This is a genomic window from Paraburkholderia sp. BGA-UO-ETr-F21, assembly GCF_059567925.1.
This window is the reverse complement of sequence record NZ_JCAQOY010000014.1, coordinates 55,888-111,398: the sequence shown is the minus strand read 5'-3', so window position 1 is coordinate 111,398 and position 55,511 is coordinate 55,888. Positions and strand designations below refer to the sequence as shown.

At 63.2% G+C, this 55,511-nt stretch carries 59 protein-coding genes and 1 riboswitch (2 of these 60 only partly in view); of the genes, 12 read left to right on the top strand and 47 right to left on the bottom strand.

Annotated features, from left to right (window positions below):
* From AC57B1_RS10665 to AC57B1_RS10640, 6 genes are all read right to left on the bottom strand, one after another.
* A protein-coding gene (locus tag AC57B1_RS10665) for a ClpXP protease specificity-enhancing factor (protein ID WP_091798546.1) crosses the window boundary here: on the bottom strand, positions 1–336 show its 5' portion. The gene continues 174 nt to the left of window position 1, outside the view; only the first 336 of its 510 coding nucleotides appear in the window; the start codon lies at positions 334–336; its stop codon lies beyond the left edge, outside the window.
* 70 nt (positions 337–406) lie between these two features.
* Positions 407–1,018: a glutathione S-transferase N-terminal domain-containing protein gene (locus AC57B1_RS10660; protein ID WP_006052302.1), complete on the bottom strand. Its 612-nt coding sequence runs from the start codon at positions 1,016–1,018 to the stop codon at positions 407–409.
* A gap of 95 nt (positions 1,019–1,113) precedes the next feature.
* Positions 1,114–1,869 (bottom strand): cytochrome c1, encoded by a 756-nt coding sequence (locus AC57B1_RS10655; RefSeq protein ID WP_496417482.1) that lies wholly within the window; start codon positions 1,867–1,869, stop codon positions 1,114–1,116.
* Positions 1,870–1,891: 22 nt separating this feature from the next.
* A complete protein-coding gene (locus tag AC57B1_RS10650; protein WP_091798540.1) occupies positions 1,892–3,271 on the bottom strand; it encodes a cytochrome b in 1,380 nt (459 codons plus the stop codon).
* Complete coding sequence (gene petA, locus AC57B1_RS10645) at positions 3,271–3,891, bottom strand: ubiquinol-cytochrome c reductase iron-sulfur subunit (RefSeq protein WP_091798537.1); 621 nt, start codon at positions 3,889–3,891, stop codon at positions 3,271–3,273. Before petA ends, AC57B1_RS10650 begins: the two co-directional genes overlap by 1 nt.
* 231 nt (positions 3,892–4,122) lie before the next feature.
* The gene (locus tag AC57B1_RS10640; RefSeq protein WP_408353082.1) at positions 4,123–4,869 is read right to left on the bottom strand and encodes a Nif3-like dinuclear metal center hexameric protein; all 747 of its coding nucleotides are present in this window, start codon (positions 4,867–4,869) and stop codon (positions 4,123–4,125) included.
* Between the two features lie 19 nt (positions 4,870–4,888).
* Here AC57B1_RS10640 and AC57B1_RS10635 point away from each other — a divergent pair, with 19 nt between their 5' ends.
* On the top strand, positions 4,889–6,115 hold the full coding sequence (locus tag AC57B1_RS10635) for a Do family serine endopeptidase (RefSeq protein WP_091798532.1): 1,227 nt from the start codon (positions 4,889–4,891) through the stop codon (positions 6,113–6,115).
* Between the two features lie 27 nt (positions 6,116–6,142).
* On the opposite strand, the gene AC57B1_RS10630 is transcribed toward AC57B1_RS10635, so the two are convergent.
* The 30 genes from AC57B1_RS10630 to AC57B1_RS10485 form a co-directional block, all read right to left on the bottom strand.
* Positions 6,143–6,493 carry a DUF1493 family protein gene (locus AC57B1_RS10630; RefSeq protein WP_496417481.1) on the bottom strand — a complete coding sequence of 117 codons (351 nt, stop codon included), beginning with the start codon at positions 6,491–6,493 and terminating at the stop codon, positions 6,143–6,145.
* A gap of 162 nt (positions 6,494–6,655) precedes the next feature.
* A complete protein-coding gene (tatC, locus tag AC57B1_RS10625) occupies positions 6,656–7,435 on the bottom strand; it encodes a twin-arginine translocase subunit TatC (protein ID WP_091798526.1) in 780 nt (259 codons plus the stop codon).
* 34 nt (positions 7,436–7,469) lie between these two features.
* Complete coding sequence (gene tatB, locus AC57B1_RS10620) at positions 7,470–7,997, bottom strand: Sec-independent protein translocase protein TatB (RefSeq protein WP_091798523.1); 528 nt, start codon at positions 7,995–7,997, stop codon at positions 7,470–7,472.
* Between the two features lie 39 nt (positions 7,998–8,036).
* A complete protein-coding gene (gene tatA / locus AC57B1_RS10615) occupies positions 8,037–8,276 on the bottom strand; it encodes a Sec-independent protein translocase subunit TatA (protein WP_007180217.1) in 240 nt (79 codons plus the stop codon).
* Positions 8,277–8,526: 250 nt separating this feature from the next.
* Positions 8,527–8,892 (bottom strand): histidine triad nucleotide-binding protein, encoded by a 366-nt coding sequence (locus AC57B1_RS10610; protein ID WP_091798519.1) that lies wholly within the window; start codon positions 8,890–8,892, stop codon positions 8,527–8,529.
* An 81-nt stretch (positions 8,893–8,973) separates the two neighbouring features.
* Complete coding sequence (locus AC57B1_RS10605; RefSeq protein WP_496417480.1) at positions 8,974–9,369, bottom strand: DUF4870 family protein; 396 nt, start codon at positions 9,367–9,369, stop codon at positions 8,974–8,976.
* Between the two features lie 104 nt (positions 9,370–9,473).
* Complete coding sequence (locus tag AC57B1_RS10600; RefSeq protein WP_091798513.1) at positions 9,474–9,869, bottom strand: phosphoribosyl-ATP diphosphatase; 396 nt, start codon at positions 9,867–9,869, stop codon at positions 9,474–9,476.
* Positions 9,866–10,276, bottom strand: coding sequence for a phosphoribosyl-AMP cyclohydrolase (hisI, locus tag AC57B1_RS10595; protein ID WP_177205060.1), 411 nt, complete (start codon positions 10,274–10,276; stop codon positions 9,866–9,868). The genes AC57B1_RS10600 and hisI overlap by 4 nt, the downstream gene beginning before the upstream one ends.
* Before the next feature lies 1 nt (position 10,277).
* Positions 10,278–11,051, bottom strand: a complete 774-nt coding sequence (hisF, locus tag AC57B1_RS10590) for an imidazole glycerol phosphate synthase subunit HisF (RefSeq protein WP_408185655.1) — start codon at positions 11,049–11,051, stop codon at positions 10,278–10,280.
* Between the two features lie 225 nt (positions 11,052–11,276).
* Positions 11,277–12,029, bottom strand: a complete 753-nt coding sequence (gene hisA / locus AC57B1_RS10585; RefSeq protein WP_042329166.1) for a 1-(5-phosphoribosyl)-5-[(5-phosphoribosylamino)methylideneamino]imidazole-4-carboxamide isomerase — start codon at positions 12,027–12,029, stop codon at positions 11,277–11,279.
* Between the two features lie 214 nt (positions 12,030–12,243).
* Entirely contained in the window at positions 12,244–12,885 is a 642-nt protein-coding gene (gene hisH / locus AC57B1_RS10580) for an imidazole glycerol phosphate synthase subunit HisH (RefSeq protein WP_091798507.1), read from the bottom strand.
* Entirely contained in the window at positions 12,882–13,502 is a 621-nt protein-coding gene (locus AC57B1_RS10575; protein WP_408215335.1) for a MarC family protein, read from the bottom strand. Before AC57B1_RS10575 ends, hisH begins: the two co-directional genes overlap by 4 nt.
* Before the next feature lie 67 nt (positions 13,503–13,569).
* The gene (hisB, locus tag AC57B1_RS10570; RefSeq protein WP_007180208.1) at positions 13,570–14,157 is read right to left on the bottom strand and encodes an imidazoleglycerol-phosphate dehydratase HisB; all 588 of its coding nucleotides are present in this window, start codon (positions 14,155–14,157) and stop codon (positions 13,570–13,572) included.
* A gap of 113 nt (positions 14,158–14,270) precedes the next feature.
* A complete protein-coding gene (hisC, locus tag AC57B1_RS10565) occupies positions 14,271–15,341 on the bottom strand; it encodes a histidinol-phosphate transaminase (RefSeq protein ID WP_408353086.1) in 1,071 nt (356 codons plus the stop codon).
* A gap of 170 nt (positions 15,342–15,511) precedes the next feature.
* The gene (gene hisD, locus AC57B1_RS10560; protein ID WP_091798498.1) at positions 15,512–16,834 is read right to left on the bottom strand and encodes a histidinol dehydrogenase; all 1,323 of its coding nucleotides are present in this window, start codon (positions 16,832–16,834) and stop codon (positions 15,512–15,514) included.
* 59 nt (positions 16,835–16,893) lie between these two features.
* Positions 16,894–17,592 (bottom strand): ATP phosphoribosyltransferase, encoded by a 699-nt coding sequence (gene hisG / locus AC57B1_RS10555; protein WP_091798495.1) that lies wholly within the window; start codon positions 17,590–17,592, stop codon positions 16,894–16,896.
* Positions 17,589–18,851, bottom strand: a complete 1,263-nt coding sequence (gene murA, locus AC57B1_RS10550; protein WP_496417479.1) for a UDP-N-acetylglucosamine 1-carboxyvinyltransferase — start codon at positions 18,849–18,851, stop codon at positions 17,589–17,591. Before murA ends, hisG begins: the two co-directional genes overlap by 4 nt.
* A 111-nt stretch (positions 18,852–18,962) precedes the next feature.
* Positions 18,963–19,202, bottom strand: coding sequence for a BolA family protein (locus AC57B1_RS10545; protein WP_006052280.1), 240 nt, complete (start codon positions 19,200–19,202; stop codon positions 18,963–18,965).
* A gap of 15 nt (positions 19,203–19,217) precedes the next feature.
* Positions 19,218–19,973 (bottom strand): ABC transporter permease, encoded by a 756-nt coding sequence (locus AC57B1_RS10540; protein ID WP_091798489.1) that lies wholly within the window; start codon positions 19,971–19,973, stop codon positions 19,218–19,220.
* The gene (locus AC57B1_RS10535; RefSeq protein ID WP_091798486.1) at positions 19,970–20,902 is read right to left on the bottom strand and encodes an ABC transporter ATP-binding protein; all 933 of its coding nucleotides are present in this window, start codon (positions 20,900–20,902) and stop codon (positions 19,970–19,972) included. The genes AC57B1_RS10540 and AC57B1_RS10535 overlap by 4 nt, the downstream gene beginning before the upstream one ends.
* A gap of 172 nt (positions 20,903–21,074) precedes the next feature.
* The gene (locus tag AC57B1_RS10530) at positions 21,075–21,368 is read right to left on the bottom strand and encodes an STAS domain-containing protein (RefSeq protein ID WP_408185651.1); all 294 of its coding nucleotides are present in this window, start codon (positions 21,366–21,368) and stop codon (positions 21,075–21,077) included.
* Positions 21,365–21,997 carry an MlaC/ttg2D family ABC transporter substrate-binding protein gene (locus AC57B1_RS10525; RefSeq protein WP_496417478.1) on the bottom strand — a complete coding sequence of 211 codons (633 nt, stop codon included), beginning with the start codon at positions 21,995–21,997 and terminating at the stop codon, positions 21,365–21,367. Before AC57B1_RS10525 ends, AC57B1_RS10530 begins: the two co-directional genes overlap by 4 nt.
* A 114-nt stretch (positions 21,998–22,111) precedes the next feature.
* Positions 22,112–23,155: an MlaA family lipoprotein gene (locus AC57B1_RS10520; RefSeq protein WP_408353093.1), complete on the bottom strand. Its 1,044-nt coding sequence runs from the start codon at positions 23,153–23,155 to the stop codon at positions 22,112–22,114.
* 11 nt (positions 23,156–23,166) lie between these two features.
* The gene (gene mlaD, locus AC57B1_RS10515; protein WP_408353095.1) at positions 23,167–23,706 is read right to left on the bottom strand and encodes an outer membrane lipid asymmetry maintenance protein MlaD; all 540 of its coding nucleotides are present in this window, start codon (positions 23,704–23,706) and stop codon (positions 23,167–23,169) included.
* A 90-nt stretch (positions 23,707–23,796) separates the two neighbouring features.
* A complete protein-coding gene (gene mlaE / locus AC57B1_RS10510) occupies positions 23,797–24,564 on the bottom strand; it encodes a lipid asymmetry maintenance ABC transporter permease subunit MlaE (protein ID WP_408353097.1) in 768 nt (255 codons plus the stop codon).
* On the bottom strand, positions 24,561–25,382 hold the full coding sequence (locus tag AC57B1_RS10505) for an ABC transporter ATP-binding protein (protein ID WP_091798466.1): 822 nt from the start codon (positions 25,380–25,382) through the stop codon (positions 24,561–24,563). The genes mlaE and AC57B1_RS10505 overlap by 4 nt, the downstream gene beginning before the upstream one ends.
* A gap of 94 nt (positions 25,383–25,476) precedes the next feature.
* Positions 25,477–26,580 (bottom strand): thiamine phosphate synthase, encoded by a 1,104-nt coding sequence (gene thiE, locus AC57B1_RS10500; RefSeq protein WP_496417477.1) that lies wholly within the window; start codon positions 26,578–26,580, stop codon positions 25,477–25,479.
* Positions 26,577–27,392: a thiazole synthase gene (locus AC57B1_RS10495; RefSeq protein WP_496417476.1), complete on the bottom strand. Its 816-nt coding sequence runs from the start codon at positions 27,390–27,392 to the stop codon at positions 26,577–26,579. Before AC57B1_RS10495 ends, thiE begins: the two co-directional genes overlap by 4 nt.
* A gap of 46 nt (positions 27,393–27,438) precedes the next feature.
* Entirely contained in the window at positions 27,439–27,636 is a 198-nt protein-coding gene (thiS, locus tag AC57B1_RS10490) for a sulfur carrier protein ThiS (protein ID WP_091800983.1), read from the bottom strand.
* 81 nt (positions 27,637–27,717) lie between these two features.
* Positions 27,718–28,848, bottom strand: a complete 1,131-nt coding sequence (locus AC57B1_RS10485) for an FAD-dependent oxidoreductase (RefSeq protein ID WP_496417475.1) — start codon at positions 28,846–28,848, stop codon at positions 27,718–27,720.
* Positions 28,849–29,065: 217 nt separating this feature from the next.
* Positions 29,066–29,190, bottom strand: a riboswitch (TPP riboswitch).
* Between the two features lie 412 nt (positions 29,191–29,602).
* Here AC57B1_RS10485 and AC57B1_RS10480 point away from each other — a divergent pair.
* The 5 genes from AC57B1_RS10480 to AC57B1_RS10460 all read left to right on the top strand — a co-directional run bounded on the left by AC57B1_RS10480 (position 29,603) and on the right by AC57B1_RS10460 (position 34,364).
* Complete coding sequence (locus tag AC57B1_RS10480) at positions 29,603–31,354, top strand: ABC transporter ATP-binding protein/permease (protein WP_408353105.1); 1,752 nt, start codon at positions 29,603–29,605, stop codon at positions 31,352–31,354.
* Entirely contained in the window at positions 31,351–32,160 is an 810-nt protein-coding gene (locus AC57B1_RS10475) for an SDR family NAD(P)-dependent oxidoreductase (protein WP_496417474.1), read from the top strand. Before AC57B1_RS10480 ends, AC57B1_RS10475 begins: the two co-directional genes overlap by 4 nt.
* Positions 32,161–32,356: 196 nt before the next feature.
* On the top strand, positions 32,357–32,824 hold the full coding sequence (locus AC57B1_RS10470; RefSeq protein ID WP_408353109.1) for a hypothetical protein: 468 nt from the start codon (positions 32,357–32,359) through the stop codon (positions 32,822–32,824).
* A gap of 131 nt (positions 32,825–32,955) precedes the next feature.
* Entirely contained in the window at positions 32,956–33,534 is a 579-nt protein-coding gene (locus tag AC57B1_RS10465) for a hypothetical protein (RefSeq protein ID WP_286162016.1), read from the top strand.
* A 92-nt stretch (positions 33,535–33,626) separates the two neighbouring features.
* Positions 33,627–34,364 (top strand): response regulator, encoded by a 738-nt coding sequence (locus tag AC57B1_RS10460; RefSeq protein ID WP_408353111.1) that lies wholly within the window; start codon positions 33,627–33,629, stop codon positions 34,362–34,364.
* 76 nt (positions 34,365–34,440) lie between these two features.
* Here AC57B1_RS10460 and AC57B1_RS10455 read toward each other — a convergent pair whose 3' ends face one another.
* The 3 genes from AC57B1_RS10455 to AC57B1_RS10445 all read right to left on the bottom strand — a co-directional run bounded on the left by AC57B1_RS10455 (position 34,441) and on the right by AC57B1_RS10445 (position 36,077).
* Positions 34,441–35,112, bottom strand: a complete 672-nt coding sequence (locus AC57B1_RS10455; protein ID WP_408353165.1) for a flagellar basal body L-ring protein FlgH — start codon at positions 35,110–35,112, stop codon at positions 34,441–34,443.
* A gap of 77 nt (positions 35,113–35,189) precedes the next feature.
* A complete protein-coding gene (locus AC57B1_RS10450; RefSeq protein WP_496417473.1) occupies positions 35,190–35,906 on the bottom strand; it encodes a hypothetical protein in 717 nt (238 codons plus the stop codon).
* A 3-nt stretch (positions 35,907–35,909) separates the two neighbouring features.
* Positions 35,910–36,077, bottom strand: coding sequence for a DUF6726 family protein (locus AC57B1_RS10445; protein ID WP_216668815.1), 168 nt, complete (start codon positions 36,075–36,077; stop codon positions 35,910–35,912).
* A 638-nt stretch (positions 36,078–36,715) separates the two neighbouring features.
* On the opposite strand from AC57B1_RS10445, the gene AC57B1_RS10440 reads away from it, so the two are divergent.
* Together AC57B1_RS10440 and AC57B1_RS10435 are read left to right on the top strand one after the other, a co-directional pair.
* A complete protein-coding gene (locus tag AC57B1_RS10440) occupies positions 36,716–37,456 on the top strand; it encodes a response regulator (RefSeq protein ID WP_408353115.1) in 741 nt (246 codons plus the stop codon).
* On the top strand, positions 37,453–38,724 hold the full coding sequence (locus AC57B1_RS10435) for an ATP-binding protein (protein ID WP_496417472.1): 1,272 nt from the start codon (positions 37,453–37,455) through the stop codon (positions 38,722–38,724). Before AC57B1_RS10440 ends, AC57B1_RS10435 begins: the two co-directional genes overlap by 4 nt.
* A gap of 158 nt (positions 38,725–38,882) precedes the next feature.
* On the opposite strand, the gene AC57B1_RS10430 is transcribed toward AC57B1_RS10435, so the two are convergent.
* The gene (locus AC57B1_RS10430) at positions 38,883–39,830 is read right to left on the bottom strand and encodes a tyrosine-protein phosphatase (RefSeq protein ID WP_496417471.1); all 948 of its coding nucleotides are present in this window, start codon (positions 39,828–39,830) and stop codon (positions 38,883–38,885) included.
* Between the two features lie 229 nt (positions 39,831–40,059).
* Between AC57B1_RS10430 and AC57B1_RS10425 the strand changes: the two genes are divergently transcribed.
* Both AC57B1_RS10425 and AC57B1_RS10420 read left to right on the top strand, forming a co-directional pair.
* Positions 40,060–41,319, top strand: coding sequence for an MFS transporter (locus AC57B1_RS10425; protein WP_408185636.1), 1,260 nt, complete (start codon positions 40,060–40,062; stop codon positions 41,317–41,319).
* 17 nt (positions 41,320–41,336) lie between these two features.
* A complete protein-coding gene (locus AC57B1_RS10420; protein ID WP_408301879.1) occupies positions 41,337–42,611 on the top strand; it encodes a D-amino acid dehydrogenase in 1,275 nt (424 codons plus the stop codon).
* A gap of 164 nt (positions 42,612–42,775) precedes the next feature.
* Here AC57B1_RS10420 and AC57B1_RS10415 read toward each other — a convergent pair whose 3' ends face one another.
* The 3 genes from AC57B1_RS10415 to AC57B1_RS10405 all read right to left on the bottom strand — a co-directional run bounded on the left by AC57B1_RS10415 (position 42,776) and on the right by AC57B1_RS10405 (position 50,085).
* A complete protein-coding gene (locus AC57B1_RS10415; protein ID WP_496417470.1) occupies positions 42,776–44,245 on the bottom strand; it encodes a glutamate synthase subunit beta in 1,470 nt (489 codons plus the stop codon).
* A 122-nt stretch (positions 44,246–44,367) separates the two neighbouring features.
* The gene (locus tag AC57B1_RS10410) at positions 44,368–49,071 is read right to left on the bottom strand and encodes a glutamate synthase-related protein (RefSeq protein ID WP_496417469.1); all 4,704 of its coding nucleotides are present in this window, start codon (positions 49,069–49,071) and stop codon (positions 44,368–44,370) included.
* A gap of 306 nt (positions 49,072–49,377) precedes the next feature.
* Entirely contained in the window at positions 49,378–50,085 is a 708-nt protein-coding gene (locus AC57B1_RS10405) for a transposase (RefSeq protein WP_496417468.1), read from the bottom strand.
* Between the two features lie 187 nt (positions 50,086–50,272).
* On the opposite strand from AC57B1_RS10405, the gene AC57B1_RS10400 reads away from it, so the two are divergent.
* Entirely contained in the window at positions 50,273–50,998 is a 726-nt protein-coding gene (locus AC57B1_RS10400) for an OmpW/AlkL family protein (protein WP_408353124.1), read from the top strand.
* Positions 50,999–51,344: 346 nt separating this feature from the next.
* Entirely contained in the window at positions 51,345–51,725 is a 381-nt protein-coding gene (locus AC57B1_RS10395) for an ElaB/YgaM/YqjD family protein (protein WP_007180171.1), read from the top strand.
* Positions 51,726–52,109: 384 nt separating this feature from the next.
* Here AC57B1_RS10395 and AC57B1_RS10390 read toward each other — a convergent pair whose 3' ends face one another.
* The 4 genes from AC57B1_RS10390 to AC57B1_RS10375 form a co-directional block, all read right to left on the bottom strand.
* Positions 52,110–53,315, bottom strand: coding sequence for a deoxyguanosinetriphosphate triphosphohydrolase (locus AC57B1_RS10390; RefSeq protein WP_496417467.1), 1,206 nt, complete (start codon positions 53,313–53,315; stop codon positions 52,110–52,112).
* Positions 53,316–53,389: 74 nt separating this feature from the next.
* Positions 53,390–54,475: a 3-dehydroquinate synthase gene (gene aroB, locus AC57B1_RS10385; protein WP_408353128.1), complete on the bottom strand. Its 1,086-nt coding sequence runs from the start codon at positions 54,473–54,475 to the stop codon at positions 53,390–53,392.
* Positions 54,475–55,026: a shikimate kinase gene (locus tag AC57B1_RS10380; protein WP_091798410.1), complete on the bottom strand. Its 552-nt coding sequence runs from the start codon at positions 55,024–55,026 to the stop codon at positions 54,475–54,477. The genes aroB and AC57B1_RS10380 overlap by 1 nt, the downstream gene beginning before the upstream one ends.
* A 206-nt stretch (positions 55,027–55,232) precedes the next feature.
* On the bottom strand, positions 55,233–55,511 hold the 3' end of the coding sequence (locus AC57B1_RS10375; protein WP_496417466.1) for a type IV pilus secretin PilQ. 1,503 nt of this gene lie beyond the right edge of the window; only the last 279 of its 1,782 coding nucleotides appear in the window; its start codon lies off the right edge, out of view — the gene reads right to left on this strand; the stop codon is at positions 55,233–55,235.

The window sequence follows — 55,511 nt, the reverse complement described above, 5'->3', positions numbered from 1 at the left end:
CGAATCCTGCGCTTCACCGCCCGTCGACTCGACCGGGAATGCCATGCCCTGGCCGTTTTCGCGCGCGTAGATCGCGAGAATATTGGCGATCGGCACTTCGATCTTGTGCGACTTGCCGGAGAAACGCGCGCTGAACTCGATCCACTCGTTGCCCATCTGCAACTGGCTGGTCGCCTCGAAGCTGATGTTCAACACGATTTCGTTGTCGCGCACGAACTGACGCGGCACGCGCGTCTGGTTGTCGACCCGGACCGCAATGTGCGGGGTATAGCCGTTATCCGTGCACCACTCGTAGAGCGCGCGCAGCAGGTAAGGCTTGGTGGAAATCTCTTGCATCAACAGTCCTCTTACCGGGCGCGGGCCCGCGCTCACCCAGCCGCGCGGCGCCCTCACCCCAAAGCCAAACTCAACGACGCATCACCTTTTCCGAAGGCGTCAGCGCTTCGATGTAAGCCGGGCGGCTGAAAATGCGCTCGGCGTACTTCATCAGCGGGGCGGCGTTCTTCGACAGTTCGATGCCGTAGTGGTCCAGACGCCACAGCAGCGGAGCAATTGCGACGTCGAGCATCGAGAACTCTTCGCCAAGCATGTACTTGTTCTTCAGGAAGATCGGCGCGAGCTGCGTCAGACGATCGCGGATCGCGAGACGGGCCTTCTCGTGATTCTTCTCGGCGGCCTTGCCCTTTTCGTTTTCGAGCGTGCCGACGTGCACGAACAGCTCTTTTTCGAAGTTGAGCAGGAACAGGCGGGCGCGGGCACGCTGAACCGGATCGGCCGGCATCAGCTGCGGGTGCGGGAAGCGCTCGTCGATATACTCGTTGATGATGTTCGATTCGTACAGAATCAGGTCCCGTTCGACGAGAATCGGCACCTGACCGTACGGATTCATCACGGCGATGTCTTCCGGCTTGTTAAACAGGTCGACGTCGCGGATCTCGAAGTCCATGCCCTTTTCGAACAACACCAGCCGGCAGCGCTGGGAGAACGGGCAAGTTGTGCCGGAATACAGAACCATCATGTTTACGTTTCCTCAAAAAGCTGAAAGGCCAGCGCGCGGAAAAACCGTTCAGCAGGTTTTTCCTGGCGCCGGCCCCACGCCGGGTGACGGCGTGATTATTTGATATGTTTCCAGTACGCGGCGTTCAGTCGCCAGGCGAAAAAGCTCAGGATACCGAGGAACATCAGCACCCACACGCCAAGCTGTTTGCGGGTTTTCTGGGTCGGTTCGGACATCCATGACAGGTACGACACGAGGTCGGCCACAGCAGAATCATAATCTACCGGCGACATCGTCCCCGGAGTGACCTGCTGGAAGCCGACAAATTTGTGTACCGTCTCGCCAGTTTTTTCGTCGGTTTCGTCACCGAACTTCGCGGTACGTTGCCCCTGAAGCTGCCACAACACGTGAGGCATGCTCACGTTTTCATACACCAGATTGTTCCAGCCCGTCGGCCGCGTATTGTCGCGGTAAAAGCTGCGCAAATACGTGTAGAGCCAGTCTTTGCCGCGCGCTCGCGCTTCCACCGACAAATCCGGTGGACTCGCGCCGAACCACGCTTTCGCGTCTTCGGGCCGCATCGCCACGGTCATGGTGTTGCCGATTTTATCCGTGGTGAACAGCAGGTTCGCCTGAATTTCGTTCGGCATGATGCCGATGTCGGTCAGCCGGTTGTAGCGCATCAGATTCGCGCTGTGGCAATTCAGGCAGTAGTTTACAAACAATTGCGCGCCGTGCTGCAAAGAAGCGAAATTCTCCGCGTTATCCGGCGCGCGGTCGAGCGGGAAATTCTCGTCCGCGTGAGCCGGGGCGGACAGCACCGCGAGCAGTGTCGCGCCGATCAGCGCGCACTTCGTAAGCAGTTTTTTCATTTCGTGTTCTCCTGGCTCGCGATTAGTGAGGCTTGAACCGCACCCGCTCGGGCGGCTGCTTGAACGTGCCAAGCCGCGTCCAGAACGGCATACCGAGGAAAAACGCGAAGTAGATCAGCGCGCAGATCTGGGCGATCAACGTGGCGACCGGCGACGGCGGTTTCGTGCCGAGGAAGGCCAGGGTCAGGAATGCGAGCACGAAGATGCCGTAGAACACCTTATGAAAGAACGGCCGGTAACGGATCGACTTGACCGGCGAGCGGTCGAGCCAGGGCAGGAAGAACAGCGATACCACCGCGCTGCCCATCACCACCACGCCCCAGAACTTCGATTCGGTGAACGCCATGGCCAGAATCACCAGCACCGCGAGCACCGGCAGACCGAGCTTCCACTTGCCGCGCGCGCGCACCAGCGCGAGCAGGCCGAGCAGCGCGATCACGACCATCAACACAATCTTGAACGGATCGGTGGTGGCGCGCAGCATCGCGTAAAAGGCCGTGAAGTACCAGACCGGCGCGATTTCCGGCGGCGTCTGCAACGGGTTGGCCGGCACGAAGTTGTTCGCTTCGAGGAAGTAGCCGCCCATCTCCGGCGCGAAGAAAATGATCGCGGCGAAGATCAGCAGGAACACCGTCACGCCCATGAAATCGTGCACCGAGTAGTACGGGTGGAACGGGATGCCGTCGAGCGGAATGCCGTCCGGGTCCTTCTTCGCCTTGATCTCGATGCCGTCCGGATTGTTCGAGCCGACTTCATGCAGCGCGACCAGGTGGGCGACCACCAGACCGATCAGCACGAGCGGAATCGCAATTACGTGAAACGCGAAGAAGCGGTTCAGCGTGACGTCCGAGACCACGTAGTCGCCACGAATCCACAGCGACAGATCCGGCCCGATGAACGGAATCGCCGAGAACAGGTTCACGATCACCTGCGCGCCCCAGAACGACATCTGGCCCCACGGCAGCAGATAGCCAAAAAACGCCTCGGCCATCAGGCACAGGAAAATCGCGCAGCCGAAGATCCACACCAGCTCGCGCGGCTTGCGGTACGAGCCGTACATCAGCCCGCGGAACATATGCAGGTACACGACGACGAAAAACATCGACGCGCCCGTGGAGTGCATATAGCGGATGAGCCAGCCCCACGGCACCTCGCGCATGATGTACTCGACCGACGAGAACGCGAGCGTCGCGTCGGGCTTGTAGTTCATGGTGAGGAAGATGCCGGTGACGACCTGATTGACCAGCACCAGGAGCGCGAGCGAACCGAAGAAATACCAGAAGTTGAAATTCTTCGGCGCGTAGTACTCGGAAACGTGCTTCTTCCAGGTGGAGGTGAGCGGAAAGCGCCGGTCGATCCAGCCGACCAGCCCGGTCGTCTCTACTTCGTGTTCGATCGCCATTACGCTTCTCCTTTCTCGTCCTTGCCGATCACGAGGCCGGTAGCCGACGTGAACATGTAAGGCGGGATGTCGAGGTTCTGCGGCGCAGGTTTGTTCTTGAAGACGCGGCCGGCCATGTCATAGGTCGAGCCGTGGCACGGGCACAGAAAGCCGCCTGGCCAGTCGTCCGGAAGATTCGGCTGCGCGCCCTCCTGGAAGCGCGGCGTCGGCGTACAACCCAGATGGGTGCACACGGCAACGGCGACGAAAAGGTTCTTGTGGTCGGCGCGTGAACGGAACTCGTTGTTGCAGTACTCCGGCAACGGCATCGAAAAAGGATTCTTGGTGTGGGGATCCGCTACTTCGTTATCGGCTTTCTGGACATCGGCGAGCATCCTGTCGGTGCGGTTGATGATCCACACCGGCTTACCGCGCCAGGCAACGGTCTTCATGTCGCCGGGCTTGAGATCGCTAATATCGACTTCGACCGGGGCACCTGCTGCCTTGGCCTTTTCAGATGGTGCAAACGAACTAACAAAGGGTACGACAGTGGCAACGCCTCCAATGCCACCTGCTACGGTCGTCGCTATCAGCCAGGTACGGCGGCTGCCGTCGACGCGTTCATCTTCCTTGTCTCGCATCACACGCCCCACTTCTGAGTTGGATTTTTCCTTCACGTCGCTTCTACCGCCGCTAGTTTGCGCGAATGGAGTCGCCATTTACAAGGGCCGATTGCCAAAAACCGTGCGAAGCCCTTGATAAATCAGGGTTACTCCGTACGGATCGCAAACTTTTTCGCACCTCCTTTTAAGTGCCCTCTGCGTTATTCGTGCCTTTTGCTTCGCTAATGCGTTTTACGTAAATCCGGTGATTCAAACGGGATTAGGGATATCGATAAAGAGGTGTTCGATATCGAACTGCTCGGACAGATGCTTGCCCACCGCCTGCACGCCGAAGCGCTCCGTTGCATGGTGGCCGGCCGCGAGAAATGCGACGCCGCTTTCCGCCGAGGTGTGCATGACCGACTCCGACACTTCGCCGGTCAGGTAGACGTCGGCACCCGCGTTGATGGCCGCGTCGAACATGCCTTGCGCGGCGCCCGTGCACCAGGCCACGCGGCGTAGTTCGCGATCCGCGTCGCCGAACACGAGCGGCGTGCGGCCGAGTGTCTGCTCGACTTGCGCGGTGAAGTGAGCGAGCGTGATCGGCATCGGAAACGTGGCGAGCCAGCCGAGGTCATTCTCGCCGAAGCGCGCGTCGCTGATCCAGCCCATCTTCGCGCCGATCTGCGCGTTGTTGCCGAACTCGAGATGGTCGTCGAGCGGCAGGTGATAAGCGAACAGATTCAGTTCGTTGGCGATCAGCAGTTTCAGACGCGCATATTTGCGGCCGGTGATCTGCGGCGCCTCGTTGCGCCAGAAGTAGCCATGATGGACCAGCACGGCATCCGCGCCCCAGTCGAGCGCGGCCTCCAGGAAGGCCGCCGAAGCGGTCACGCCGGTCGCGAGCTTATTGATCTTGCGACGCCCTTCGACCTGCAGTCCATTGGGGCAATAGTCCTTGAAGCGCGCGGTTTCAAGGAGATTGTTCAAGTACAATTCAAGTTCGATCCGATCCATATAAACCTCTAGTCTTCAGATGCTTAGACGCTTTTGGCTGTTCTTTGCCCAAGCGGTGACCGTGCTGTTGGCGCTCATGTTCATCATTGCGACGCTCAAACCGCAGTGGCTGCAGCGCCAAGGGCAATTCGGCAAGCAACTCGCCGAACCGATCGTCGCCCTGCGGGAAGTGGCGCCAGGCATCGGCAGCGGCCCAGCCCAGGCGTCCTATGCGGACGCCGCGCAAAAGGCCATGCCCGCGGTCGTCAATGTGTTCTCCAGCAAGGATGGCTCACTGCCACCCGACCCGCGTGCGAAAGACCCGCTGTTCCGCTACTTCTTCGGCGACAAGAATAAGCGCAAGCAGCAGGAACAGCCCGCGTCGAATCTGGGTTCCGGCGTGATAGTGAGTTCGGAAGGTTACATTCTAACGAACCAGCACGTCGTGGACGGCGCCGACCAGATCGAAATTGCGCTGGCCGACGGCCGCACCACGAATGCGAAAGTGATCGGCGTCGATCCGGAAACAGATCTGGCCGTGCTCAAGGTCAACATGACCAACCTGCCCACCATCACGCTCGGCCGCATGGACCAGACGCGCGTGGGCGACGTAGTGCTCGCCATCGGCAATCCGTTCGGCGTCGGCCAGACGGTGACTATGGGTATTGTCAGCGCGCTCGGGCGCAATCACCTTGGTATCAACACGTTCGAAAACTTCATTCAGACCGACGCGGCCATCAACCCGGGTAACTCGGGTGGCGCACTGGTCGACGTGAAAGGCAACCTTCTCGGCATCAACACCGCCATCTATTCGCGCTCGGGCGGCTCGCTCGGCATTGGCTTCGCGATTCCCGTGTCGACGGCGCGCAGCGTGCTGGAGAGCATCATCACCACGGGTTCGGTCACGCGCGGCTGGATCGGCGTCGAGCCGCAGGACGTCACGCCGGAAATCGCCGAATCGTTCGGGCTGGAGCAGAAGTCTGGGGCGATTGTCGCGGGTGTGCTGAAGAACGGCCCTGCGGACCGTGCCGGCATCAAGCCGGGCGATATTCTTGTGAGCGTGAACGGGCAGGAGATCACTGACACCACTCGCCTGCTGAATGTGATCGCGCAGATCAAACCGGGCACGGCGGCGAAGGTGCACCTCGTGCGCAAGAGCCGTGAGATGGATCTGGACGTCACCATCGGCAAACGCCCGCCTCCACCGAAACAACCGGTTGAGGACAACGGCGGTGGTGGTGATCAGCAGGATGATGATGGGGGTTGAGGTACGCGGGGGCCAGGTCGTGTTGAGCTACGCTTGCCACCGCCCCGCTTTCATTGCCTCTTCGAGCATGCCGAGCGTGAGCGATCTACCGCCGAGGGTTTCGCGCGCACTGGCGCTGAACGGCGACTTGGCCATGGTGGCGAAGAAAGGGCCAATGTATAGCTTCGCAGCCGGGTAATGGTAGTGCAGATCGAAACCGCCCACATCCACGCCGAAGCGTGCGGCCCATCTCTTGATAAATTCCGCGATACGCGCTGGATCCATATCCAGATCGTGATACAGGTCCGTGTCCCTCGCCAGTTGGAGCCGACCGACAATCGGTTTTCCGGCATCTTCCGCAACAAACGCTTTCAGACTGCTCCAAGTCTCTGTCTTCACAGGTGAACCTTTGCTTTTACAGGGCCGTTGTATCCAATGGCCGATCGATAAATGATTGTGGACTCACGAAAGCTTCGGATGAATTAACCGCGAGCAACGAGCGCGCAATAAAAAGGGCGGTCTGCAATAGACCGCCCTTTTCGTTTTATTCACGCCTAAGCATTAATCCGACGCGCCCGCGTCCTCAATCACCGCCGGCTGCTTACCCACAATCAACCGCGCCGCAATAATCCCCGCTTCGTACAGCACGATCAGCGGGATCGCCAGAATCAGTTGCGAGAACACGTCCGGCGGTGTGACCACGGCCGAAATCACGAACGCGCCGACGATCACATACGGACGGATCTCCTTGAGCTTCTTGAGCGTGACCACGTTCATGCGAACCAGCAGTACCACGACAATCGGCACTTCGAACGTCACGCCGAACGCGATGAACATGGTCAGCACGAAACTCAGGTAATTGTCGATGTCCGTGGTCATCTCCGCGCCGAGCGGCGCGTTGTAGTGCGCCATGACGCGGAAAATGGTCGGGAACACCACGAAGTACGCGAACGCCATGCCGCACAGGAATAGCGTGTAGCTGCTGCCGACCAGCGGCCCGACCAGTTTCTTCTCATGCTGATAAAGACCCGGCGCGACGAACGCCCAGATCTGGTACAGCACGATCGGCAGTGCGATCACGAAGGCCACCAGCATGGTCACCTTCATCGGCACGAAGAACGAGCCGGTTACGTCGGTGACGATCATCTTGCCGTCCTTCGGCAAGTTCTGCATCAGAGGCCGCGCCAGCAACCGGAAAATATCCGGCGCCCAATACACGAGTCCCACGAACACCACGATGACGGCAAGGCCGGCGCGAATGATACGGTCGCGCAATTCTACGAGGTGGGAAATGAAGGTCTCTTCAGTGCCTTCGTCCTGGGTTTGCTGGGGGTCGCTCACACCGGCCCTCGGTTAGAGATTGTCGTTCTGATCATCAGAAGAAGCGCGTCGGACGACGCATGGTGGCCGGCGTATGCCGCGCCACGCGCGCCGCACCCGACTGCACGCGCGTGCGGCGCGTGGTCGCGCGCTTGTACCAGGTGGGCATGGCCGTCTGCTTGACGCGCCAGTTCTTGCGTTTGGGCGCCGCAGCCGGGGTGCTGCTCGGCCACGACGTATTGCCTGCGTTGCCAACGTCTTCGAGCGCGCCGCCCGCAATGCTCGGCGACACCGACGTGCCGCTGTTCCACGCGTCGTTCAGCTCGCCCTCATGCTTGCGCAGATTGTCCTGAACAGAGGTTTCGACGTTGGTCGCGGCGGCCTCGAACTCGCTTTTCATACGACGCAGTTCGTCGAGTTCGATTTCGCGCGTGACTTCGGCCTTCACGTCGTTGATATACCGCTGCGCGCGGCCGAACAACGCGCCGGCCGTACGGGCGACGCGTGGCAGGCGCTCAGGCCCGAGTACGACCAGCGCGACGACGCCGATCAGCGCCATCTTGGTTAGACCGAGGTCCAGCATGAAGTGGAATGTCCGTCAGTAACGCGGTTAAGCCGCGGCTTAGCGGTAATCGCCGGAACGCGGCGCCTTTTCCTTCGCATCCACATCCACGGCGCCGTTACGCGGCAGTTCGCGCTGTTGCGCTTCGCCTGCCGGCGTTTCGGCTTCCTTCATGCCTTCCTTGAAGCCCTTCACCGCGCCACCCAGATCGGTGCCGATATTGCGCAGCTTCTTCGTGCCGAAGACGAGCGCCACGATCAACAACACGATCAGCCAATGCCAAATGCTCAACGAACCCATGACTACTCTCCTTAACCCCGATACCGCACCATGATGCGGCGAAACTCGTGCGCCTTGCGGCGTGAATCGAAGCGCGTGCGCTTCATCTATACGTTACCGCGAGTTCTTCCGATTCAACCCGCGACACGGAATGTCATTGTGGCCAGACGATCGCGTCGGCGTCGTTACAATGCGGCAAAAACAACGCTCGCGCTATTGTCCACGAACAAAACTCGCCGCGCCGCCGCGATGCCCTGTCAGCGTTGCCCTGTCAGCCCATGCGCTGCCAGGGGCGAGGTCCCGCGAGAATATGTGCGTGAATGTGATACACCTCTTGCCCGCCGCCGGGACCGGTATTGATTACCGTGCGAAAGCCCGTTTCGCCACCGGTGTACGCCACGCCCAACTGATCCGCCAGACGCGCGGTCAAGACAAGCATTCTACCAAGCAGCGGTGCATCGCTTTCGGTGCAATTCGACAGCGTGGCGATGTGCTTGCGCGGGATCACCAGCACATGCGTTTCGGCGGCTGGACGAATGTCGCGAAAGGCGACGAACTCTTCGTCTTCGTGGACTTTGGTCGACGGGATCTCGCCGGCGGCGATCTTGCAGAAAAGGCAGTTCGGGTCGTGGCTCATCGTATTCCTGACGCAGTATGGCTGGAGCGCGAAGGGTGCGCGGCGCAGTTCATGTCAGGCCCGGCAACAGTCGGACGAAACTCAGAACCAGCCACACGGATTCGCGAGCGGCTTGTTATCGTACAGATACAGCCAGCCTTTGATAATACGGTACAACATCCAGATGCTCACGGCCCACAGTACCGGAATGCCGATCACGACGAACAGCAGCACGCCGCCAATCGCATAACCCAGCAGCGCCATCCAGAAAGAGCGGATCTGCCATTCGAAATGGGCTTCGTAGGGCGTGCCCACCACGTCGGGCCGTTTCACGTAGTTGATGATGATCGCGATCAGGATCGTCAGGCCGCCTGTCAGCCAGTGGACCGCGTACAGCGCATACAGCACGTGGGTGAGCGTGCGCAGGCTGCGCTCGCGTTCCGGTTCGAGGGCATTGCGGTAAGCCGGCGGCGGATAGCTTTCGTGCGACTGTTCCATGCTTGCGTCCTCCCGAGGATGCGCGTCAGATGTGTTCAGTGCAATATGGGCGCCGATGCTCGCCACTTCAAGACGGCGGCGGATCGCCGCCGCTCAGTCGCCGCTCAGTCGCCGTTCTGCTCGCGGTCGCGGCTCTTGCGCAGCGCCTTTTCCTCGATGCCCGACATGCCTTCACGGCGCTCGAGTTCGGCGAGCACGTCCGCCGGGCTCAGATCGAAGTGCGACAGCATCACGAGACAGTGAAACCACAGGTCAGCGACTTCGCCCACCAGCGCCTTCGGCGCGCCGCCGTGGCGCGCATCTTTGGCGGCCAGCACGACTTCCGTGGCTTCTTCGCCGATCTTCTTCAGCACCGCGTCGTCGCCCTTGTGGAACAGGCGCGACACGTACGAGACGTCCGGATCGCCGCCTTTGCGGCTGTCGATGATCGCCGCGAGGCGCAGCAGCGTGTCGGTCGTGGAAGCGGGGTTAGCCGACGTGGTTTGCGTGGATTGCGTCATTTGTAGATGTGTTCGGGGTCTTTCAGCACCGGATCGACGGCGACCCAGTCGCCATCCTCCACCGAGCCTTCGAATTTCTGGAAAAAGCACGAGTGGCGGCCGGTGTGGCAGGCAATGCCCGACACCTGCTCCACTTTCAGCAGCACGACGTCTTCGTCGCAATCGAGCCGCAGTTCATGCACATGCTGCACGTGGCCGGACTCTTCGCCCTTGAACCACAGCCGCTGACGCGATCGCGAGAAATACACCGCACGGCCCGTTTCGACGGTTTTCGCCAACGCTTCGCGGTTCATCCACGCGAACATCAGCACGTCGTTTGTCGACGCTTCCTGCGCGATCACGGGCACGAGGCCGTTCGCGTCCCACCTGACCTTGTCGAGCCAATTGATTGCCGAGGGATTCACCACGTCACAACCTCACCGAAATGCCTTGATCGGCCATGAAGCGCTTGGCCTCGCCCACGGTGTGTTCGCCGTAGTGGAAAATGCTCGCGGCGAGTACCGCGTCCGCGTGGCCCTCTTTGATACCGTCGGCCAGATGCTGCAGATTGCCCACGCCGCCCGAGGCGATCACCGGGATCGGCACCGCGTCGGACACCGCGCGCGTGAGCGCGAGGTCGAAGCCGCTCTTGGTGCCGTCGCGATCCATGCTGGTCAGCAGGATTTCGCCGGCGCCGAGTTCGGCCATCTTGCGCGCCCATTCGACCGCATCCAGACCGGTTGCCTTGCGCCCGCCATGTGTGAAGACTTCCCAGCGCGGCGTTTCGCCTTGCACGGAGACGCGCTTCGCGTCGATCGCCACGACGATGCATTGCGAACCGTATTTGTCCGTTGCGTCTTTCACGAGCTGCGGATTCGCCACCGCCGACGAATTCATGCTGATCTTGTCCGCGCCCGCGTTCAGCAGGCGCCGTACGTCTTCGACGGCGCGCACGCCGCCGCCGACCGTCAGCGGAATGAACACTTGCGAGGCGACCGCTTCGATGATCGGCAGGATCAGGTCGCGCTGATCCGAGGTCGCAGTGATGTCGAGGAAGGTGAGTTCGTCCGCGCCCTGATCGTCGTAACGGCGGGCGATTTCGACGGGGTCGCCCGCGTCGCGCAGTTCGACGAAGTTGACGCCCTTGACCACGCGGCCAGCCGTGACGTCGAGACAGGGGATGATGCGTTTAGCTAGAGCCATGATCTTGCAATTCTGCCAATACCGCTGATGAGGCCGCTCGCCTGGACGAGCGGCACAGTGCCGGCGCGGCGAGCCACGCCGCCGGTGAGTTCCACGCAACCGGCTCGAGACGGTATGCCGGTGTCAGGCCGCACTGCTCGGACGCCGGTGATTCGCTCACCGTGGCGCCGAGCCCACGAACGCACGAGGCGCGAGCGGCGAGCCTGCCGGCCCCGCCTCCCCGCCTTAAGCGTCGTCCGATTCGCGCAGCCGGTCTGCGAGGGTTTGCGCCGCCGCGAAGTCGAGATCGCCCGAGTAGATGGCCCGGCCGCAGATCACGCCTTCGATGCCTTCGTCTTCAACTTCGCACAGCGATTCGATGTCCGCGAGGTTCGACAAACCGCCGCTCGCGATCACCGGAATCTTCACCGCGCGCGCGAGACGCACCGTTGCTTCGATGTTGATGCCCTGCAGCATGCCGTCACGGCCGATGTCGGTGTAGATGATCGACTCGCAGCCGTAGTCCTCGAACTTGCGCGCGAGATCGGCGACTTCGTGACCGGTCAGCTTGCTCCAGCCGTCGGTTGCGACCTTGCCGTCTTTCGCATCCAGCCCGACGATGATATGGCCGCCGAACGCCGTGCAGGCGTCCTGCAGAAAGCCGGGATTCTTCACCGCCGCCGTGCCGATGATCACGTACGACAAACCGTCGTCCAGATAGCGCTCGATCGTATTCAGGTCGCGAATGCCGCCGCCCAGCTGAACGGGAATCTCGCCGCCTACCTCTTCGATGATCGCGCGGATCGCGTCTTCGTTCTTCGGCTTGCCGGCGAACGCGCCATTCAGGTCGACGAGGTGCAGACGCCGGGCACCGCGATCGACCCAATGTCGGGCCATCGCCGCCGGTTCCTCGGAAAATATCGTCGCCTGGTCCATATCGCCCTGTTTGAGGCGTACACACTGACCGTCTTTCAGGTCGATGGCGGGAATCAGCAGCATAGCAATCGGGTGTTGTCTGGGAATGGGTTGAGGGTCGGCGCGAGCGGCTGAAGGTCCAGCCCGCCGGGACGCCGTTTCGCTAGTTTAGTACAACTCTTTCGACGCCCTTGCGTGGCGTCGTGGGCAAGCGAAATCGTGGTGTCGCCATTGTGGCGCACGGCGCCCGTTCCGCTTATGGCGGAGCGACGCACGGCAACAGGATGAAGAAAGGCGCTCACGGGTTCCAGTGCACGAAGTTGCGATACACGCGCAGCCCCGCTTCGGCGCTCTTTTCCGGGTGGAATTGGGTCGCGAAGATGTTATCCCGCGCCACCGCCGAGGTAAAGGGCACGCCGTAGACCGTTTCGCCCGCGGTATGGGCGGCGTTGTCCGGCACCACGTAGTAGCTGTGCACGAAGTAGAAAAACGCGTTGTCGGCGACACCGTCCCACAGCGGATGCGGCTGCGTCTGACGCACGCGGTTCCAGCCCATTTGCGGGACCTTGAAGCGCGAGCCGTCGTCCTGCAGTTGGCCTTCCAGGTCAAAGCGCAGCACCTTGCCGGGCAGCAGGCCGAGGCCGGGCGTGTCGCCCTCCGCGCTCCAGTCAAACAGCATCTGCTCGCCGATGCACACGCCCATTAGCGGCTTGCTGCGCGACGCTTCGATCACCGCGTCCTGCAGGCCGGAGTCGCCGAGACTGCGCATGCAGTCGGGCATCGCCCCCTGGCCTGGCAGCACCACGCGGTCGGCGGCACGAATCGCTTCCGGCCGGTCGACAATCGCCACATCCGCTTCCGGCGCGGCTTTGCGCAGCGCCTGGGCAACCGAACGCAGGTTGCCCATTCCGTAATCCACAATCGCTATCGAAGTTTTCATTTCAAGTTAGGCAGCAATGCCTTCAATCCATCGACGATGAATTCCACCGCCAGCGCCGATAACATCAAACCCATGAGCCGCGTACCGATGTTGATACCCGTGCGACCGACCCAGCGGGCAATCGGTTCGGCGAGGCGCAGCGAAAAAAAACAGATCGCCGCCAACACCGCGCCGATCGCGACGAGGCTGATCCGGTCGTACCAGTGCGCCGAACCGGCCGCATAAATGATCGTGGTGCTGATCGCGCCCGGACCGGTCAACAGCGGAATCGCCAGCGGCACGACCGCGATGTTGTCCTTCTGCTCGGCTTCGTGGCGCTCTTCCGGCGTGGAACGGCTGTTGCCGATCTGCGCGTTCAGCATGTTGATCGCCATCAGCAGCATGATGATCCCGCCGCCCACTTCGAGCGAGCCGACCGAAATGCCGAAGAAGCTGATGATCTGCTGCCCGAGCAGCGTGGTCACCGCAATCACGCAGAACACCGAAATCGCCGCGATCCGGATGGTCCTGCGCCGCTCGGCGTCGCTCTGATTCGCCGTGAGGCTCATGAAAAACGGAATGGCGCCGACCGGGTTGATCAGCGCCAGCAGCGAAATAAACGACTTCAGAATGTCCATCGCACACCGGGCGCGAGCGCAATCGGCGCCGCTCCCGGTCCAGGTAAATGAGCCAGCTAATGAGCGCTTAAAGGCTGCCCTTGGTCGACGGAATCTGCCCCGCCGCGCGTTCGTCCAGTTCGGTAGCCATGCGCAACGCACGCCCGAACGCCTTGAACACCGTTTCCATCTGGTGATGAGCGTTCAGGCCGCGCAGGTTGTCGATATGCAGCGTCACGCCGGCGTGATTCACGAAGCCGCGGAAAAATTCGATGGATAGATCGACGTCGAACGTTCCGATACGCGCGCGCGTGAACGGCACATGGAATTCGAGCCCCGGACGGCCGGAAAAGTCGATCACGACACGCGACAGCGCTTCGTCGAGCGGCACGTAAGAATGGCCGTAACGGCGGATGCCCTTCTTGTCGCCGATCGCTTTCGCAACGGCCTGGCCGAGCGTGATGCCGGTGTCTTCGACCGTGTGATGGTCGTCGATATGCAAATCGCCATGCGCTTCGATCTCGAGGTCGAACAATCCATGCCGCGCGATCTGGTCGAGCATGTGGTCCAGAAACGGCACACCGGTGGCCAGCTTCTGCTGACCGGTGCCGTCCAGATTGATCTTCACACGGATCTGCGTTTCGCTGGTGTTGCGAACGACTTCCGCAAGGCGCATGGTAATTCCTCGAATCTAGCTAGAAAGCGATAGGTAGGTGGGATGGGAAAACGTCGGGCCGCGCGTGCTTTCCGCAGTCGGGACAAGCGTTTGCGCGGCCATTCGGCACGCTTTCAATGCAATACGAGCTTCAGTCCGGCGAGCAACTGCGCGTTTTCTTCCGGCGAACCGACGGTCAAACGCACGCAATTGGCCAGCAATGGATGCATTTTACTCACGTTTTTGATCAAAACCCGCGCCGCCAGTAGCGTTTCGAACAGGACTGATGCATCCGGCACGCGCACCAGCAGGAAGTTGCCGGCGCTTGGGAACACTTCGGCGCCCGGCAATTCGGCCACCGCGTGCGCGAGTTTCGTCCGTTCTTCACGCAATTGCGCGGCTTGGGAATCGAGCACGTCGATGTGATCGAGCAGGAAATCGGCGGCGGCTTGCGTGAGCACGTTGGTGTTGTACGGAGGCCGCACTTTGTCGAATTCGGTCAGCCAGGCCGGCTTGCCGACCAGATACCCGAGACGGATGCCGGCCAGACCGAGCTTGGACACCGTGCGCATAACCACGACATTGTCGAACGCGTCGGCGCGCGGCAGCCAGCTTTGCTGCGCGAACGGCTGGTAGGCCTCGTCGATCACCACGAGGCTCTTATTGGCCGCAGCGATGATCCGCTCCATGTCGGCGTCGTCGAACAACGTGCCGGTCGGGTTGTTCGGATACGCGAGATAAACGATCGCCGGCTGGTGCTCGGCGATCGCGGCCAGCATCGCTTCGGTGTCGAGCGTCAAATCCGCCTTCAGCGGCACGCCGACGAACTCGAGATTCGCCAGTTTCGCCGACATCTGATACATCACGAAGCCCGGCACCGGCGCGAGCACCTTGGCGCCCGGCTGCGCGCACGCGACCGACACCATGCTGATGATTTCGTCCGAGCCGTTGCCGAGCAGCACGTCGCAGCCGGCGGGCACTTTCATCACACGCTTGATCTTCTCGATCAGCGCATCCGGGCGCGGCGCCGGATAGCGGTTCAGCGCGACCCCGGCCAGATGCTCGCCCAGATGCGCGGCCAGCACCGGCGGCAGCGGGAACGGGTTTTCCATCGCGTCGAGCTTGATATAGCCCGTCGCGTCCGGAACCGGATAGCTCGTCATCGCGAGCACGTCGCGGCGGATGATGTCTTGAGGTGTCGTCATAGGTCGGTGGAGCGGGCCGCGAGGAAACGCCGGCCCGGCGTCGGCGGCATGCTGGCCGCCCCAGGTTGGTCTCTGTTGTCGTTATTGAACGTGGAACCGCGCGCAATCCGTCGCTGGCGTTCGCGGGCATCGGCTCGATGCCCGCGGTTCGAACGCCGGATTCAACGCGCTCAGCCGTTTTGCCGCATCCGGTATTCGGCGCTGCGGGCATGCGCCTGCAGGCCTTCGCCGTAAGCGAGTTCGGCGGCAATCTCGCCGAGCGTCTGCGCGCCTTCCGCGCTGACCTCGATCACGCTTGAACGCTTGAAGAAATCATAGACGCCCAAAGGAGACGAGAACCGTGCGGTACGAGACGTAGGCAAAACGTGATTGGGCCCCGCGCAGTAGTCGCCGAGGCTTTCGCTGGTGTAGCGGCCGAGGAAGATCGCGCCGGCATGGCGGATCAGCTGGCCCCACTGCTGCGGCTCCAGCGCCGAAATTTCGAGGTGTTCCGGCGCGATGTCGTTGGCGATCGCGCAGGCTTGCTCCATGTCGCGTACCTTGATCAGCGCGCCGCGGCCTTCCAGCGACGCCTGGATCACGTCGCGGCGCGGCATGGTGGGCAGCAGCTCGTCGATCGCGTCTTTCACGCGGCCGATAAACGCGTCGTCCGGGCACAGCAGGATGGACTGCGCGAGTTCGTCGTGCTCGGCCTGCGAGAACAGGTCCATCGCCACCCAGCGCGGGTCGGTGGTGCCGTCGCACAACACGAGGATTTCCGACGGCCCGGCGATCATGTCGATACCGACTGTGCCGAATACCCGGCGCTTGGCCGACGCGACATAAGCGTTACCGGGACCGCAGATCTTGTCGACCGCGGGCACCGTTTCCGTACCGTACGCGAGCGCGCCGACCGCCTGCGCGCCACCGATCGTGAACACGCGATCCACGCCGCCCAGCAGCGCGGCAGCGAGCACCAGCGGATTCTTCACGCCGTCTGGCGTCGGCACGACCATGACGATTTCGCGCACGCCGGCCACACGCGCCGGAATCGCGTTCATCAGCACCGACGACGGATACGCCGCCTTGCCGCCCGGCACGTAGATACCCGCGCGATCGAGCGGCGTGACCTTCTGGCCGAGCACGGTGCCGTCGGCTTCCGTGTATTGCCAGCTATGGCTGCCGCATTCGATCTTCTGCTTCTCGTGATAGCCGCGCACCCGCGCCGCCGCCGCTTCGAGCGCCGCGCGGCGCTTCGGCTCCAGACCTTCCAGCGCCGCTTCCAGCTCCGCCATCGGCAGTTCGAGCGCGCTCACGCTCCTGGCTTCGACACGGTCGAAGCGGCTCGTGTATTCGAGCACCGCGGCGTCGCCGCGCGCCTTCACGTCGTTCAGAATCTGCGCGACCGAGCGCTCGATTGCTTCGTCTTCGCTCGCCTCGAACGCGAGCACCGCGTGCAGCGACTTCTGGAAGTCGGGAGCAGTGGAATCGAGTTTGCGAATCTTGATAGACATACGGGTATCCGTTTCGGTAAGGCGCGCTCTAGAACGTGGTCACACCAGCACGATCAGTATCAGGCTGTCGTCGAGCCGGCTTTCGACGCGCGTTCGAACGCGTCGAGGATCGGCCGCAACGCGGCGCGCTTGAGCTTGAGCGCCGCCTGGTTCACAACGAGGCGCGACGAAATCTGCATGATCTCCTCCACCTCGACAAGATTGTTGGCGCGCAAGGTGTTGCCCGAGCTCACCAGGTCGACGATCGCGTCGGCCAGGCCGACCAGCGGCGCCAGTTCCATCGAGCCATACAGCTTGATCAGATCGACGTGCACGCCCTTGGCGGCGAAATGCTCGCGCGCGGTTTCAACGTACTTGGTCGCCACGCGCAAGCGCGCGCCCTGGCGCACCGCGTTCGCATAATCGAAACCGGCCGCGACCGCGACCGACATGCGGCAGCGCGCGATATCCAGGTCGACCGGCTGATACAGGCCGCTGCCGCCATGTTCGAGCAGCACGTCTTTGCCCGCCACGCCGAAGTCGGCCGCGCCGTATTCGACATAGGTCGGCACGTCGGTGGCGCGCACGATGATCACGCGCACATTGGCGTCCGTGGTCGGCAGGATCAGCTTGCGCGAGGTTTCCGGATCTTCGGCCACTTCGATGCCGGCTGCGGCGAGCAGCGGCAACGTCTCCTCGAAGATACGCCCTTTCGACAACGCTAGCGTGAGCGGCGCGCTCACCGCCGGCGACGACGAAGTTTGCGGCATCGCGCTCATGCCTGGCTCCCCGAGACACGGCGCACCTTCGCGCCGATAGCGGTCAGCTTGGTTTCCATCCGGTCGTAACCGCGGTCGAGGTGATAGATCCGGTCGATCAGCGTTTCACCGTCGGCACGCAAGGCGGCGATCACGAGACTCGCGGACGCGCGCAGATCGGTCGCCATGACCTTCGCGCCGGAGAGCTGCTCGACGCCGCTCACGAGCGCGGTGTTGCCGTCGATCGTGATGTTCGCGCCGAGCCGGTTCAATTCCTGCACGTGCATGAAGCGATTCTCGAAGATCGTCTCGACGACTTGCGAGGTGCCGTTCGCGATCGTATTCAGCGCCATGAACTGCGCCTGCATGTCGGTCGGGAACGCCGGGTATTCGGAGGTGCGGAACGTAACCGCGTTGGGACGCTTGTCCATGCGCACGCGCATCCAGTCGTCGCCTTCTTCGACCGTGACGCCGGCTTCGCGCAGCTTTTCGGTCACCGCTTCGAGAATCAGCGGACGCACTTTACGCAGCGTGACGTCGCCACCGGCTGCCGCCACCGCGCACAGGAACGTGCCGGCTTCGATACGATCGGGAATCACCGTGTGCTTCGCGCCATGCAGCTTGTCGACGCCCTGAATCACGAGGCGATCGGTGCCGATGCCTTCGATCTTTGCGCCCATCGCGACCAGCAGATGCGCGAGATCGCCGACTTCCGGCTCACGCGCCGCGTTCTCGATGACGGTTTCGCCTTCAGCCAGCACGGCTGCCATCAGCAGATTTTCGGTGCCCGTCACGGTAATCATGTCGGTGACGATGCGCGTGCCTTTCAGACGCTTCGCGCGGGCTTCGATAAAGCCGTGCTCGATCGTGATCTCGGCACCCATGGCCTGCAGGCCCTTGATGTGCTGATCCACCGGACGCGCGCCGATCGCGCAGCCACCCGGCAACGAGACACGCGCGTGACCGAAGCGCGCGACCAGCGGGCCGAGCACGAGGATCGACGCACGCATGGTCTTGACCATTTCGTACGGCGCGACGAGGTTATCCACCTTCGACGCGTTCAGCGACACGCGGCCTTCGCCACTCTCGATCTGCACGCCCATCTGGCCGAGCAGCTTGAGCATCGTGCGCACGTCCTGCAAGTCGGGCACGTTGTCCAGATGCACCGGCTCCGCGCTCAGCAGACCCGCGCACAGAATCGGCAACGCCGCATTCTTCGCACCCGAGACGACGACTTCACCCGACAGCGGGTAGCCACCTTCAATGACGAGTTTATCCATGCCTGTCAGTTCCTGATTGACCCGGACTTCGGCCGGGGCTGCTTTGACTGTGTTCGGCGCGCCGCTACCGGCGTCGCGCCCTTCTTGAGTAATTCGCACTAAATTTCCAGATTACGCGTTCTGCCATTCGGCGGGCGTCAGCGTCTTCATGCTGAGCGCGTGGATTTCTTCGCGCATGCGGTCGCCGAGCGCCGCGTACACGAGTTGATGGCGTTGAATCAGACGCTTGCCTTCGAAGCTCGGCGAAACGATGGTCGCAAAGAAATGCTGGCCGTCGCCTTCGACTTCGAGATGCTGGCAGGCGAGCCCAGCCGCGATGTATTGCTTGACCTGTTCGGGAGTCGGCAACATGAGAGAAGCTCCTGATCAGTGGCGCAGTTTGTAGCCGGAAGCGAGCATGCGCATCGCCACCACGGCCAGCACCACAAAGAAACCGGCGACGATCGCGAGGCTCACGAGCGGATTGATATCCGACATCCCGAAGAACCCGTAGCGAAAGCCGTCGATCATGTAGAAAAAGGGATTGAGCCGCGACACTTCACGCCACACCGGTGGCAGCGTGTGAGTCGAGTAGAACACGCCCGAGAGGAACGTGAGCGGCATGATCAGAAAGTTTTGAAACGCGGCGAGCTGGTCGAATTTGTCGGCCCAGATACCCGCGATCAAACCCAGCGTGCCGAGAATCGCCGCGCCGAAAATGGCGAACAGAATGATGAACAGCGGCGCGGTGAAGCTGACGGGCACGAACCAGATCGTCACGATGAACACGCCGAAACCCACGGCGAGACCGCGCACCACGGCCGCGAGCACATAGGCGCCGAACATCTCGTAGTGCGACAGAGGCGGCAGCAACACGAACACCAGGTTGCCCGTGATCTTCGACTGGATCAGCGAGGACGAGCTATTGGCAAATGCATTCTGCAGCACGCTCATCATCACGAGACCCGGAATCAGGAAACTCGTGTATTCGACGCCCGGATAGACCTGCACGTGACCGCGTAAGGCGTGGCCGAAAATCGTCAGATAGAGCAGCGCGGTAATGACCGGCGCCAGCACCGTCTGGAACGCCACCTTCCAGAACCGCAGGAGCTCTTTGTAAAACAGCGTACGGAAACCGCTCATGCAAGCCCCTCGATCACTTCCGGACCGTTCATTACCTGAACGAACACATCTTCGAGGTCGGCTTTGCGGACCTCGATTTCTTCGAATGTGCAGCCCGCCGTGCGGCACTGCGCGAGAATTTTTTCGACGTCGTCGTAGCTTGCAAGACGCAACAGATGCTGGCGGCCGTTGCCGTTGCCCGTGCCGCTCTCCACTTCGAGCGGACGCAGATCGGCCGGCAATACGCCTTGCGCGAACCGCAGGAACAGTTGCATGCCGGCAAAACGTTGCAGCAGCGTGCTGGTGCGCTCGAGCGCCACGACCTCGCCGCGACGCAGCATGGCGATGCGGTCGCACAGCGATTCGGCTTCTTCCAGATAGTGCGTGGTCAGCACGATAGTGTGGCCTTCGCGGTTCAGGCGCGAAATGAATTTCCACAGCGTTTGCCGCAATTCGACGTCGACGCCCGCGGTCGGCTCGTCGAGCACGATCACCGGCGGCCGGTGCACGAGCGCCTGCGCGACCAGCACGCGGCGCTTCATACCGCCCGACAGTGCGCGCATATTGGCGTCGGCTTTGTCGGTGAGGTCGAGATTGGCCATGATCTCGTCGATCCACGCGTCGTTGTTGCGCAGACCGTAGTAGCCGGACTGGATGCGCAAGGTTTCGCGCACCGTGAAGAACGGATCGAACACGAGCTCCTGCGGCACAACGCCGAGTGCGCGGCGCGCAGCGCGGAAATCGCTGACGACGTCGTGGCCACGCACGGCGATGCTGCCTTCATCGGCGCGCGCGAGCCCGGCGAGGATGCTGATGAGCGTTGTCTTGCCCGCGCCGTTCGGACCGAGCAGCCCGAAGAACTCGCCTTCTTCAACTGTAAGGCTGACGCCCTTGAGCGCCTGCAAGTCCTTGTAGCGCTTCTTGACGTTACGAATTTCTATGGCTGACATTGACTGTGGGCCGCGTGCGTCGCGGCGCCTAAAGGGGCCCCTGAGGGGGCGCACAAATGCTGGAAGAAACGGAATTGGGGCCGGTTATGAGCCCCAAAAAACGTTTGATTATAGGGCAAAAACCGGTGGCCCTATCTCAGGCGGGAGGTTTGGAAGTGACGCGCTCAGAGCGTCAATGTCGCGCCGATAAGAGGGTATCGACGCCGTAGGCTTGCGCGAGGCTGGCGAGACCAGCCGGCAGATTGACGATTTCGAACGCACCGCCGCGCGCCTGGGCGGCACGCTGCCACGCGAGGAGGACGGCCAGCGCGGACGAATCGAATTGCGCGAGCGGTGCGCAGTCCACGCCGTTCGCGCCCGCCGCGATACGTTGCAAACCCGCCGCGAGCGCGGCGTTCGCGCTCGCGTGGGTCAGCGTCGCGCCGCTCTCGAAGCGGTTGGCGACGGGGCTCAGCACTTCGCTCACGACTGCTTGCCCGCGGCGAGTTGCTGGTTGCGCTGCGTGAGGAACTGGATCAGCCCGTCCACGCCCTTCTGCTGGATCTGCTCATTGAACTGCTGCTGATACGCCTGGATCAGCCATGCGCCGAGCACATTGATGTCATACACGCGCCAGCCTTGCGGCGTCTTGTACAGACGGTAGTCGAGTTCGATCGGCGAGCCGTTGTTCATCACGACCGAGCGCACCACCGTGTCGGTGTCGTCCGGGTTCATGCGGAACGGCTTGTACTGGATCTGCTGATCGCGCACTTGGGCCAGCGCGCCCGAGTACGTACGGATCAGCAGCATCTTGAACTGCTCGACCACTGCGTTTTGCTGCTCCGGCGATGCGGTGCGCCAGTTGCGGCCCATCGCCAGCTGGGTGGTGCGACGGAAATCCGTGTACGGCAGGATCTTCTCGTTCACGAGTGTGGTGATGTGCGAAATGTCGCCTTGCTGGATCGACTTGTCGGCACGCACTGCATCGATCACCTGCTGGGTGACCGTTTTGATCATGCCGTCGGGGGAATTGGAGTCGACCGTTTGTGCCGAGACGCTGGCGCTGGCAAATGAGAACAGCGCGGCAAAAAACGGAATCAAGAACAATTTTTTCATATGGAGCCCTGCCTTAAAAATAGTGCAATCGTTGGAGCCGACATTAACACGCGAGTTCAGCCGCAATCCATGCGCAAACTGCGAGAGTCGTATCGATCTGTTACGGCTGCACGATCAACGCAATTTGAATGACGGAAAGTTGAAACGCGAGGGCGGAACCAGTTGGCCAGCCGGGATCTGCGTCGTTTCAGGGCCGCCGTTGAGGTCGAGCGGCGGCGATTCGACGCTGCCCGACGCGGCTTCCGGCGCTGCCGCCGTGCCCGATGCCGCCTGCGGCGGCGTTGCCGCGGTCGCCCCGGAAGCCGGCGCCGCCTTCGCGGCAGCAGCACCCGGCGTGCCTGCCGCGCCGGCCGTACCCGTCGCGGCGCCAGTCGGCGCACCCGCCGCGCTGCCGTCGACGTCGCCGTAGTTCGGCAGCGGCGCTTCGTCGCCGTAGTTCGGCAGTCCTTGCGCCTGCTTGTTGTCGGACAGCAGGTACTGACGGCGCTGCAGATACGCGTTGCGCACGAACGAATATTTGTCGAGCGCGGCGCCCTCAAGCACATCGCTCGCGCTCAGCAGATTAGCGCGCGTATTGACCACGTTCAGGCCGTACAGCGCCCAGCTCAGACCATCCGGATGAATGTAGCTGAGCGGGTTCACATAGTAATTGCCGATCGATCCGACCGCGTCGCGCACGGTGCTCGGCCCGAACAGCGGCAGCACGAGGTACGGGCCCGCCGGCACGCCGTAGTGACCGAGCGTCAAGCCGAGGTCGTTGTCGTGCTTGGGCAGCTTGGCAAGCGTCGCCACGTCGAACAGACCGCCCACACCGAAGACCGTGTTGATCACGATCCGCATGATGTCTTCGACACCGTCGGTGATCTTCAATTGCAGCAGGTTGTTCGCCGCAATGTAGACGTCGCCGATGTTCGAGAAGAAGTTCGTCACACTGTCGCGCACCGGCTGCGGGGTCGCCCACACGTAGCCCTTCGCGACCGGCTTGAGCGCGTACTGGTCGATCTTGTCGTTGACGGTGAACATGGTGCGGTTCAAGCCTTCGAGCGGGTCGCCTTTAGTCGGCGTCTGCACGGTCGTACAACCGGCGAGCAGCGTTGCAGCTAGCGCTAGCCTCGCGACCGGGAAAGCGCGCGCGGCCCTGATGCGTGTGATCTGCATTCTTGTTCTCCTTATTGAGCGCCCGCGGCGGACGCGGGCAGGCTCGGCGCCACGGGCGCGGGTGTGCTCGCGGCGGCGCCAGGCTTGGATGCACCCGAATCCGCAGCCTTGCTGTACAGGAACTGTCCGATGAGGTTTTCCAGCACGATCGCCGATTGCGTCATGGAGATGGTGTCGCCCGCCTTGAGCATCTCGCTGTCGCCGCCGGGTTCGAGCCCGATGTATTGTTCACCGAGCAGACCCGAGGTCAGGATCTTCGCCGACGTGTCTTTCGGAAACTGGTACTGCTTGTCCAGATCGATCGTGACGACGGCCTGGTACGCGTTGCTATCGAAACCGATCGAACCAACGCGGCCAACCGTCACGCCCGCGCTCTTCACGGGCGCGCGCGCCTTCAATCCGCCGATGTTGTCGAACTTGAGCTTCACCGGATAGGTTGCCTGGAACGACAACGAGCTCATGTTGCCGGCCTTCAGCGCCAGAAACAGCAACGCCACGAAACCCAACACCACGAACAGGCCGACCCAGAAGTCGAGAGCAGTCTTTTTCATCGTTATCCCAAAGTGAATCCGCCACGCCGTTGGCACTTCCGCCGCGCGCGTCGAATCACGCGCCGCCAGCTAAAAAAGTGCGGCGCAGCCTTAGCTGAACATCAATGCGGTCAGCAGAAAATCGAGGCCGAGCACCGCAAGTGACGCGTACACGACGGTCTTGGTCGTGGCGCGCGACACGCCTTCCGGCGTCGGCTTGGCTTCATAGCCTTGAAACAGCGCAACGAACGTCACCGCGAGGCCGAACACCACGCTTTTGACAACGCCGGCACCGACGTCGCGCCAGACATCGACGCCACCCTGCATCTGCGACCAGAACGCGCCGGCATCGACGCCGATCAGCAGAACGCCCACTACATAGCCACCGAGCACGCCGACCGCGCTGAAGATCGCGGCGAGGATCGGCATTGAAATGATGCCCGCCCACAGTCGCGGCGCGACCACGACCTTGACCGGGTCCACGGCCATCATTTCCATCGCGGTCAGCTGCTCGCCTGCCTTCATCAAGCCGATTTCGGCCGTGAGCGACGTGCCGGCGCGCCCCGCGAACAGCAGCGCCGTGACTACCGGGCCGAGTTCACGCACGAGCGACAGCGCGACCAGCAACCCGAGCGCTTCCTCGGAGCCGTACCGGTTCAGCGTGTAATAGCCCTGAAGACCGAGCACGAAGCCGACGAACAGGCCCGACACGGCAATGATCACCAGCGAATAATTACCCACGAAGTGGATCTGCTTCGTGACAAGACGTGGACGGCGCAACAACGGGAAAAATTCGAGCAGCAGCCGGAAAAAGAAACGCGTGGCGTAGCCGGCCGTGCCCAGCCCGTCGAGCACCGAGCGGCCGATCATACTGATCATGGCTGACCTCCGCCGATACCGAAGTCCGCCGCGAGCGGCGTCTTGCTGGGATAGTGAAATTTGAAGGGACCGTCCGGCGCGCCGTCGATGAACTGGCGCACGGTGGGATCGGTCGACTCCCGCAGTTCAGCGGGCGTGCCTTCGGCGTGAACCCCGCCATTGGCGAGAAAGTAGACGTAATCGGCGATCGCGAACGATTCCGGCACGTCGTGCGTGACGAGGATCGACGTGGCGCCGAGCGCCTGATTCAGCGCGCGAATCAGGTTCGCGGTGATGCCAAGCGAGATCGGATCGAGACCGGCGAACGGCTCGTCGTACATCATCAGTTCGGGATCGAGCGCGATGGCGCGCGCCAGTGCCACGCGCCGCGCCATGCCGCCCGAGATCTCCGACGGCAGCAGGTCGCGCGCGCCGCGCAAGCCGACCGCGTTCAGCTTCATCAGCACCAGATCGCGGATCAGTTCTTCGGGAAGGTCGGTGTGCTCACGCAGCGCGAAAGCGACGTTGTCGAACACGGACATGTCGGTGAAGAGGGCGCCGAACTGGAACAGCATGCCCATCTTGCGCCGCAACGCGTAGAGGCCGTCGCGCGTTTGCCGGCCGACGTCCTGGCCGTGGAACAGGATTTCGCCGCGCTGCGCGCGCACGAGACCGCCAATCAGGCGCAGCACCGTGGTCTTGCCGCAGCCCGAACCGCCCATGACCGCGACCACCTGGCCGCGCTTGAAGCGCAGATTCAGGTTCGACAGGACGAGCCGGTCGCCGTAACCGAAGTCGACGTCGCGCAACTCGAGTAATGTCTCGGGGGAGGAAGACACGAAACTGACAGTCCTTTTACACGGAAGGCGAATTATAGGGCCACCGTGCAAAAGTTGCCGTGACGCTGCCCTGACCCTTAACCAATTCTCACGATTATTGCGTAAACGCTTGTTGCAGTGCAGAAACGGCCGCCGCCGGATCGGCCGCTTCCGTTACCGCGCGCACCACGGCCGCGCAGCCGACGCCTGTCGCCAGCACGTCGGGCAGCACCTGCAGGTCGATGCCGCCGATCGCCACCAGCGGCACGACGCCGTCGAGCAGTCGCACGTAGCGGGCCAAACGCCGCAGGCCTTGCGGCTCGGTCGGCATGACCTTGGTGGTGGTTGGAAACACCGCGCCCAGTGCAATGTAGCTTGGCCGGAAATGCAGCGCTTTCAGAATTTCGTAGAAACCGTGGGTCGACAGGCCGAGACGCACGCCGCCCGCCGCGAGCGCGGCGAGGTCAGCTGTATGCACGTCTTCCTGACCGAGGTGGACGCCGTACGCGCCGGCTTCGAGCGCGGCCTGCCAGTGGTCGTTGATGAAGACCTGAGCGTCGTACTGGCGGCCAACGGCCACGCAGCGAGCGATTTCGCGCATCAATTCGTCGGCGGGTTCGGCGGATTTGCGGCGCAGTTGCACTGTCTTCACGCCAAAGCCCACTACCCGTTCGACCCATTCAGCGGTCGGCAGCACCGGATACAGGCCGAGCCGCTCGGGACAGCGTGCAAAAGCCTGCGGCGGCGCCTCGGGCAAGCCGGCCAGACGCGGAAAGTGGGCGATATCGGCGGGAAAAGCGTCGTCGGCACGGGTTTCGTCGCCGTCGCGCCAGGCCAGCGCCAGGACCAGCGCGTCATGCGGATCGAAACCGCAGTCGAGGAAAGCCGCCAGCGCGGGAATCCAGTCTTCCGCCAGATGGCCTTCCAGGCGGTATTTTTCACCGCCCAGATGCAGCGTGGCCTTTTCCTCGGCGGCTTCGATCACGCCAGCGCCGTGCACCAGCCAGCGCGCCATCTGTTCGCCGTGCTGCTGCGCGTCGGCAATCAAAATCAGGTCGCCGCCGTTTAGTTGCTCCGGCGCGGTCAGACAGATGCGCCACTGCGCATGCGTCGGCGGCCAGTCGCCCAGCCGGGCGCGAATGCGCTCAGCGGCTTCAGTGAGTTCGTCGGCGGGCGGCCAGAAGAGGTCGCGATCCTTCAATGTCAAAGTCTGCGTCATGCGGCGCTCCCGTCTTGATGCCAGAACGGCATGCCGACCACCGGCGTGCTCGCGTGCGCGCTTTCGCGCGCGGCCATCGGCCCCGCCAGAAAAGCCTGGCGGCCCGCTTCAACGCCCAGCGCGAAGGCGCGCGCCATGGCGTCGGGGTGCGTGGCCTGTGAGACGGCGGTGTTCAGCAGCACGCCGTCGAAGCCCCATTCCATGACCTGCGCCGCATGCGAAGGCACGCCGAGTCCGGCGTCGACGATCAGCGGCACGTCCGGCAGCCGCTCGCGCAACACGCGCAGGCCGTACGGATTGATCACGCCCTTGCCGGTGCCGATCGGCGCGCCCCACGGCATCAGCGCTTCACAGCCGGCGTCCAGCAGACGGCGGCCGATCACGAGATCTTCCGTGCAGTACGGCAGCACCTTGAAGCCGTCCTTGACCAGTTGCGCGGCCGCTTCGATCAGGCCGACAGGGTCGGGCTGCAACGTATAGTCGTCGCCGATCAGTTCGAGCTTGATCCACTCGGTTTCGAAAATTTCGCGCGCCATATGCGCGGTCGTCACCGCCTCGCCGACGGTCAGGCAACCGGCCGTATTTGGCAGCAGCGGTACGCCGTGGCGCTTGAGGAGGTCGAAGAAGCCCGCTTCCGCGCCGCCTGCGTTCATTTGCCGGCGCAGCGCGACGGTCACCATGCCGGGGCGCGCCGCGTCGATGGAATCGGACAGCGATTGCAGCGACGGATAGCGCGAGGTGCCGAGCAGCACACGGCTCGCGAAGGTCTGGCCGTAGAGCGTGAGCGCGTCGGCAGTTTGGGAGGAGGTCATTTGCATAATCCTTGGTTTCCTGCAATCGGGCATCCCGGCGAGGCGCTCAGCCGCCGGCCACGGGTTGCACGACATCGAGCTTGTCGCCCGCCTGCAGCGCGCGCGCCGCATGCTGGGTGCGCGCCACGAAATCGCCGTTCAGCGCGACCGCGAACGGCGGACGTGCGCCGTACACGGCGAGCGCGTCGGCGACAGTCGCGCCTTCGGGTAGCGACAACGGCTTCTGATTGATATGAATGTCCATGGTGTTCGAATACGGTTCAATCGATGGCGAAAGCGGCATGGTATGCGGCGCTCGTTTGGGTGTGGACCACTTGCGCAACGCTCATGCCGGCTCCCGCGCGGCGTCCAGTTGAAAGACCTCGCTCCAGCGCGCATCGCGCTGCCAGTCGGCGAAAGCATCGGCGTCGACGATGCGGCCGTCGAGCAGCGCCGCGGCGAAGCGCACGGCTTCGTCGGCGACTTCGGGCACGATCATGTAGCCGTGCCGGTACAGGCCGTTCACGCGCAGCGTCTGCGCGCCATCCCACAGCAAGGCCGGACGGTGGTCCGGCAAAGTTGGGCGGCACTGCGAATTCAGTTCGAGGATGCGTGCCTCGCCGAAGCCGGGATGCACGGAAAACGCCGCGCTCAGCAGTTCGAGGGCCGAGCGCACGCTGACCGGCGACATGTCCTCGCCTTCCACTTCGGTGGCGCCGATCACGTAGAGATCGTCCTGCTTCGGCGCGATATAGAGCGGATAGCGCGGATGCAGCAGCCGCACCGGCCGCGTCAGCTTGATACCGGGCGCATGCACGCGCGCGACTTCGCCGCGAATGCCGCGCAGAGTGGGCAGCACGGGTTTCGCGCCGAGGCCGCGGCAGTCGATCGTGACGCGGGCGGGCGGCAGAGCGTGATCGTCGACCGCCGTATTCCAGTGCGTTTCGACGCCACGTTGCGCGAGGCCCGCAGCCAGCGCGCTCAGCACCTGACGGTTATCCAGCTGGCCTTCATGTGGCAACAGCCAGCCCTGATTGAAACGGCCCGCCAACGCGGGCTCGGCGGCGCCGAGTTGCGCGCCCGACAGCGTGACGAAACCGCCGTCCAGCAATTCAGCCGGCGCATTGGAGCGCACGCGGCGCTCGAACAGCGGTGCCTCGGTGCGGTCGGCGTGATGCCAGACGACCAGCGTGCCATTGCGCTGAAAGAACACCGGCTCGGGCAACTCGGCAAGCACTTGCGGCCATGTATCGAGCGAACTCGCGCCAAGGCGCGTGATGAGCAGCTCGGCACTCGCGGCTTCCGCGAGCGGCGCAAGCATGGCCGCGGCGACCCACGCTGCGGCTTGCGAACCGGCGGCATCGCCTCGCTCATACAGCGCCACGCGATGCCCCTCACCGGCGAGACGCCACGCGACCAGCCGCCCGCACAGGCCACCGCCGAGAACGGCGAAATCGGGTTGCGCAGAACGCGTCATCGTGCGCACTCCCATTCAGGATGGCAAGCAAAGGCAAAGCGGCACGGCGCACCAGCGGCGTGACGAAGAGCAAAACACATATCTGAAGAATAGGCGGTCATCGAGTCCTTTCCGTACGGCCAACAAAACGCACGTACCCAGGACGAAACCGGCGGGTGAGGCCGGCCGGGCAATGCGCGTTCCAATGACTAACGCCGCCCGGCGGGGAATGGAAGACTGGCTGCTTCCGGAAACTTCCCGCGCCGGTATTACCCGGATCGGGTGCAAAGGGTCTCTCTCAGCCTCGCCGCCGCAGCATGAAAACCATGCCGCCTGTGGCGCGAAGCACCCCTGTTTCGTCGAAGTCCATTAGACCATAAAAGACGCGCCCCTCGCAAACCAGCGCCCCGCCGCGCCGCACGCGGTTTGATCCGGCACCATCTTTCGCTTAATCAATACGGCCTGGGGCGGTGCTCTGGCACAATGCCAGCACAGATGCCGCACGAACGCGGCGCGGCCGGCGCACCAGACGGCCACGCCGCGTTCGCGCGGTATCGGGGCGAGGTCTCGCGGCGCAACTTAATTTTCGCTTAAGGGCTTCGCGCCAGAATCGGACGCTCACCCGCGCGTGCGTTCGTCGAGCACGACGCCCGGGCCTGTACCGCAAACCCGCCGCAGGGCAGCCCGCAGACGGACCTGCCCCGCTGGGTCAGCCCCACATGGGTCAGCCCCAATGGGCCAGCCCCTAATGGGCCAGCACTACTTCAGGATGCTCATGACACCGAATACCACTGCCAGCCCCGCGCTGCCGCCCGACGAAAAAGTCTCCGCCTGGAGCCTGATCAAACCCTACTGGGTTTCCGAAGAACGAAAAACGGCATGGGGCCTGCTCATCGCGATCATCGTGATGAATCTGCTCGTAGTGTGGATCAACGTGCGCCTGAATCGCTGGAGCGCCGACTTCTACAACGCGCTGCAAACCAAGAACGTGCACGACTTCCCGCACCTTCTGATGGTGTTCTCGGCGCTCGCGTTCGGCTTCATCATCCTCGCGGTGTACGGCCGTTACCTGCGCCAGATGCTCGGCTTTCGCTGGCGCCAGTGGCTGACCACGCGCTACCTGAACGAGTGGTTGAATGACAGCGCGTTCTACCGGATCGAACGCGACCGCCTCGCCGACAACCCCGACCAGCGGATCAGCGACGATCTGCAATCGTTCGCCACCAGCACCCTTTCACTCACGCTCGACCTGCTCTCCACGGTCGTCACGCTGGTGTCGTTCATCACGATCCTGTGGTCGCTTGCCGGCGCGCTGACCATTTCGCTCGGCGGCATGCCGATCGAGATCCCCGGCTATATGGTGTGGGCCGCGGCACTCTACGCCGTGGTCGGTTCGCTGATCATCCAGAAGGTCGGCCATCCGCTCGTGCCGATCAACTACCAGGCGCAGAAAGTCGAGGCGGATTTCCGTTTCGGCCTGATCCGTCTGCGTGAAAACGCCGAGCAGATCGCCTTCTACAACGGTATGGAAACCGAGAAGAAGAACGCACACTCGCTGTTCGGCCGCATCCGCGACAACTGGTGGCAGGTGATGAAGTACACCAAGCGCCTCACGTTCGTGCTGAGCTTCTACGGCCAGATCGCGATCATCTTTCCGCTGGTGGTCGCCGCGCCCCGCTACTTCGCCGGCGCCTTCACGTTCGGTGTGCTGATGCAGATTTCCAGCGCATTCGGCACCGTCAGCGACTCGTTCTCGTGGTTCATCAACAGTTACGGCACCTTGGTCGAATGGCGCGCCACCGTGAACCGGTTGCGTGAATTCAAGCGCGTCGTGCACGCACCGCGGCTGAAGGAATCGGTCTCGCCGGCAACCGCGCACGGCGGCATCAATCTGCATTTCGTCGACGAAGACCAGCTCTCCACCGAGGGCCTCAAACTCGCCCTGCCTAACGGCAACCCGCTGTCGCGCATTCGCGATGTGGCGATCCGGCCGGGCTCGCGCTGGCTGGTGCGCGGCCCGTCGGGTTCAGGCAAGAGCACGCTGATGCGCGCCCTCGCCGGCCTGTGGCCGTTCGGCGACGGCTCGATCGACGCCCCGGTCAACGCGCGCATCATGTTCATCCCGCAGGTCAGCTATATGCCGATCGGCACCCTCAAGGCGGCGCTCGCCTACCCCTCCTCCGTGGACACCTACACCGACGACGAATGCCGCGAAGCGCTCGTCGTCTGCCACCTGTCGGAATACGCGGACCGTCTGCAGGAATCGGGACACTGGACCCGCATTCTGTCGCCGGGCGAACAACAGCGCCTCGCCGCCGCGCGCGTGCTGCTGCACAAGCCGGACTATCTGTTCCTCGACGAAGCGACCAGCGCGCTCGACGCGGACAACGAGGCGCGCCTGTATCGCCTGTTCACGGAACGGCTGCCGAAGGCGGCGATTGTCAGTGTCGCGCATCGCGAGTCGCTCGCTGCGTTCCATGACGAGACGCTCGAGGTCGAGCGCTCGGACGAAGCGATCGCCGCATGAGCGTCATAAGCGCCATCGCCGACCTGAACGACGCGGGCAGCGCCGGATTCGAGCGTGTCGTGCTGATCACCGGCGCCGGCTCCGGCATTGGCGCCGCACTGGCCCGGCGCATCGCCGCGCCGCGCTCGGCCCTGATGCTGCACGCACGCGGCGCCGATCACGAAGCGCGCCTACGACTCGCGCAAGTCGCCGCCGATTGCAGCGCAAACGGCGCACGCTGCGCGACGGTGTTCGGCGATCTAGCCGAACGCGGCGCCGCGGAACACGTGATCCATCAAACGCTGGCGAACTTCGGCGCGCTCGATCAACTGGTCGCCAACGCCGGACACGCGCAGCGCCAAACGCTGAATGCGCTCGATGCCGACGCGTTGAGCGCAGCCTTCGCGGCCATGCCGGCCGCGTTCGCGGCGCTCGTCAAACGTGCGACACCCGCGCTGGAAACGTCGAAGCGCGGCCGCGTGGTCGCGCTCAGCTCGTTCGTCGCGCACCGCTACCGCGTGGACACGCCGTTTGCCGCAACGGCCGCCGCGAAAGCGGCGCTCGAATCGCTGGCGAAAACCGCGGCTGCGGAACTCGCGCCGCACGGCGTGACAGTCAATTGCGTGGCGCCCGGCTATACCCGTAAAGATCGCGGACCGAGTGCCGATAATGCGTCGGTGTGGACTCGCGCCGCCGAAGCGACGCCGCTCGGCCATGTCGCCGAGCCCACGGATATCGCCGCGCTGATCGCATTCCTGCTCTCCGACGAAGCGCGCCACATCACCGGCCAGGTGATCCACGTCGACGGCGGCCTGACGCTCGGCTGAGCGACGCACTGCACTCCACGCCGCCCAACGCAACGCAACGCGGCGCAACATTCCGAAACACGCGAGAAGAGTTCGAAAGCATTTGCGAAGCGGGCAAGCTGTTCCGCGCTTTGAAAATGCCCTCCGGCGGCGACGATAGTCGTGCGGGCCGTACCACGTCCTGCCCCACGTCATTCACCGCTACTGGATTCCCGACATGTCATTCGATCGCCGCTCCCATCCTTTGACCCCGCGTCTCGCGCTTGCGCTCGGCGCGCTGCTCGTCACGAGCGCCGCTTATGCGGCACAAGCGAACCAGGCCAACCCGGCTAACGAGCCCGCCGACGTTTGCCCCGCGCTCAAGCACATCGTCGACGCCACTGATTTCCGGCAGTTGCAGACCCAAGCCGCCGCACAACTGCCTGGCACCGAAAGCGCCGACGACTGCCGCGCCAACTCGCACGCCTACGACTGCCACTGGCGCGCGCACTGGCAAGCGGACGGCGTCGTCTCCGATCCGCTGGAAGAATTCGGCGCCGACATCGCTGCCTGCTTCCCGAACGTCGTGCACGACATCAATACGCCGACGCGCCAGCATTTCATCGTGACCACCCCCGCGCGGCGCGTCAGCGTCACGGCAAGCGTGCAAGGGCAAAACGAATTGCGCCTGCGCGTCACGCGCTGAACGTGAGCCTGATCGCCGTTGTCCGCTGTGATTTACGGAATTCACCGACCGTCACCTGGCGCCGCCTCATGACCTTCATGCCGAGCATGCCCGCCCACGCATTCACGCGAGCCCCGCGGGCTGCGTGGCGCATGTTGAAGCGTCCCTGCGCATGGCTCGCCGTCTCCGCCACGCTGGCGGTCGGCCTGAACGGCTGCGCGTGGACGCTGATTCAGGCCGCCGACGCCACCGGCTCGGTGATTCAGGCGGGCTACGCGATCGCGGCGAACTATTCATCGCCGACCTTCGTCAACGGCCGGCCGGCTGACTTGCGCAACGTCTGCATCGAAGTGAATCAGAACGTGTCGGTCGGCGATTTCGTGCCGGCGCTGCAACTCGCGCTCGACCGGCGCGGCATTCGTTCGGAAGTCTACAATCCGGGCACGTCGCCCGCCGGCTGCGAGGCGCGGCTCGTCTACAACGCCGCGATCGATTACGGCCGCCGTTCGTTCAGCGACGAAACGATCCAGTATCTGTCGATCATCGACCTGACGCTGATCCAGAACGGCCGTATTCTCGTCACCGCCCGCTATCAGACCGGCGGCCTGAACACCGACCGCTTCTCTTCGGCATCGACCAAGCTCAATGGCCTGATCGAGCGAATGGTCGTCGATCGAACCGACTTCTCTCGCCAGCCGCCGCAGACCATTCAGACTTCCCAGGCGAACTAGGCGCACAGATCGCTTGCTTTCTCTTACAGGGGAAAGGATTCGAAAGCGTGGCGCGCTTTGCTGCGCACGCGCGGTTCTCTAAGATGACCTGAATGAACCCATCCATTCTGGTCGTCGACGACGATCCCGTGATACGTGAACTCGTCAGCGGATATCTGCAAGGGCGCGGCTTCAAAGTCGACACGCTCGAACATGGCCTCGGCCTGCAGCGCAAATTGCAGGACGAGCGGCCCGACCTGATCGTCCTCGACATCATGATGCCGCAGCTCGACGGCATTAGCGCGTTGCGCGCGTTGCGCGTGGCCGGCGACGACATTCCCGTGATTCTGCTGACCGCGCGTGCCGATCCGATCGACCGCGTGATCGGCCTCGAACTCGGCGCGGACGACTATCTCGGCAAGCCCTTCGAACCGAGCGAACTGGTTGCGCGGATTCGCACCGTGCTGCGCCGTCGCAGCGTGATTGCTCCGAGCGCGCCGGAGCAGCGCGCGCCGTATCGCTTCGGCCGTTTCGAAGTGAATTTCCCGGCGCGCGAATTGCGTCACGAAGGCGAGCGCATTGCGCTGCGTTCGAGCGAATTCGCCATGCTCAAGATATTCGTCACCCACGCGATGACCGTGCTCACGCGCGCGCAGTTGCTGGAAAAACTGCACGGCAACAGCGAGATACATCGCAATCGCAGCCTTGATGTGTCGATCTGGCGTCTGCGCCGGCTGATCGAAGTCGATCCGTCCGAACCACGCTATGTGCAAACCGTGTGGGGACGCGGCTACGTGTTCGTGCCGGACGGTGAAATCGGCGCAGCCGAACGCGGCGCGCCGCTGGCCTAGCATGTGACGCGAGGTGCGATGGCTATCGCACCTCCTGGTTGGCAGATTCGCAATGAGTCGACGGCTCAGAACGTGCTCAGAACGTCAGCACGCTCATGAACATTCTTTGCAGCCAGCCCATGGTCGTGGCGTCGGACACCATCCCCACACCGGCCTGTTCGATACGCGCGTTCGCGACCTTGCTCGACGCCACGTAGTTGCCCGCTTCGATATCCTTAGGATTGACGATGCCCGACAGGCGCAACCTGTCGCGGTTCCCGCTCATCGCAATGACCTTCTCGCCCGACACCACGAGGTTGCCGGTCGACATCGTGCCGATCACCGTGACGGCGAGCGTGCCGCTCATGCCGCTGGCATCGGTGAGACTGCCCTGCCCTTTGTATTCGGTGCTCGCCGAGCCGATGTTGAACAGTCGCGCAAGGCGCGCGGCAGCATTGGTGGAATGGTCGGCGGCGTCGGCGGTAATGCTGCTCGAGCGGCTCGCCGCCGCGGTCGCGCTGTTATTGCCGCTATACGATTCCGAGAGACGGATCGTCAATACATCGCCGATATGTTGGGCACGCGGCGTCTCGTACAGGAGCAGCGGACTGCCGGCCTGATAGATCGCGCCTTGCGTGTTGACGTTCAGTGGCGCCGAGGCGAGCGGTGGCGCCATCGGCGTATCGACGATCGAGCTTTGCTGCGTGCTCCCGCAAGCCGCAACGCAGGTCGCCGCGCCTAGCGCGACAGTGAGACGCAGCGCAGTCATGCCCGCAGTCATACCTACTCCTTGGCCGGGTCGGCCGGGTTCGAAACGGGCCTTTCGGCCCCACTCAATGCCGCTCATCAACCAGCCTCCGCGCCGCTCGCCTGCCACTGCCGCACGACAGACTTCACCCACGCATCCGAGCCCTTCAGCAAATAGGTGAGCGTGCCGTTGCGTGTGCCCGGCAGAAAGCACAACGTGATCGAACTCACGGCGTTTTCCCAGACATACGTGGGCATCGCGCCCGACGACGCCGACACGGTACGCGTCGCGAGACGCGGCGGCCCGTATCGGTCCGCGAGCGCTTCGCGCAAGTCGTCGGCGGTGATCTCGTCGATCACGAAAGAAATCTCGTACAGACGCAGCGCGCTTTGTCCGTCCACACGCGCGAAACGCAGCACATGCTCCAGCGCGGGCGCGCCGTCGACCACCGCTTGCGACACCTCCCAGCCGTTGTCCGCGCGATGCGCCCAGCGACACGCCACCGTCAGGCTGTCATGCGACTTGAGCCGCATGCCGAGCGCGCCTGCCTGCACGTCCGTCTCGCAGACCGGCACGCTGCCGAGCGGCGTGGCCCGCACGGTCGAGCCGGCGCGGAATTCGTCGAGCGTGATGCCGAGCGCCACGCCTCGAAACGCGAACGGCGCGTCTGGCGAGCGCCGCCGCGCGTCGGCGGAAGGCTCTTTCGTTGCGGCACTCGCCGCACTCGCCTCCCGCACGAGCGGCTGCGCTTGCGCAGTCAGCGAGAACACGCCGCCCAGTAACGCCAGCGCGCAGGCAATCCGTTTGAGTGTCATGATTCAGTCGATGGCGGATGAACACATGTCGAACGGCGAGGCCGCGGCATGGCCAACCACCGGGATGATTTTCAGCGTGGCCGAAGTCAGCCGGCACGGCAGCGCGGCGACGGCGCAGCCACCCAGGGGTAGCAGCGCCGCGCCGAGCGTCAACCACGCGGCGACACGCATGAAGCGATGAAGGATTCTCGGGGTCGACACATGGGCCTCAGGACGTCAGGCTGTCGTATTGACATGGTGGCCGACGAGCCCGGCGGGCAGCGACGGCTGCGCCTGGCCGGCGGACTCCCGCGGCTGCGCAGCGGAGCCTGGGTTGCTGGCGGCTGCGGGCCTGCCTGCTGGCGGCGTCGCCGCCAGGGACGAAAAGCGGGTGGATGAGAGATTGCTGGGAACGGTCATGGTGAGCCTCGCGTGGCGCTAGGTTTCGATTTCACGCCGCCTGCCGTGGGCCCAAGGCGTTAGGCTGTTTTCAGCATGCGGCGCAACGTACTGCACGACGAATCATCCCGCCGGGCGTGCAGCGCCGATGCATGAAGGAAAGCGCGCTTTCCGGCGGTTCTTACGAGCCGTTGCGCGCCGTTGCGGCCGCTTCCAAACAGGCACAAATTCTTTCTTCGGAGGAATGTTGGCTATGCGAAAGGAGTGGCAGCATGGCAGCGCGCATTGCCGAACATGGCCGCGCTGAAATATGCCGAGAGCCTTGTGTGGCGGGCCTGACAAGCGCATCGCCCGCAGCGGCGCGGCGTGACGTAAGCATTGGTAAGAAAAGAGTCGGACGCGCGTTGCACGCGCCAGTCTAAAATTTCGCCATGAATCCACAGGTCCTCATCGTCGACGACGATCCGGTCGTACGCGATCTGCTTTGCAAGTTTCTGCAATCGAACGGCTTCGACGCGTCCGTGCTGCACGACGGCACCCATCTCCAGCGCCGGCTCGAGCGTGAACGGCCGTCGGTCGTCGTGCTCGACATCATGATGCCGAACACCGACGGCCTGCGCGCGCTCACCGCGCTGCGCGCCGCCGGCGACGACATTCCGGTGATCTTCGTGACGGCGCGCGGCACGGTGGCCGACCGCATTGTCGGGCTCTCGCTCGGCGCGGACGACTACCTCACCAAGCCGTTCGATCCACGCGAATTGCTCGCGCGCATCCACACCGTGCTGCGCCGGCGTGGGCCGTCCACCACGAGCGCGCCCGAATCCCGCAAGCCGTATCGCTTCGGCCCGTTCGAACTCGATTTCGCAACCCGTTCGCTGTGCCGGGACAATTCGAAGCTGCCGCTGCGCGACAGTGAGTTCGCGCTCCTGAAGATCTTCGTCAACAATCCGTACAAGGTGCTCTCGCGCGTGCTGATTCACGATCTCGTGCATCGCGACAACCTCGCTTTTCGCGACCGCAGCCTCGACGTGCCGATCTGGCGCCTGCGCCGCGTAATCGAAGACGATCCGTCCAATCCCTGCTACGTGCAGACGGTGCGCGGCAAAGGCTATGTGTTCGTGCCCGACGCCGACGGCACGCCGTTCGCCGACGAGGCCGCCTCAAGCGCATGAAAAACCCGCTGAACACGCTGTTCGGCAGAATGGCGTTACTCTCGGCAGCGGTGTTGTTCGCGATTCAGGCCGGCTGGTTCGTGCTGGTGGTAATGCAGCCGCCGCGTCATGAAATCGACGGTTTCGCGCGCGGCATTCTGCTCGTGCTGCAAGCCGTCAACGGCGAACCGATGAAAGGCGCCGCGCTCGCGCCCGCCATGCGCGTGCACCTCGTGCCCACCTGGAACATGCCGGCTAGCGTGCATCTGCAAGAGCCGACGCATCACCCGCTGGTCGAACTGAGCCGGCATCTGCGCGAGAATCTGCCGCCCGGCACCCGCATCGCCGTCGACGACCTGCGCCCGCCGCAGTTGTGGGTGTTGTTTCCAGGCAAATCGAACTGGGTCGTCGTGCCGGTCGACGTTCCGCCGCGCCCGCGCTTTCTGATCGAATCGATTTCGATGCTGCTCGCCGCGTTGATCCTTTCCGTGTTCGTCGCGTGGCAGATGCAGCGGCCACTGTCGCGCGTCGCCGACGCCGCGCGGGCGTTCGGCTCGGGCGGCCGCCCGGAACCCGTAACGGTGCAAGGCCCACGCGAATTGCGCGACCTGATCGGTTCGTTCAACGACATGATGCGGCGCCTGAACGAAGCCGGCGACGACCAGGCCGTGATGCTGGCCGGCGTCGCGCACGATCTGAAAGCGCCGCTCACGCGCCTGAAGTTGCGCGCGAGCGTATTGGTGGCGGAAAACGAACGCGCCGGTCTGATCCGCGATGTCGACTCGCTGACCAACATCGTCCAGCAGTTTCTCGAATTCGCAGGCCAGTCCGCCGAAGCCGGGCCGCCGGTCGAAGTCGACGAATTTCTGCAGGAACAGTTCTCCGCCAGCGACAGCACCGAAACGCCGCTGTTCACGCTCGATCTGCGCGCCGGTTCGTCGTTTACGCTGCCGCGCACATTGCTCGACCGGCTGGTCACGAATCTGGTCGATAACGCGCTCGAACATGGCACTCCGCCCGTCGATATCGGCACCGCGCGCCACGATGGCCATTGGATGATCAGCGTGCGCGATCACGGCCCCGGCATTCCCGACGACCGCATCGCGGCCGCCATGAAGCCGTTCGTGCGACTCGACGCCGCGCGTGGCGGCGAAGGCCATTGCGGCCTAGGCCTCGCGATCGTCGCGCGGCTCGCGCACCATCGCGGCGGACGCTGTCATGTGCGCAATCACGCGCAGGGCGGTCTGGAAGTGCGGATCGAATTGCCCGTGGTGCAGGCGCTGGCGTGAGCGCGGCCGGACGCGCTTACGCGCCCTTACTGGAGGGTCTTTCACAGGCGCGGCGGCTTTATAGTCGCCCCCGGCAACCTCGATGCCGCCCTTCTCTATCCGCCCTGTCGTTTGGGGCGGTTTTTTTTTGCCTTCGGTGAACGCAAGGCTCCTGTGGTTCAGATCACGAGGCGGCTCCGCAAGGTATCGATCGTCGCCTGCGAGAGGCCGAGGCCTCGTGTCAGATAGCTCGACATCGTCCCGTAGCTCGACTGCACCTGATCGAACCCGGCCTGCAGATAATTTTCCTGAACACTCAACAACGGCGCCTGGACCGAAGCGACAACGTCGCCGGCCTGCGCGCGCAGCGCGTCGGTTTGCGCCTTGATCCACGGCGCCAGATAGACGTTGCTCAACAGATAGTCCCGCATGATCACGTCGAGCGGCACGTTCGCGATGCTGAGCAGGAGCGCGGCGACCCAACCCGCGCGATCCTTACCCGCGCTTGAGTGAAGCAGTTGCGCGCCGGGACCATCGGCCAGACTTGTTAGGAGCCCACCGTAAGCGGCGCGCTGGGCAGTGCCGGTGACGTAGCCGCGCGCCTGCGCTTCCATGAACGCGACCGCGGCCGCCGACGTGTCGAAGGCCGGCGCGACGAAGTCGGCGGTGCCCAGCACGTTGAGCGTCTGAGCTGTCGCACCACCCGGCAGAATATCGGCGGTTCGCGCGATTTCCGCCGGCGTGCGCAGATCGTAGACCGAGGCAATGCCGAGCCGGTCGATCGTGGCCTGGTCGGCGGCGTCCAGCGTCAATACGTTCGCGCGATAGAACACGCCGCGGCGCATCTGCCTGCCGTCGACGGTCGGATACGGTGCGGCTCCGGCGACGTCGCGGAAATTGCTAACCGACGCGAGGCGCGGCGTTGCCGGCGAATCATCGCTGAGGTTGCCGCCGCCGCACGCGGACAGCAGCGAGCCGCCAACCCCGGAAATCAGCAGAACGCCGGCTGAGCGCTTCAGAAAGCACCGGCGCGATGCCATGGTCTCGTGGGCCGATATCTGCGGTGTCCGCACAAACGTGCTCGCGGAGAGACGGGACGGCGAGCAGTTTTTTGCGGTGGCGGGCATTAGGCGTGGCTGGCGCGGAGGTGAGAGGCGGAGAAGGCGAGTCGCAGCATCGGCGCTGCGCACGCAGTGTAACCACGCTCGATATATTTTGGGTTACACGGTAGTAGTTGGTAAGGAACGCGGGCCATTTTTGAGCATGACTGGCCCCACTATCCTCCGCCCCGTAGAATACAAACACCCCACCTTCGTGCCCACGGCCGGCCGACAAGTCCTGGAGACCACAACAAAAATGCCTTCTCTCCAATGGTTCACCGAACTGACCCAGCGCGAGCGCCGCACCCTGTACGCCGGATTCGGCGGCTACGCAGTCGATGCCTTCGACTTCATGATTTACTCCTTCCTCATTCCGACGCTGATCGCGACATGGGGCATGACCAAGAGCGAAGCCGGCATGATCGCCACCAGTTCGCTGATCTCGTCGGCGGTGGGCGGCTGGCTCGCCGGCATTCTCGCCGACCGCTATGGCCGCATCCGCGTGCTGCAGTGGACCATCGCCACTTTCGCGCTATTTACCTTTCTGTCCGGCTTCACTCATTCGTTCTGGCAACTGCTCACCACGCGCACGTTGCAGGGCATCGGCTTCGGCGGTGAATGGTCGGTCGTGACGATCATGATGGCCGAAACCATTCGCTCGCCTCAGCATCGCGCGAAAGCCGTGGGCACCGTGCAAAGCAGCTGGTCGTTCGGCTGGGCGGCTGCGGCGATCATTTACTGGGCCTTCTTCGCCCTGCTGCCGGAACAGTACGCATGGCGCGCATGCTTCTGGATCGGCCTGCTGCCCGCGGCGTGGATCATCTACATTCGCCGCAACGTGAGCGATCCGGATATCTTTCTCGAAACGCGCCGGGCCCGCGAAAGTGGTTTCGACACCTCGCACTTCCTGCAAATCTTCTCGGCCGCTCACCTCAGAACCACCCTGCTCGGCAGCGCGCTGTGCACCGGCATGCTCGGCGGCTATTACGCAATTACTACCTGGCTGCCAACGTATTTGAAGACCGTGCGCCATCTGTCGGTGTTCAACACGAGTGGCTATCTGATCGTGCTGATCGTCGGCTCGTTCACGGGGTATATCGTCGGCGCCATTCTGTGCGACAAGATCGGCCGGCGCGCGTCGTTCGTGCTGTTCGCCATCGGCTCGTTCGTGCTCGGCATGGTCTACACCATGCTGCCCATTACCGACGGCATGATGCTCGCGCTCGGCTTTCCGCTCGGCATCGTGGTGCAAGGGATTTTCGCGGGCGTGGGTGCCTATCTGTCGGAGCTCTATCCGAATGCGATACGCGGCTCGGGACAAGGCTTCTGCTACAACCTCGGGCGCGGACTCGGCTCGTTCTTTCCAATTCTGGTCGGTACCCTGTCGCAAACCATGACGCTGGTGAAGGCAATGGGCATCGTGGCGGGCTCCGGTTATCTGCTCGTGATCGTCGCCGCGGTGTGTCTGCCCGAGACCAAGGGCAAGGTGCTCGGGGCTACCCGCCCTGCCGCCTGAATCCGCCGTACACACACATGAAAACGATTGTTCTGGGCGGCGGCGTGATCGGCGTCGCCACCGCTTTTTACCTGCGCCAGCAGGGCTGCGAAGTCACCGTGATCGAGCGCGAGCCGGACGTCGCGCTCTCCACCAGCTTCGGCAATGCGGGCGTGATCGCGCCGGGCTATGTGACGCCTTGGGCCGCGCCCGGCATGCCGGCGAAGATTCTCAAATACCTGTTCAAGCCAGCCTCGCCGCTGATCTTCCGCCCGACCTTCGACCCGGCCCAGTGGCGCTGGATTGCGCGCTGGCTGCGTGAATGCGATCTCGAACGGTTTCGCGTCAACAAGCAGCGCATGCAGCGTATTGCCTACTACAGCCGCGAGTCTCTGCACGAATTCCGCAGCCGCCATCCGTTCGACTATGGCCGCAGCCAGGGCTATCTGCAGTTGTTCCGCAGCGAGTACGACGTCGAACTCGCGCAGCCGGCGCTCGCCGTGCTGCGTGACGCCGGGATTGCGCATCGGGAAGTCAGCGCGGCGCAGTGTGTCGAGATCGAGCCGGGCTTGCGCTGGGCGCGTCAGGCGCCGCTCGCGGGCCTCTATCTGCCCGACGACGAAGCCGGCGATTGCGCCCGCTTCACCCGTGAACTGCGCGCAATCTGCGAGCGCAACGACGTGCGCTTTCGTTTTGACACGCGCGTCACGTCGCTCGATGTGCAAGGCGGTGCGGTGCGCGCGGTGCGTATCGAGAGCGAGCGCGGCGCGGAGATGCTGCATGCGGATGCGGTAGTGGTGGCGCTGGGCGTCGACAGTGCCACGCTGCTCGCGCGGCTTGGTGTGAAGGTGCCGCTTTATCCCGTGAAAGGCTATTCGGCGACGCTGCCCGTCACCGATGACGAGAAAGCCCCGCACGCCGCGCTGATGGACGAATCGCTGAAAACGGCGATTACACGCTTCGGCGACAACCTGCGGGTGGCCGGCACCGCCGAACTCGGCAATCGTGAAACCACCTTGCGCGAACAGGCCCTGCAAACGCTGATGAAAGTGCTCAGCGACTGGTTCCCGCACGCGGCCAATCCCACGTCCGCGCATTTCTGGGTGGGCCGCCGTCCGATGACACCCGATGGCGCGCCGCTACTCGGCCCGTCCGGCATCGAGAAACTGTGGTTGAACCTCGGGCACGGCTCGACGGGCTGGGCGATGTCGATGGGTTCGGGGCGCGTGGTCGCGGATCTGATCACGCACCGCAAGCCGGAGATCGATCTGGACGGACTGACGTTGGCGCGCTATCGCAAGTCAGGCACGTAGCGTCGTTGCGCGCCGAAATAGAAAAGCCGGGTCACCCTCTCAGGTGCCCGGCTTTGTTTTTTCACCGCTCGATGCGCCGCTGACGCGGCACAGTGTCGTCTCCACCTCTTCCTGCAAGCAGTGGCCGGTTCTGGCGCCAAGGCGCAAAAACCGGCCGGAGACGTTTAGCGCGGCAGTTCCGAATGACCCATCAGGAACGCGTCGACGGAACGCGCGCACTGGCGGCCTTCGCGAATCGCCCACACCACCAGCGACTGGCCGCGACGCATGTCGCCCGCGGTGAACACCTTGTCCACCGACGTGTAATACGCCTTGTCGCCTTCGGTCGGCGAACGCACGTTGCCACGCGCATCCTTGTCGACGCCGAACGCTTCCAGCACCGGCGACACCGGCTGCGTAAAGCCCATGGCGAGCAGCACCAGATCGGCCTTCATTTCGAATTCCGAGTTCGGCACTTCCTGCATCTTGCCGTCCTTCCATTCGACGCGCGCCGCGATCAGCTTCTCGACCTTGCCGTTCTTGCCTTCGAGACGCTTGGTCGCGACCGCCCAATCACGCGAGCAGCCTTCGTCATGCGACGACGACGTGCGCAGCTTGATCGGCCAGTAAGGCCACACGAGCGGCTTGTTCTCTTCTTCCGGCGGCTGCGGCAGCAGTTCGAATTGCGTGACGCTCTTCGCGCCATGACGATTCGACGTGCCCACGCAGTCCGAACCCGTATCGCCGCCGCCGATCACGACCACATGCTTGCCTTTCGCGAGCAACTGGTTCGCGACCTTGTCGCCGGCATTGACCTTGTTCTGTTGCGGCAGGAATTCCATCGCGTAGTGGATGCCTTCCAGCTCACGGCCCGGCACCGGCAGATCGCGCGGCGTTTCCGAGCCGCCCGCGATCACGACCGCGTCGAACTCTTCCTTCAACTGATCCGGCGTGATGGTTTCCTTCGCCGTGTTGCCGATATAGGCCGGCAGCGAATCCGCTTTACCGATGAACACGTTGGCGCGGAACGTCACGCCTTCGGCTTCCATCTGGCGCATGCGGCGATCGATCAGCCACTTCTCCAGCTTGAAGTCGGGAATGCCGTAACGCAGCAACCCGCCGATGCGGTCGTTCTTTTCGAACACGGTGACATCGTGCCCCGCGCGCGCGAGTTGCTGCGCGACGGCCAACCCAGCGGGGCCGGATCCGACCACGGCGACCTTCTTGCCGGTCTTGTGCTTCGGCGGCAACGGCGCGACCCAGCCTTCGGTCCATGCCTTGTCGATGATCGCGTGCTCGATCGACTTGATGCCGACCGGGTCGTTGTTAATGCCGAGCGTGCACGCCGCTTCGCACGGTGCCGGGCAGATGCGGCCCGTGAACTCGGGGAAGTTATTGGTGGAGTGCAGCACTTCAATCGCGTTCTTCCAATCCTGATGGAACACCAGGTCGTTGAAGTCCGGAATGATGTTGTTCACCGGGCAGCCGTTGTTGCAAAACGGAATGCCGCAGTCCATGCAACGTGCGCCTTGAATCTTGGCTTCGTCGTCGGTCAATGCGGCGACGAATTCCTTGTAGTGCTTCACACGCGTGAGCGGAGCTTCGTACGCCTCGTGGCGGCGTTCGAACTCGAGAAAACCGGTTGCCTTGCCCATGTGGTTCTCTTCTCTATCTAATCAAGGTGGGGTGATCTACACCCGCCGCGCGGCACCGTGAATCGGTCGCACGCGGCGGGTACGGCTAAAGGTGACGTCTTGCTGATGAACAGCGTTGCGAATCAGGCGGCCAGCACTTCCTTGTTCGCCTTCTTCGCGGCCATTTCGCCCAGCGCGCGCTTGTATTCGGTCGGGAACACCTTCACGAATTGACGGCGCGACGCGTCCCAGTTTTCGAGCAGCGCTTTTGCACGCGGCGAGCCCGTGAACTGGAAGTGACGCTCGATGAGTCCCTTGAGCAGCGCTTCGTCGGTCGTGCCGGTGTGCCACAGGCCCTTGTCGACCGTGCGTTCCTGTTCGGCCGTTTGCAAGACCGGATCGAGCGCAACCATCGACTTGTTGCATTTGCCCGCGAACGAGTTGTCCGGGTCGTACACGTAGGCGATGCCGCCCGACATGCCAGCCGCGAAGTTACGGCCCGTTTCGCCGAGCACGACCACCGTGCCGCCCGTCATGTATTCGCAACCGTGGTCGCCCGTGCCTTCGACAACTGCCGTCGCGCCCGAGTTACGCACGCAGAAACGCTCGCCTGCCACGCCGCGGAAGAACGACTCGCCTTCGATCGCGCCGTACATCACCGTGTTGCCGCAGATGATGTTCTCTTCCGACTTGCCGCGGAAATCGTTGGTCGGACGGATGATGATGCGGCCGCCCGACAGGCCCTTGCCTACGTAGTCGTTGCCGTCGCCGACCAGATCCAGCGTGATGCCCTTCGCGAGGAACGCGCCGAAGCTCTGACCCGCGGTGCCCTTCAACTGGATGTGAATCGTGTCGTCGGGCAGGCCGTCGTGGCCGTACTTCTTCGCGATCGTGCCGGACAGCATCGCGCCGACCGTACGGTTCACGTTGCGCACCGGCTGGATGAACGAGACGTGCTCGCCCTTCTCGATCGCCGCCTTCGCCTTCTCGATCAGCGTATGGTCGAGTGCCTTGTCCAGACCATGGTCCTGCACGTCGACATGCTTGCGCGCCACTTCCGCCGAGACTTGCGGCTGATAGAACACACGCGAGAAGTCGAGACCCTTCGCCTTCCAGTGCTCGATGCCCTTCTTCGTATCGAGCAGTTCGGCGTGGCCGACCAGATCTTCGAACTTGCGAATGCCCAGTTGCGCCATGATTTCGCGCGCTTCTTCTGCAACGAAGAAGAAGAAGTTCACGACGTGTTCCGGCTGACCCTGGAACTTCGCACGCAGCACCGGATCTTGCGTCGCGACGCCGACCGGGCAGGTGTTCAGGTGACACTTGCGCATCATGATGCAGCCTTCGACGACGAGCGGCGCCGTCGCGAAACCGAACTCGTCCGCGCCGAGCAGCGCGCCGATCACGACGTCGCGGCCGGTCTTCATCTGACCGTCGGCCTGCACGCGGATACGGCCGCGCAACTGGTTCAGCACCAGCGTTTGCTGCGTTTCGGCCAGACCCAGTTCCCACGGCGTGCCGGCATGCTTCACCGACGACAGCGGCGACGCGCCCGTGCCGCCATCATGACCGGCGATCACGACGTGATCGGCCTTGGCCTTGGCCACACCTGCGGCAACCGTGCCGACGCCCGATTCGGACACCAGCTTCACCGAGACGCTGGCCGCCGAGTTGGCGTTCTTCAGATCGTGGATCAGCTGCGCCAGATCTTCGATCGAGTAGATGTCGTGGTGCGGCGGCGGCGAAATCAGGCCGACGCCCGGCACCGAGTAACGCAGCTTGCCGATGTATTCCGACACCTTGTGGCCCGGCAGCTGACCGCCTTCACCCGGCTTCGCGCCCTGCGCCATCTTGATCTGGATCTGATCAGCGGACGCGAGGTATTCCGCCGTCACGCCGAAACGGCCCGACGCCACCTGCTTGATCTTCGAGCGCAGCGAATCGCCCGCCTTCAGCGGAATGTCCACGATCACTTCGTCGCCGATCACGGACTTCATCGTGTCGCCGTTCTTGATCGGAATGCCGCGCAACTCGTTGCGGTAACGGTTCACGTCCTCGCCGCCTTCACCCGTGTTCGACTTGCCGCCGATACGGTTCATGGCGATTGCCAGCGTGGCGTGAGCCTCCGTGCTGATCGAGCCCAGCGACATTGCACCGGTGGCGAAACGCTTGACGATTTCCTTCGCCGGTTCGACTTCGTCGAGCGGGATAGCCTTGGTCGGATCGAACTTGAATTCGAACAGGCCGCGGAACGTCATGTGGCGCTTCGTCTGATCGTTGATCAGATGCGCGTATTCCTTGTACGTCTGGTACGAGTTGCTGCGCGCCGAGTGTTGCAGCTTGGCGATCGCGTCCGGCGTCCACATATGTTCTTCGCCGCGCACGCGGTATGCGTATTCGCCGCCTGCGTCGAGCATGTTGGCGAGAATCGGGTTGTCGCCGAACGCTTCGCGGTGCAGACGGATCGCTTCTTCCGCCACGTCGAACAGGCCGATGCCGCCCACCTTCGACGAGGTGCCCTTGAAGTACTTCACCACCAGGTCTTCAGCCAGGCCGACCGCTTCGAAAATCTGCGCGCCGGTGTACGACATGTAGGTCGAAATGCCCATCTTCGACATGACCTTCATCAGGCCCTTGCCGACTGCCTTGGTGAAGTTGTAGACCGCCTTTTCCGGCGACAGGTCGCCCTTCAGGCCGGCTGCGAGCTGGCCCAGCGTTTCCATTGCGAGGTACGGGTGCACGGCTTCCGCGCCGTAGCCCGCGAGCAGCGCGAATTGGTGCGTTTCACGCGCTGAGCCGGTTTCGACGACCAGACCCGTGCTCGTGCGCAGACCTTGCTGCACGAGGTGCGTGTGGATCGCGGCGGTGGCCAGCAGCGCCGGAATCGCCACGTTGTCGCGATCGGTCTTGCGGTCCGACACGATCAGCATGTTGTAGCCGGACTTGACCGCGTCCACGGCTTCCGCGCACAGCGAGGCGAGGCGTGCTTCGATGCCTTCCTTGCCCCACGCCACCGGATAGCAGATGTTCAGTTCATACGAGCTGAACTTGCCGCCCGTGTACTGATCGATCTCGCGGATCTTCGCGATGTCCTTGAAGTCAAGCACCGGCTGCGACACTTCGAGACGCATCGGCGGGTTGATGTTGTTCGTGTCGAGCAGGTTCGGCTTCGGACCGACGAACGACACCAGCGACATCACCATGTTTTCGCGGATCGGGTCGATCGGCGGGTTCGTCACTTGCGCGAACAGCTGCTTGAAGTAGTGATACAGCGTCTTGTTCTTGTTGGACATGACCGCCAGCGGCGAGTCGTTGCCCATCGAACCGACCGCTTCTTCGCCGGCTTGCGCCATCGGCGCCATCAGGAACTTGAGGTCTTCCTGCGTGTAGCCGAACGCCTGCTGGCGATCCAGCAGCGCGGCGGGCTCGCGGCGTTCCGTGGCGACGTCTTCGGCCTTTGCCTCGATCTCGTCGAGCTTGATGCGCACGGCGTCGATCCAGCTCTTGTACGGCTTGGCGTTCGCGAGGTTGTCCTTGAGCTCCTTGTCGTCGATGATGCGGCCGTGCTCCATGTCGATCAGGAACATCTTGCCCGGCTGCAGACGCCACTTCTTGACGATCTTCGACTCGGGAATGGGCAGCGTGCCGGCTTCCGACGCCATGATGACGAGGTCGTCGTCCGTAATGATGTAGCGCGCCGGACGCAGGCCGTTACGGTCGAGCGTCGCGCCGATCTGGCGGCCGTCGGTGAAGGCGATTGCAGCGGGGCCATCCCACGGCTCCATCATCGCGGCGTGGTATTCGTAGAACGCGCGGCGGTTGTCATCCATCAGCGTGTGTTGTTCCCAGGCTTCCGGGATCATCATCATCATTGCGTGGACGAGCGGGTAGCCGGCCATCACCAGCAGTTCGAGACAGTTGTCGAACGAGGCGGTGTCCGATTGGCCCGGATAGATCAGCGGCCAGAGCTTCGGCAGGTCGTCGCCGAGCACGTGCGATGCGATCGCGCCGGTACGGGCGTTGAGCCAGTTCACGTTGCCCTTGACCGTGTTGATTTCGCCGTTGTGGGCGATCATGCGGTACGGGTGAGCCAGTTCCCACGCGGGGAACGTGTTGGTCGAGAAGCGTTGGTGCACCAGCGCCAGCGCCGACACCGTGCGCTCGTCCTGCAGGTCGCGGTAGTACACGCCGACCTGGCCGGCCAGCAGCAGGCCCTTATAGACGACCGTGCGCGCCGAGCACGACGGCACGAAATACTCCTTGCCGTGCTTGAGCTTGAGCGCCTGGATGCGGTGGCTCGCGGTCTTGCGGATGATGTACAGCTTCCGCTCGAGCGCGTCGGTCACCATGATGTCCTTGCCGCGGCCGATGAAGATCTGGCGGATCAACGGCTCGCTCGCCTTGACGGTAGGCGAAATCGGCATGGTGTGGTCGACCGGCACATCGCGCCAGCCCAGCACGACCTGGCCTTCGGCCTTCACCGTGCGTTCCAGCTCCTGCTCACAGGCGAGACGCGAAGCGTGTTCTTTCGGCAGAAAGACCATGCCGACACCGTATTCGCCGTGCGGCGGCAGCACCACGCCCTGCTTGGCCATTTCCTCGCGATAGAAGCCGTCCGGGATCTGGATCAGGATGCCCGCGCCGTCGCCCATCAGCGGATCGGCGCCGACAGCGCCCCGGTGGTCGAGGTTCTCGAGAATCTTCAGGCCCTGCTCGATGATCTCGTGGCTTTTCTTGCCCTTGATGTGAGCGACGAAGCCGACGCCGCAGGCGTCATGCTCGTTTTGCGGGTCGTACAGACCTTGCGCGGCGGGAACCGGATGGATCGGTTGCTGGTGGTCGTTCATGGGGACACCGTCTGTAAGGGGCCGGACAGGCCGTTAAACCGTTTTTCTATTGCCGCAGTGCGATTCACAACCGCGTTCGCGACCGCGACGGCGCGCTCAACGCTCGATGCTACGCGTGTCAAAAAGCGCCGGAATTCGGAATATACGCGACGAATCAATGGAATAGCAAATAAAACATGATGATTGAACCCCAATTATCAAGTTGGTGCATTGCGGCTATTTTTTATTGGTGCCACATCAAAATCGTGCAAAAGAAAACGGCATGCGGAGATGCCGTTTCGATGCAGCCCTTTGATGCGAAACGTTTTATTGCTGTTGCGGCGTCTCGCGCACCTTTCGCGGCCGCCCGCGTGGCAGCGGCGATACACGCCGGTTGGCGGCCCTCGCCGCCCACTCGCGGTACGTGTCGCTACCCAGAACCCAGCCTTTCAGGGTGGCCTGCTGAAGCTGGCTCGCTTCGCGTTCATCGAGCGGCTGCTCGCACAGTTCCCGGTACGCGCGCTGCCGTTCGAATGGCGTATTGCCGAGCGACCAGTACAGCGGATGATCCGTGATCAGGCTGTCGAGTGTCAGGCCGATGTGATGGCGGTAACTCGACCAGCGGTAATCCTCCGGCGCGCTCACGAGGCCGGCGCGCACCGGGCACATCTCAACGACACGGCTCGCCAGCAGAAAGTAGCGCTCGCCTTCGATCACCGTCGCTCTGTAGCGCCCTTCCCACAACGTGCCCCGGCGCGCATAGCGCCTGTTAAAGTGCGCCACGTATCGGCGCCCGACCGCCTGCATCGCTTTCGGCAGACTCGACTCCTCGGTCGGCGTGACGAGCAGCTGCACCGCGCTTGGCATCAACGCATACGCGTGGATGGACAGATGGTGGTCGCGTGAAGCCGCTTTCAAACAATCGATGAAAAGCTCGTAGTCCTGGTCGTCGACGAATGCGGGCTGCTGATCGAGCCCGCGGAGGATGACGTGCTGCGGCTGGTCAGGGACATAGAGACGTGCAAGCCGTGCCATGCTGGAGTATCCAATAGTCGCGTTGGTACATACCCGAAGGTCCGAAGAACCGCATCCGCGCAAGGTTAGACGCGGCGCGGCAGAGCCAGAAACCGCGCGGAGCTTAGGGAGAAAGCTCTAACCGCCGCGTATGGTTTGTTTCAAACGTTCTCGTCATAATGAGCGGGCCTTTTTTGGAGGAGCACTTATGAAATTAAAACAGGCCGTAACGGGGATCGCGGCGCTAGCCTGCATGACAACGGCAGCTCACGCGCAATCGGCCGGAAGCTTTTACGTCACGACGGGCTGGTTCCATCTTGCGCCTCAATCGAGCAGCGAGCCGCTCAAAGTAACAAGCATTGGTGGTAGCCCGACCAACATCACTGAAGCCAATACCGGTGCAACACTCAGTTCAGCCGACACCCTTGGTTTCACTGCCGGCTACTTCGTCACCGACCACATCGCAGCAGAGTTCGTGATCGGCATCCCGCCCTCGTTCGACCTGGAAGGTTCGGGCAGCCTCGCACAATTCGGCAAGCTGGGTCAGGCAAAACAGTGGAGCCCGACTCTGCTGTTCAAGTACTACTTCAATGCCCCGACCGCCACGTTCCGGCCGTATCTCGGCGTTGGCGTGAGCCGCATCTGGTTCACCGACGAAAAGATCACCAACAGCGCATTCGAGGCAAACGTTCTGCATGGTCCGACCAGCGTCACTACGGATAGTTCGTGGGAGCCGGTGTTTAATGCCGGCTTCACCTACGCCTTCAACCAGCACTGGTTCGCGGGCGTATCGATTTCCTACCTGCCGCTCAGCACGACCGCGAAGCTCAACACTGCTGCAAACACGCCCGTCGGCACGCTGAATGTGCAATCGCAAACCAAGATCAAACTGAACCCGATCGTTTCCTACGTCAATATCGGTTACCGTTTCTAACGCTTCAGAAAATTAGGGGCCGTTGAGTTAGGGTAGTCGAATTTTCGTGGCTTGGACAACGCCGTCATGCATCCCATGGCGGCGTTTTTCTTTTGGCACGGGCCGGACCCGTCTCCTTCGCACCTTTGCAGGCAAAGCCTGGCGAGGCGCAAGCGTTTGTAAATTTGACCCGCAATCGCGCCAGCCAGTGCAATATGTGCGGACGAATATGCGCCCGCGCCACGGTGGATGGGGCCTCCGGGTTTGGCACCAAAGTTGCGTTCACCGGGTGTTTCCCGCGTTCAGACGTGAGAGTGCGTCTTCGTGACAGCGCGCGGGACCCTTTCACCTCATCGACGGAGCGACCATGACTGCACTTCCGAATACGCGAGACGCCCTCGGCGAATCCTGGACCAGCACCAGCCGCCGTGCGCGGCGTATCGCTCGCCATAGCCGCCATGCGGCCGAAGATATCGCAGGCGAACTGCGCACGCTAATGTCGGAACTCGAATCGACCTTGGCCGACGGCACCCAGGCTGATGCAGTGGCGCTGCGCAGCAAGCTTCGCAAGCAACTCGAAGTGGCGCGCGCCCGCTTGAACGACACGCGCGAAGCCGTGCGCGAACGCGCCGAAGTCGCCATCTCGGATGCCGACGACTACGTGCATGAAAATCCGTGGCAGACGATTGCGATCGTCGGCGGCGTGGCGTTGATTGCCGGCGCGCTGTTCGCTTCGCGGTTGCGCTAAAGCGCGAGCAGACGACGAGCGGGGCCGCCTCGAACGGGCGATTCCTGCTGAGGCTGGCTGTCGCCGGAGGGCGATGGCGGCTCGGGTACGTACGTCGGTAGCTTAGGGGCGAGCGGTCAGCAAGTCGCATGCATGCGGCGAGCAGTTCGCGTAGGTGCAATCAACGGACCGAGTGCGTGCGGTCAGCGGCTTGCGTCCCTCGGTCATCAGCTTTCCTGCGCGGTCATCAGCTCGTGTACGTGCGCTCAGCCGCTCCATCGTCACGGAGAGCGTCTCCGTGTGTGCGGTCGACGTGAAGGCAACGTGCGGCGCGCGTAAAAACATGCGGCGGACGCGAACATCAAAGAATACGGCCCAGCCGCACGCAAACTCAGGCGACGTCGATCAGTTATCGTCAATCACGAACAGGCGCTGGTATTCCTTGACCGCATACCGATCCGTCATACCCGCAATGTAATGGGCGATCAGCCGCGGTTGCTGCGATGCGTCCGTTGACTGATAGCTCGGCGGTAACAGCCGCGGATCGTCGGTGAATGCGTCGAACAGACCCGCGACGACGCGGCGCGCCTTGTTGGCCATGCGCATCACGCGATAATGGCGATACAGGTTTTTGAACAGAAAGCGCTTGAGCGCGGCCGCCTGCGCGGCAATCGCTTCGCTATGCGCGACGAGCGCGGGCGATGAACGCACGGCATCCAGCGACGCCGGCGCATGCCGTTCGAGATTCAGCTTGGTCGTATCGATCAGATCGACGATCAGCGTATTGATGATGCGGCGAACCGTCTCGTGAATGAGCCGCCGACCCTCGATCTGAGGAAAGTCGTTGCGCGCCGCCTCGTAGTGCACCTGCCATAACTCCACTTCGGCGAGCTGCTCCACGGTGAGCAGGCCCGAACGCAAGCCGTCGTCGACATCGTGGTTGTTGTACGCGATCTCGTCGGCAACGTTCGCGATCTGCGCCTCGACGGACGGCTGCCGCCCTTCGAGAAAGCGCTCGCCCAATGCACCCAGCCGCCGCGCATTCTCGCGCGAGCAATGCTTGAGAATACCCTCACGCGTTTCGAAGCACAGGTTCAGACCGTTGAACGCGCCGTAGTGCTCCTCAAGATCGTCGACCACCGCCAGGCTCTGCAAATTGTGCTCAAAGCCGCCATGTTCGCGCATGCATTCGTTGAGCGCGTCCTGACCCGCGTGGCCAAATGGTGTGTGGCCAAGATCATGGGCGAGCGAAATGGCTTCGACGAGGTCCTCGTTCACACGCAGATTGCGTGCAACCGAACGCGCGATCTGCGCCACTTCCAGGCTATGAGTCAGACGCGTGCGAAACAGGTCGCCCTCGTGATTCACGAAGACCTGAGTTTTGTACTCGAGCCGGCGAAATGCCGTCGAATGGACGATACGGTCGCGGTCCCGCTGGAATTCGGTGCGCGCGCTGGGCGCGGCTTCCGGATAGCGGCGGCCGCGCGATTGTGCGGAATGCGCCGCGTACGGCGCAAGATGGGCTTCGAGGGCTTCCTGCGTCGGCGCGCCGCCTGTCGCCGCGCGTGCCGCCGGGTCATGCTTTACAACGTCGCTGCGCCTGTCAGTCACCGGGTTCTCCGAAACATGGGCGGCGCCTCGTGACGCTGGTGCGTGATGCGTTGCTGGATGCCTTCTTGCGCGATTCAGACGGCGGCGGCCAACGTGGCATGCACCTCGGCATCGGGCGCCTGGGTGATCAGCGTCTCACCGAAACGCTTCAACAGAATGAATTTGATCGCGCCGGCTTCCGCCTTCTTGTCGACCCGCATGAGTTCGACATAGCGCGCGTCGCCGAGCGCCGGCGCCCGGATCGGCAAATGCGCGGCGACGATCACGTCGACCAGACGCTTGCGCGCCGCTTCGTCGAGATAGCCCATCCGCACGGACAGATCTGCCGCCATCACCATTCCGCAGCCGACCGCCTCGCCATGAAGCCACTCGCCGTAACCAAGACCGGCTTCGATCGCATGGCCGAAGGTATGGCCGAAATTGAGGATGGCGCGCAGTCCGCCTTCGCGTTCGTCCTGCGCGACCACCGACGCCTTGATCTCGCACGAGCGCTTGACCGCCTCGGCGAGCGCCGCGGGTTCGCAGCGATTCAATGCTTCGATATTGGCTTCGATCCAGCTGAAGAAACCCGCGTCGGCGATAGCGCCGGTCTTGATCACTTCAGCGACGCCCGCCGCCAGTTCACGCGCCGGCAGCGTACGCAACACGCCGATGTCGGCGATCACGGCCTGCGGCTGATAGAACGCGCCGATCATGTTCTTGCCGAGCGGGTGATTGATGCCCGTCTTGCCGCCCACCGACGAGTCCACCTGCGACAGCAACGTGGTCGGCACCTGGATGAAGGGCACGCCGCGCATGTAGCAGGCCGCCGCAAAACCCGTCATGTCGCCGATCACGCCGCCGCCCAACGCGATCAGCGTGGTCTTGCGATCGGCCCGGGCGCCAAGCAGCGCGTCGAAAATCAGGTTCAGGGTTTCGAGGTTCTTGTATGCCTCGCCGTCCGGCAAAACTACCGTGGAAACCTGCTTGCCAAGCGGCGCCAGCGCGGCGCGCAGCGTGTCGCCATAAAGCGGGTCGACGGTGGTATTGGTGACGATGGTGACCGAACTGCCGGCGATATGCGGCGCGAACAACGCGGTCTGGCCGATCAGATCGGCACCGATATGGATGGAGTAGGCGCGCTCGCCCAGTTCGACATTGACGGTAATCATACGGTCCATTATGACGCAGGAAGTTTGGCGACGCCGGCCATCTCGAGCTGCATCAGAACCATGTTGACGAGTCCGTTGACCGAAGGCCGGCCGGTTTCGATCACGAAATGCGCGCATTCCCGATATAACGGGTCGCGCACTTCGTAGAGTGCTTCGAGACGCGCTTTGGGGTCTTCGGTCTGCAAAAGCGGGCGATTCTTGTCGCGCCGGGTGCGCAGCCACAGGTCGTGCGGATTGGCGCGCAGATAGATCACCAGACCGCGATTTCGCAGCGCCTCGCGGTTTTCCGGCCGCAGCACGGCGCCGCCGCCGGTCGCGAGCACGATATTGTCGCGCGCGGTGAGGTCGGAAATCACGCTCGCTTCGCGCTCGCGGAAGCCCGCTTCGCCCTCCATCTCGAAGATCACCGGGATGCGCGCGCCCGTGCGTGCCTCGATTTCATGGTCGGAATCGAAGAAGGGGCGATCGAGACGGCGCGCAATGGCCCGGCCCACGGTGGTTTTTCCTGCCCCCATGAGCCCTACGAAAAATACATTGGCGTGTGCGTCCCGCGCTTGCAACGGTGTCCTCTGGCTAATCCGGTATGGTTCGTGCCGCAGCTTACTGGCAAAGCGGCTGCCTTGTCGAGCCTGCGCGCCGCCTGGGAACGCCACCCGCCCTGTCGCTTCGCGCCAGCCGCCGCAACGGGGAATCCCCAAAGCGAACGTCCGGCGGAGCAAAAAACCCAGGGCGGCCCAGCATTTTCCGGTAGCGGCGGGAGCGTGCCCTAATTTGTCTGAACGACGCGCGGCGTGATGAAAACAGCCAGTTCGCTGCGGTGGTCGCGGTGAGCCCGATGGCGGAAAAGCGCACCTAAAAACGGTATTTTGCCCAGAACCGGCACTCGAGTCACATCGTCCCGGTCATCGGTCGCGTAAATACCGCCGATCGACACCGTACCACCATCCTCCACTTCGACGCGCGTTTGCACGTGTTTGGTGTTGATCGCGGGCCCGGCGTCGGTCTGTTCGCCAACGCTGTCTTTGGCGACGTCGAGGTCCAGCAC

What these genes read in the sequence shown, in the direction of transcription:
- AC57B1_RS10450 (WP_496417473.1), bottom strand. Translation starts at nt 35,906, where the DNA reads ATGACACTCAAACGGATTGCCTGCGCGCTGGCGTTACTGGGCGGCGTG.
- AC57B1_RS10650 (WP_091798540.1), bottom strand. Translation starts at nt 3,271, where the DNA reads ATGGCGATCGAACACGAAGTAGAGACGACCGGGCTGGTCGGCTGGATC.
- thiS (WP_091800983.1), bottom strand. Translation starts at nt 27,636, where the DNA reads ATGGACATTCATATCAATCAGAAGCCGTTGTCGCTACCCGAAGGCGCG.
- hisD (WP_091798498.1), bottom strand. Translation starts at nt 16,834, where the DNA reads ATGTCTATCAAGATTCGCAAACTCGATTCCACTGCTCCCGACTTCCAG.
- thiE (WP_496417477.1), bottom strand. Translation starts at nt 26,580, where the DNA reads ATGACGCAGACTTTGACATTGAAGGATCGCGACCTCTTCTGGCCGCCC.
- AC57B1_RS10575 (WP_408215335.1), bottom strand. Translation starts at nt 13,502, where the DNA reads ATGGACATTCTGAAGTCGTTTATTTCGCTGCTGGCGCTGATCAACCCG.
- AC57B1_RS10480 (WP_408353105.1), top strand. Translation starts at nt 29,603, where the DNA reads ATGACACCGAATACCACTGCCAGCCCCGCGCTGCCGCCCGACGAAAAA.
- tatA (WP_007180217.1), bottom strand. Translation starts at nt 8,276, where the DNA reads ATGGGTTCGTTGAGCATTTGGCATTGGCTGATCGTGTTGTTGATCGTG.
- hisB (WP_007180208.1), bottom strand. Translation starts at nt 14,157, where the DNA reads ATGCGCCTTGCGGAAGTCGTTCGCAACACCAGCGAAACGCAGATCCGT.
- AC57B1_RS10405 (WP_496417468.1), bottom strand. Translation starts at nt 50,085, where the DNA reads ATGGCACGGCTTGCACGTCTCTATGTCCCTGACCAGCCGCAGCACGTC.
- hisF (WP_408185655.1), bottom strand. Translation starts at nt 11,051, where the DNA reads ATGGCTCTAGCTAAACGCATCATCCCCTGTCTCGACGTCACGGCTGGC.
- mlaE (WP_408353097.1), bottom strand. Translation starts at nt 24,564, where the DNA reads ATGATCAGTATGATCGGCCGCTCGGTGCTCGACGGGCTGGGCACGGCC.
- AC57B1_RS10470 (WP_408353109.1), top strand. Translation starts at nt 32,357, where the DNA reads ATGTCATTCGATCGCCGCTCCCATCCTTTGACCCCGCGTCTCGCGCTT.
- tatB (WP_091798523.1), bottom strand. Translation starts at nt 7,997, where the DNA reads ATGCTGGACCTCGGTCTAACCAAGATGGCGCTGATCGGCGTCGTCGCG.
- AC57B1_RS10640 (WP_408353082.1), bottom strand. Translation starts at nt 4,869, where the DNA reads ATGGATCGGATCGAACTTGAATTGTACTTGAACAATCTCCTTGAAACC.
- hisA (WP_042329166.1), bottom strand. Translation starts at nt 12,029, where the DNA reads ATGCTGCTGATTCCCGCCATCGACCTGAAAGACGGTCAGTGTGTACGC.
- AC57B1_RS10415 (WP_496417470.1), bottom strand. Translation starts at nt 44,245, where the DNA reads ATGGGCAAGGCAACCGGTTTTCTCGAGTTCGAACGCCGCCACGAGGCG.
- AC57B1_RS10435 (WP_496417472.1), top strand. Translation starts at nt 37,453, where the DNA reads ATGAAAAACCCGCTGAACACGCTGTTCGGCAGAATGGCGTTACTCTCG.
- hisG (WP_091798495.1), bottom strand. Translation starts at nt 17,592, where the DNA reads ATGAGCGCGATGCCGCAAACTTCGTCGTCGCCGGCGGTGAGCGCGCCG.
- AC57B1_RS10425 (WP_408185636.1), top strand. Translation starts at nt 40,060, where the DNA reads ATGCCTTCTCTCCAATGGTTCACCGAACTGACCCAGCGCGAGCGCCGC.
- AC57B1_RS10445 (WP_216668815.1), bottom strand. Translation starts at nt 36,077, where the DNA reads ATGCGTGTCGCCGCGTGGTTGACGCTCGGCGCGGCGCTGCTACCCCTG.
- AC57B1_RS10535 (WP_091798486.1), bottom strand. Translation starts at nt 20,902, where the DNA reads ATGTCAGCCATAGAAATTCGTAACGTCAAGAAGCGCTACAAGGACTTG.
- AC57B1_RS10475 (WP_496417474.1), top strand. Translation starts at nt 31,351, where the DNA reads ATGAGCGTCATAAGCGCCATCGCCGACCTGAACGACGCGGGCAGCGCC.
- AC57B1_RS10545 (WP_006052280.1), bottom strand. Translation starts at nt 19,202, where the DNA reads ATGTTGCCGACTCCCGAACAGGTCAAGCAATACATCGCGGCTGGGCTC.
- AC57B1_RS10610 (WP_091798519.1), bottom strand. Translation starts at nt 8,892, where the DNA reads ATGAGCCACGACCCGAACTGCCTTTTCTGCAAGATCGCCGCCGGCGAG.
- AC57B1_RS10525 (WP_496417478.1), bottom strand. Translation starts at nt 21,997, where the DNA reads ATGAAAAAATTGTTCTTGATTCCGTTTTTTGCCGCGCTGTTCTCATTT.
- mlaD (WP_408353095.1), bottom strand. Translation starts at nt 23,706, where the DNA reads ATGAAAAAGACTGCTCTCGACTTCTGGGTCGGCCTGTTCGTGGTGTTG.
- hisH (WP_091798507.1), bottom strand. Translation starts at nt 12,885, where the DNA reads ATGAAAACTTCGATAGCGATTGTGGATTACGGAATGGGCAACCTGCGT.
- AC57B1_RS10410 (WP_496417469.1), bottom strand. Translation starts at nt 49,071, where the DNA reads ATGAACGACCACCAGCAACCGATCCATCCGGTTCCCGCCGCGCAAGGT.
- AC57B1_RS10440 (WP_408353115.1), top strand. Translation starts at nt 36,716, where the DNA reads ATGAATCCACAGGTCCTCATCGTCGACGACGATCCGGTCGTACGCGAT.
- AC57B1_RS10495 (WP_496417476.1), bottom strand. Translation starts at nt 27,392, where the DNA reads ATGACCTCCTCCCAAACTGCCGACGCGCTCACGCTCTACGGCCAGACC.
- AC57B1_RS10455 (WP_408353165.1), bottom strand. Translation starts at nt 35,112, where the DNA reads ATGACTGCGCTGCGTCTCACTGTCGCGCTAGGCGCGGCGACCTGCGTT.
- AC57B1_RS10605 (WP_496417480.1), bottom strand. Translation starts at nt 9,369, where the DNA reads ATGGAACAGTCGCACGAAAGCTATCCGCCGCCGGCTTACCGCAATGCC.
- AC57B1_RS10635 (WP_091798532.1), top strand. Translation starts at nt 4,889, where the DNA reads ATGCTTAGACGCTTTTGGCTGTTCTTTGCCCAAGCGGTGACCGTGCTG.
- AC57B1_RS10395 (WP_007180171.1), top strand. Translation starts at nt 51,345, where the DNA reads ATGACTGCACTTCCGAATACGCGAGACGCCCTCGGCGAATCCTGGACC.
- AC57B1_RS10430 (WP_496417471.1), bottom strand. Translation starts at nt 39,830, where the DNA reads ATGCCCGCCACCGCAAAAAACTGCTCGCCGTCCCGTCTCTCCGCGAGC.
- AC57B1_RS10520 (WP_408353093.1), bottom strand. Translation starts at nt 23,155, where the DNA reads ATGCAGATCACACGCATCAGGGCCGCGCGCGCTTTCCCGGTCGCGAGG.
- hisC (WP_408353086.1), bottom strand. Translation starts at nt 15,341, where the DNA reads ATGACGACACCTCAAGACATCATCCGCCGCGACGTGCTCGCGATGACG.
- AC57B1_RS10420 (WP_408301879.1), top strand. Translation starts at nt 41,337, where the DNA reads ATGAAAACGATTGTTCTGGGCGGCGGCGTGATCGGCGTCGCCACCGCT.
- AC57B1_RS10600 (WP_091798513.1), bottom strand. Translation starts at nt 9,869, where the DNA reads ATGACGCAATCCACGCAAACCACGTCGGCTAACCCCGCTTCCACGACC.
- AC57B1_RS10485 (WP_496417475.1), bottom strand. Translation starts at nt 28,848, where the DNA reads ATGACGCGTTCTGCGCAACCCGATTTCGCCGTTCTCGGCGGTGGCCTG.
- AC57B1_RS10400 (WP_408353124.1), top strand. Translation starts at nt 50,273, where the DNA reads ATGAAATTAAAACAGGCCGTAACGGGGATCGCGGCGCTAGCCTGCATG.
- AC57B1_RS10540 (WP_091798489.1), bottom strand. Translation starts at nt 19,973, where the DNA reads ATGAGCGGTTTCCGTACGCTGTTTTACAAAGAGCTCCTGCGGTTCTGG.
- AC57B1_RS10660 (WP_006052302.1), bottom strand. Translation starts at nt 1,018, where the DNA reads ATGATGGTTCTGTATTCCGGCACAACTTGCCCGTTCTCCCAGCGCTGC.
- AC57B1_RS10655 (WP_496417482.1), bottom strand. Translation starts at nt 1,869, where the DNA reads ATGAAAAAACTGCTTACGAAGTGCGCGCTGATCGGCGCGACACTGCTC.
- petA (WP_091798537.1), bottom strand. Translation starts at nt 3,891, where the DNA reads ATGCGAGACAAGGAAGATGAACGCGTCGACGGCAGCCGCCGTACCTGG.
- AC57B1_RS10460 (WP_408353111.1), top strand. Translation starts at nt 33,627, where the DNA reads ATGAACCCATCCATTCTGGTCGTCGACGACGATCCCGTGATACGTGAA.
- aroB (WP_408353128.1), bottom strand. Translation starts at nt 54,475, where the DNA reads ATGGACCGTATGATTACCGTCAATGTCGAACTGGGCGAGCGCGCCTAC.
- murA (WP_496417479.1), bottom strand. Translation starts at nt 18,851, where the DNA reads ATGGATAAACTCGTCATTGAAGGTGGCTACCCGCTGTCGGGTGAAGTC.
- AC57B1_RS10465 (WP_286162016.1), top strand. Translation starts at nt 32,956, where the DNA reads ATGTTGAAGCGTCCCTGCGCATGGCTCGCCGTCTCCGCCACGCTGGCG.